Below are 57,671 nucleotides of genomic sequence, written 5' to 3' on the forward strand. Positions count from 1 at the left end.
GCCCCTCATCTCTGCCTCAGCGGCAAGTGCCTACGCCGAGACCTCCGACCGGTCCCCGCCCCACAGCGTGTGGAACGAACCGTCCCGGTCCACCCTGCGGTACGTGTGCGCACCGAAGTAGTCCCGCTGCCCCTGCGTCAGCGCCGCCGGCAGCCGCTCCGCGCGCAGGGCGTCGTAGTAGGCGAGGGCCGCGGCGAAGCCGGGGGTCGGCACGCCCTCGCGGGTCGCGGCGATCAGCACCTCGCGCCAGTCGTCCTGGGCGTCCGCGATCTCCTGCGCGAACGTCGCGTCCGACAGCAGGCTCGGCAGGTCCGGCCGGGTGTCGTAGGCGGAGCGGATCCGGTCCAGGAAGGCCGCGCGGATGATGCAGCCGCCACGCCACAGCGCGGAGACCGCACCGAGGTCGATGTCCCAGCCGTACTCGTCGCGGGCCGCGTCGATCTCGTGGAAGCCCTGCGTGTACGACACGATCTTCGACGCGTACAGCGCCTGCTCCACCCGGTCGGCGAAGGCCCGCGCCTCCGACTCGCTGAGCGCCTTGGCCTTCGGGCCGGCCAGCCCGCGCGAGGCCTCCCGCAGCGCCGCGTGGCCGGAGAGGGAGCGGGCGAAGACGGCCTCCGCGATACCGGACACCGGAACGCCCAGGTCGAGGGCGATCTGGACCGTCCAGCGGCCGGTGCCCTTCTGCTCGGCCTGGTCCACCACCACGTCCACGAACGGCTTGCCCGTCTCCGCGTCGACGTGCGACAGCACCTCGGCCGTGATCTCGATCAGGTAGGAGTCGAGGCGGCCCTGGTTCCAGGTGCGGAAGATCTCCGCGATCTGCGCGGGGGAGTAGCCGGCGACATCGCGCAGCAGCTGGTACGCCTCGCCGATGAGCTGCATGTCCGCGTATTCGATGCCGTTGTGCACCATCTTCACGAAGTGCCCGGCACCGTCCGGACCGACGTGGGAGACACACGGCGAACCGTCGGCCGCCTTCGCCGAGATCTTCTCCAGCATCGGGCCCAGCGAGTCGTACGACTCCTTCGGGCCGCCCGGCATGATGCTCGGCCCGTTGAGCGCGCCCTCCTCGCCGCCGGAGACGCCCATACCGACGAAGTGGATGCCCTGCTCGCGCAGCTCGCGCTCCCGGCGCCGGGTGTCCGCGAAGTGCGCGTTGCCGCCGTCGATGATCATGTCGCCGGGCTCCAGCAGCGGGGCGAACTCCTGGATCACCGCGTCCGTCGGGTCACCGGCCTTCACCATCACGACCAGGCGCCGCGGCCGCTCCAGCGCCGCGACGAACTCCTTCGCACTCTCGCACGCGACGAAGTCCCCCTCGCCGCCGAACTCCTCGACGAGGGCGCGCGTGCGCGCGGGCGTCCGGTTGTGCACCGCCACCGCGTAGCCGTTGCGGGCGAAGTTGCGAGCGAGGTTGCGGCCCATGACCGCGAGACCCGTGACGCCGATCTGCGCTGTACTGCTCATTCGGTTGGCTCCTAAAGACCTCGGTATCGGTGCTGCGGGTGGTGTCCACCAGCATGCCCCCGTCGACCATCCTGACGTGCCGCTACTTCGTCCGCACGCGCGGGTCGTACGACGTCGCGCAGCGTGATACGCACGAAAGCCCCGTCGCGCTCAGTCGATGTACGCGTCCCCGCGCACGTCGCACCCGCGCACGGGGTGGCGTACGCGATGCACCGCCGTGGCGCACGTCGCGCAACAGGGGCCTCATACCGGCCATTTGGGCGCCCGGGCGGCTGATAGCCGTCTTGTTCTGGCCGGTTCGCAGCGCTTACTTTTGCCCCTCCTGACGCATGTCTAGGGGGGCACCCGATGGCCGTACGCGGCCGGCACCGCCGGTATCAGCCGAACAGGATCAACCGCGCCTCACTCACCGTCACGGCGGGCGGCGCGGGCATGGCACTGCCGTTCATGGGCACCGGCGCCGCCCAGGCAGCGGACGTGGACACCTGGAACAAGGTCGCCGCCTGCGAGTCCACCAGCAACTGGAGCATCAACACCGGCAACGGGTTCTACGGCGGTCTGCAGTTCACCCAGTCCACCTGGGAGGCCTACGGCGGCCGGACCTACGCGGTACGCGCGGACCTGGCCACCAAGGACCAGCAGATCGCCGTCGCCGAGAAGGTGCTCGACGGGCAGGGCCCGGGCGCCTGGCCGGTCTGCTCGGAACGGGCCGGACTGACCCGCGGCGGAGGCGAGCCCGACATCCGGCCGGCCTCCGGGAGCACGAAGAAGGACGGCAAGAAGGACGCGCGGAAGAAGCCCAAGACCTCCATCGAGGACGTGCGGCCGCAGTCCACGCCGCAGTCCCGGGCGGGCAACGCCGAGATGTACACCGTGGTCCGGGGCGACACCCTCTCCGGCATCGCGTCCGACCAGGAGGTCCGCGGCGGCTGGCGGGGCCTGTACGCCGCCAACCGGTCGGCCATAGGAGCCGACCCCGACCTGATCGTGCCCGGTCAGCGGCTCGCGCTGCAGGGGGAGGGCGCCACGAAGACGCGCCCCGCGGCCCAGCCGGCCCCCGCGGCGAAGCCGTCACCGAAGAAGCCGGACCGTGCGAAGGAACCTTCCAAGGAGCGCGCCAAGGACGAGAGCAAGGACCGCGCCGGACGGTCGACCGCCCGGCAGGGCCTCGTCGCCCCCGTCAGCGGCTCCCTGGGAACGCCCTACCGCAAGGCGGGCTCGTCCTGGTCGAAGGGCTACCACACCGGCGTCGACTTCCCCGTGCCCACGGGCACGTCCATCAGGTCGGTCGCGGCGGGCAGTGTCGTCAGCGCGGGCTGGGGCGGTTCCTTCGGCTATCAGGTCGTGGTCCGGCACGCCGACGGCCGCTACAGCCAGTACGCCCACCTGTCGGCGATCTCCGTGCGGGACGGGCAGACGGTGACCGCCGGCCAGCGCATCGGCCGCTCCGGCTCCACCGGCAACAGCTCGGGCCCGCATCTGCACTTCGAGGTGCGGACGGGGCCCGGTTTCGGTTCGGACGTCGACCCGGTGGCCTATCTCAGGGCCGGCGGCGTCACGATCTGACGCGCGTGCGGTGCCGGTCGACCGTGGGCAGCGGGACGTACGGGATGCCGTGGAAGGGCACGTAGGAGAGCGGGCGGCGTTCGCCGGGGCCCGAGGACACCGGCAGTTCCCCGCTCTCGTACGGGATGTCCGGGGCGGCCTCGGGCTCCTCGGAGGCCAGGGACCGGGGCACGGGCACCGACGCGTCCCCGGACCGGCCGCGACCGGCCCCGCCACGGTCGCCCGTCCCCGCGCTCGCCGCTCCGACGCCGAGCGTCTCGGGGATCACGCCCCTGGCTACGGGCAGCACCCCCACGGCGACGGGCGGCGCACCCACGGTCTCGGCCAGGACGCCGACCCGGGGCGGAGTGCTCCGGGCCTCCGGCGAGGCGTTCACTGCCCCGGCGGCCCCGGCGGCCCCGGCGGCCCCGGCGGCCCCGACGCCCAGCGTCTCGGGCCGCGCATTCACAGCCGCGGGCGGTGTACCCACGATCGCCGGCGGGGCGCTCCCGGGCTCCGGCGAGGCGGCGTTCACGGCCCCGGCCAAGCTGCCCACCGCGGCAGGCGAAGCCCTCTCGGTCTCGGACACGACGCCGATCCCGGGGATCTCCGGCGAGGCGTTCACCGCCCCGGCCAGCGTGCCCACACCGACGGGCGACGCCCTCACCGTCTCGCGCAGCGCACTCCCGCTCCCGGCCCGGCTGCCGACCGTCCCGGCCGAATCACCCGTGCCCTGGGGCGCGGACCCGGACGAGAACCCGGCACCCACCGGCTCCGGCCGACCCCGTCCGCTCCCGGCGGGCTCGGGCACCGTGCCCGCCGTACTCCCCGCCCTGCTCTCCTCCGGCTGGTCCTGCGCGAGCCGCTCCGTCGTCAGCAGGATCAGACCGCCCGCCGCCACCACGCCACAGCTCAGGGCGAGCGCCGTGCCCGTCGTGCCGTAGCGGAAGGATTCTCCGAACATCGTGATGCCGACCGCGGCCGCCACCACCGGGTTCACGACCGTCAGCGTGGCCAGCGGGGCCGTGAGGCCGGCGCCCCGGTACGCGGCCTGCGACAGCAGCATCCCTGCCGTGGCGAGGACGCCGATCACGGCGAGCGAGGGCACGTCGGCCGCCGACACACCGCCGGTCCAGTCGACCGCCACGGTCTTGGTGAACACCGAGGACATACCGAACGCGATACCGGAGGCCGTCGCCAGCAGCATGCTGCGGACCGCCGGGTGCCGGTGCGCGGCCCGGGCGGCGATCATCAGCGTCACGACCGCACCGGCGGTCACGACGGCCACGGCCACCCGCTGGGCCGTGTCCAGCGACCGCGCGTCGGCCGCGGCGACCAGGGACAGCAGACCGGCGAGCCCCACCGTCGCCATGATCGCGCCCCGCCAGGCCGTGGCACCCGCCTTGCGGCCGACGAACAGGGCCGCCATCGGCAGGGCCACCACGATGGTCAGCGCGCCCAGCGGCTGCACCAGGCTCAGCGGACCGTACGCCAGCGCCACCACGTGCAGCACTCCGCCGAGACCGTTGAGCCCGACCGCCGCCCACCAGCCCGGCCGGCGCAGCGGAGCGTACTGCTCGCCCGGCGAGGACTCCGCCACCCGCTCCTGCACGATCGCCCCGCCCGCGTATGCGACGGCGGACACGAGCGACAGCAGGACGGACAACGCGAGGGCGCTCATCGGCTGCTCCTCTGCGTCAGGCGGGGGCAATCAGCCCGGCGCGGCGAAAGGTCGGCTTTCATGACCAACACCCTGCCGTGTCCAGGTCTTCCCGTCGTCGTCCCTGAGCACTCATTGGGTCCTACTGCCGATGGAGTACGAGGGGAGCACCATCATCCCCAGGGTGGGCGACCACGGTCGGGGTCACCGGGTCGCATCCCCTAGGGGCCTTGGTACTACTGGTCTTCGTGGACCTCGACCCCGACCTCGCCGTACTCCGCCCGCTCGGCGGCTTCTTCGTGCTGCGCACGGAAGGAGCGGCGGCCAGGCCTCTTCCCACTCTCGCACAGGCCTACCGTGAAACGTCACCGGACGTGTACGGAAATCCCCTGATTTTTCGCGTTCGCAAGGTGGCCGGCGCCCTGAACGCCCCGGAGCCGCGCATCGCGGCGTCCGTGGCCCACCTCGGTCTCGCGGCCCGACTCTGGTCGGTCGCGCTCGGCTGCGCGGTCCTCTACGGCAGCGTCCCCGACCTCGATGCCCGGTTGCTGCACTGGGACGCCGACGGCAGCGCCCCCGACGACCTGTGGCTCACGGACGTACGGCCGCTCCCCGAGGCGGGCGCGGCGACTCTCGCGGACACCGTCCTCGACGGCCACCTCGAACCCCTGGCGGCGGCCCTGCGCACCCGCTACCGCCTCGCCCCCGGCCTGCTGCGCGGGAACGCCGCCTCCGCGCTGGCGGGCGCCGCCCGCGAACTCGACCGCTGGGCCCGGCGGCACGACCGTGCGGACACCGCCGCCCGGGCCCGGTCCCTGGCCGCGGAACTCCTCGCGCATCCCCTGCTCGAAGGCACCGGAACCCTCACCGGCACCGCCTTCCGGCGCCGCAGCTGCTGCCTGTACTACCGGGTGCCCGGCGGGGGCGTCTGCGGCGACTGTTGCTTCACGAAGCCGCCCCGCTCTTCCCCACACGCCCCATCTGGGTGACCATGAAAGGGAACGGCCGCTGAGAGCAGGGAGTTGCGGGTGCGAGTGGGACTGCTGACCCGGGAGTACCCGCCGGATGTGTACGGCGGTGCGGGTGTCCATGTGGAGTTCCTCGCCCGGGAGCTCAGAGACCTGGTCGACCTGGACGTGCACTGCTGGGGAGAGGGCCGCGCCTACGGCGTGCGGCGCCACCGGCCCTGGTCCGCGCTGGACGGCGCCAACGACGCGCTGCGCACCTTCTCCGTGGACCTGGCGATGGCCGCCGCCCTGGAGGGCCGCGAGCTGGTCCATTCCCACACCTGGTACGCCAACCTCGGCGGCCACCTCGCCAAGCTGCTGTACGGCATCCCGCACGTGATGACCGCCCACTCCCTGGAGCCGCTGCGCCCCTGGAAGGCCGAGCAGCTCGGCGGCGGCTACGAGCTGTCCGGCTGGGCCGAACGCACCGCGATCGAGGCCGCTGACGCGGTGATCGCCGTGTCCGGGGCCATGCGCGAGGACATCCTCGGCTGCTACCCGGCCCTGGACCCGGAGAAGGTGCATGTCGTGCACAACGGCATCGACACCAGCCTCTACCGGCCCGACCACGGCACGGACGCCCTGGACCGGATCGGACTCGACCGCTCCCGTCCGTATGTGCTGTTCGTCGGCCGTATCACCCGGCAGAAGGGCGTGCCCCACCTGCTGCGCGCGGTGCGGGACATCGACCCGGCCGCGCAGGTGGTGCTGTGCGCGGGAGCACCGGACACGCCGGAGATCGACCAGGAGTTCCGCGAGCTGTTCGGGGAGCTGAGCCGGGTCCGCGACGGCGTGTTCTGGATTCCGCGGATGCTGCCGCGCCCGGAGGTGATCCAGCTCCTCACGCACGCCGCCCTGTTCGTCTGCCCCTCGGTGTACGAGCCGCTCGGCATCGTGAACCTGGAGGCGATGGCCTGCGGCACGCCCGTGGTGGCCTCGGCGGTCGGCGGCATCCCCGAGGTCGTGGACGACGGCAGGACCGGCCTGCTCGTCCCGGCGGGCGACGACTTCGAGGCGGGTCTCGCCCGGGCCATGGACACCGTCCTGGGCGACCCGGAGACCGCCGGGCGGATGGGCGTGGCCGGGCGGGAGCGGGCGGTCGGCGAGTTCGGCTGGGACGCGGTGGCCCGCCGCACGGTCCAGCTCTACGAGGAGATCCAGAAACAGGCTTAGCACGTCCCGCTCAGGGGCAGGCATCGGGAAATCGGCGTGAGGGGAGCGGCCATGCGTCGTGGTGGTCCTTCGGTCCTGGGAATCGTGCTGGCCGGCGGCGAGGGCAAACGCCTGATGCCGCTGACCGCGGACCGTGCCAAACCCGCGGTCACCTTCGGCGGCACCTACCGCCTGGTCGACTTCGTGCTGTCCAACCTCGTCAACGGCGACATCCTGCGCATCTGCGTCCTGACGCAGTACAAGTCGCACTCGCTGGACCGGCACATCACCACCACCTGGCGGATGTCCAACCTGCTCGGCAACTACGTCACACCCGTGCCCGCCCAGCAGCGCCTCGGCCCGCGCTGGTACCTGGGCAGCGCCGACGCGATCCTGCAGTCGCTGAACCTGATCTACGACGAGCGCCCCGAGTACGTCGCGGTCTTCGGCGCCGACCACGTCTACCGCATGGACCCCCGCCAGATGCTCACCCAGCACATCGACAGCGGCGCGGGCGTGACGGTGGCCGGGATCCGGGTGCCGCGCACCGAGTCCTCGTCGTTCGGTGTGATCACGCCGGGCTCGGACGGCCAGACGGTGGAGCGCTTCCTGGAGAAGCCGACGGATCCGCCCGGTCTGCCGGACGACCCCGACATGGTCTTCGCCTCCATGGGCAACTACATCTTCACCACCAAGTCCCTCATCGAGGCGCTGCGGCGGGACGCGGAGGACGAGGCCTCCGTGCACGACATGGGCGGCTCGATCCTGCCCCAGCTCACCGACCGGGGCGAGGCCGCGCTCTACGACTTCAGCGCCAACCACGTGCCCGGCGAGACCACCCGCGACCAGGGCTACTGGCGGGACGTCGGCACGCTGGACGCCTACTACGAGGCCCATATGGACCTGATCGCCGAGCGCCCGGCCTTCAACCTGTACAACCGCAGCTGGCCCATCTATACGCACTCGTACCAGCTCTCGCCGGCCCGCTTCAACGCCGGCGGCATCGCCAGCGAGTCCATCATCAGCGCGGGCTGCCTCGTGCGCGGCCAGGTCACGCGGTCCGTGCTGTCGCCGGGTGTCGTGGTGGACCCGGGGGCCGTCGTGCAGGGCTCCGTGCTGCACGACAACGTGCACATCGGCCGGGGTGCCGTGGTCCGGGGCGCCGTCCTCGACAAGAACGTCGAGGTGCCGCCGGGCGCGACGATCGGCGTCAACCCGGAGCGGGACGCCGAGCTGTACACGGTCTCCCAGGGCGGCGTCATCGCCCTGGGGAAGGGGCAGTTGGTCACCTGACGAGGTCCCGCCCGGGACTTTGTCCTGCCTCTGGACGAAGAGCGGAATCCGTGTTGTCATGCCTGCGCCCGCACATGACATCGTTGTAAACGGAGGTTCCGTGCGTACCGGACCCCACAGAAACCGGCTCGCGTTACTGCTCGCCGCGTTCCTCGCCCTCACCGGCCTGACCGCGGCCCCCGCCCTGGCGGACGACCCCGCCGAGATCCACGGCCTCAAGGGTGAGTACTACACGCACTCCGCCCCCGGCGCCTTCGACTTCCACACCCTCGAGGCGACGACCTTCGACCAGGACCTCGACTTCGACAACCTGGAGCCGCGCCTGAACTTCACCACCGGCCGGTCGGACGACGTCAGCGTCCGCTGGACCGGAAAGATCGTCCCGGAGAAGACCGGCCCCCACACCTTCTCGGTCATCGGCGACAACGGCTTCCGCCTCTGGATCGACGGAAAGCCCGTCATCGACCACTGGGTGGACGACTGGGACCGCGAACAGACGGCCCAGCCCGTGGACCTGACCGCGGGCAAGGCCTACGACATCAAGGTCGAGTACTTCGAGCACTACGGCGGCTCCAACCTCCACCTCCGCTGGACCCCGCCCGGCGGCGCCAAGGAGCCCGTCCCGCAGTCGGCCTTCCGCCTCCCGGACGGCTTCGACTACGACGGAGCCCTCGCGGCCACCGTCCAGTTCACCGGCCGCACGCTCAAGCTGGACTTCGCCCAGCCCCTGGCCGCACCCCCGGCGGGCTTCACCGACCACCTCAAGGCGGTGATCGGCGGCGCCGAGTGGCCCCTGGGCGCGGCGCGACCCGACCCGTCCGATCCCACCTCCCTCCTGGTCGCCCTCGACGAGCCGGTCGTCGGCAACAAGACCGGCACGGCCCGCGGCACCGCCGACATCCGCTACGACGGTCAGGGCGGTCTCTCCGACACCGACGGCAACGTTGTCAAGGAGTTCTGGAGCAGCGGCCCCAACCGCTCCACGCACCAGCTGAGCACCCGCTGGGCCGACGAGGTCGGGCCCGGCAACGCCCACCCCGAGTACCCGCGCCCGCAGCTGACCCGGGACGCCTGGCAGAACCTCAACGGCCGCTGGCAGTTCGCCGCCGCCGAGCCCGGCGAGCAGCCGCCCGTCGGCAAGACCCTGAAGGAGCGCATCCTCGTCCCGTACCCGGTGGAGTCCCGGCTCTCCGGCATCGAACGGCACGAGGACCGCATGTGGTACCGCCGCACCTTCACGGTCCCGCGTGACTGGGACATCGGCTCCGGCAAGCGGCTCAAGCTCAACTTCGGCGGCGTCGACTGGCGCTCGGAGGTGTACGTCAACGGCAGGAAGGTGGCCGAGCACGAAGGGGGCTACGACAAGTTCACCGCCGACATCACCGACGAGCTGAAGCCCGGCCGCACCCAGGAACTGATCGTCGGCGTCTACGACCCCACCGACGCGGCATCCGGCGAGAACCCGCCGCTCGGCAAGCAGCGCCTGGACCCCAGCGGCATCTGGTACACCCCGTCCTCCGGCATCTGGCAGACGGTCTGGATGGAGCCGGTGGCCCGCGACCACGCGGACTCCCTCGAGCTCACCCCGGACGTGGCCGGCGAGAAGCTGACCGTTCAGGCCCGGGGCGTCCGGGACGGCGTACCGATCACCGCGACGGCGTACGACGGGAAGCGCGAGGTCGCCACGGCGAGCGGCCGCACCGGCAGCCCGCTGGCCCTGACCGTGCGCGACCCGCACCTGTGGTCCCCCGACGACCCCTTCCTCTACAAACTCAAGGTGAAGGTCGGCGCCGACCGGATCGGCAGCTACTTCGGGATGCGCTCCATCGCCGTCGAGAAGGTGAACGGCGTCCCGCGCACGGTCCTCAACGGCGAGCCGGTCTTCATGATGGCCACCCTCGACCAGGGCTTCTGGCCGGACGGCCTGCACACCGCGCCCACCGACGAGGCCCTCGCCTACGACCTGAAGGCGCACAAGCGGCTCGGCTTCAACTCCGTCCGCAAGCACATCAAGGTCGAGCCGGACCGCTGGTTCTACTGGGCCGACCGGCTCGGGCTGCTGGTGTGGCAGGACATGCCCGCGATGACGGCCGGGGTGAACCCGAGCGCCTCCTCCCGCGCGCGGTACGAGCGCGAGATGAAGGAGATGATCGACGAGCACATCAGCAGCCCGTCGGTCGTCATGTGGGTGACCTTCAACGAGGGCTGGGGCCAGTACGACGTGGGCCGGGTCGCCGAGCAGGCCAAGGCGTGGGACCCCACCCGGCTGGTCAACGGCCAGTCCGGGCTGAACCTCGGCGCCGACGGCGGCACCGGCGACCTCATGGACGAGCACGGCTACCCCAGCCCGGCCCTGCCACCGCGCCCGGACGGCGAGCGTGCCCTGGTCAGCGGCGAGTACGGCGGCCTGGGCCTCGCGGTGCCCGGCCATGCCTGGTCGGTGCAGCAGTCGTACGTCGACGTCGACCCGGCCACCTACACCGAGGACTATCTGACCAAGCTCGACGAGGTCAGGTCCCTGGTCTGCCGGGGCAGCAACGGTGCCGTGTACACCCAGATCGCGGACGTCGAGGGTGAGCTGAACGGCTTCCTCACCTACGACCGAGCCGCGCTGAAACCGGACACGGCCCGGCTCAAGGCGGCGCACGAGGCGTTGATCCGTGACGCCTCCCGGGTGACTCCCACCGGGTGCCCGGCGCCGCGACCTGTGCTGAACTGACGGCAGATGCACCATAAGTCCCGCCCCTCTTCGTCGGGGCGGGACTTAATCTGCTGTTAACTGTACGTAGCGTGATCGTACTTGACCGTAATCGGCTGAGGGCGGTTGACTACTGACCCACCCGTCGTCGACGCGAGGCAAGCCCTTGACTGCTGACCTGCTCGCTCCTCTCGACCTGGCGTTCTGGAACCTCGAGTCCGCCGAGCACCCGATGCACCTCGGGGCGCTCGGGATCTTCCCCGCCCACTCGCCGGCCGCGGGCGCCCGCGCCGCGGACCTGCTCGCGGACCGCGCCGCCGACGTCCCCGGACTGCGCATGCGCATCCGCGACGTGTGGCAGCCGCTGCCCTCGGCCCTGCGCCGGCCGCACGCCTTCGGCGGCGCGGCCCGGGAAGCGGACCCGGACTTCGACTCCCAGCACCATGTCCGGCTGCACGCCCCGACCGCCGACTTCCACGCGACGGCGGGCCGGCTCATGGGGCGTCCGCTGGAGCGCGGCCGGCCGCCCTGGGAGGCCCATGTGCTGCCCGGCGAGGACGGGGACTCCTTCGCGGTGCTGTTCAAGTTCCACCACGCCCTGGCCGACGGGCTCCGGGCACTCACCCTCGCCGCGGGCCTCATGGACCCGATGGACATGCCGGCGCCCCGGCCCCGCCCCGCCGCGCCCCCGCGCCCTCTGCTGCCGGACGTGCGCGACCTGCCCGGGCTGGTGCGCGGCGCCCTGTCCGACGTGTCCCGGGCCCTGGACATCGGCGCCTCCGTCGCCCGCTCCTCCCTCGATGTGCGCTCCACCCCCGCGCTCACCTGCGAGCCGAGCGGCACCCGCCGCACCGCCGGAGTGGTGCTCGACCTCGACGACGTGCACCGCGTCCGCAAGACCGTCGGCGGCACCGTCAACGACGTGCTGATCGCCGTCGTCGCGGGCGCCCTGCGCCGCTGGCTCGACGAGCGCGGCGACGGCAGTGAGGGCGTGGCGCCGCGCGCCCTGATCCCCGTCTCCAAGCGCCGTCCGCGCACCGCCTACCCCCAGGGCAACCGGCTCTCCGGCTACTTGATACGGCTTCCGGTGGACGACTCGGACCCGCTGGCGCGGCTCGCCTCGGTCCGCACCGCCATGGACCGCAACAAGGACGCCGGCCCCAACCGGGGCGCGGGCGCCGTCGCCCTGCTCGCCGACCACGTCCCCGCCCTCGCCCACCGGCTCGGCGGCCCTCTGGTCGGCCAGGCGGCACGGCTCTGGTTCGACATCCTGGTGACCAGCGTGCCCCTGCCCAGCCTCGGCCTGAAACTCGGCGGCCACCCGCTCACCGCCGCGTTCCCCTTCGCCCCGCTGCCCCCCGGCCACTCCCTGGCGGTGGCGGTCTCGACGTACCGGGGCAGCGTCCACTACGGGCTCGTCGCCGACGCCGAGGCCGTCCCCGACCTCGACCGGTTCGCCGCCGCCATCACGGAGGAGGTGCGGACGCTGATCACGGCCTGCGAGTCCTGATCAGGCGCGGGTTTGGCGGTCCGGCCCGGCGCTCCGTAAAATTCGCCCTTCGAATGCGGGCGCGACCGGCGCGCCGCGACGGCAGAGCAGGGAACGACAGCGGCGATGACGGTGACAGAGGACGGCCCGCAGGCCATGGACGAGGCGAGCGGGCTCTCGTACGGACCCGGCATCGACCCGGAGCGGCTGGCCGTCTGCCTCAGCGTGCTCGAGGAACTCGACAAGCTGGAGGTCGACCACCCGGACGCCGTCGCCGTGCGCCGGGCCACCGCGGGCGTCTACCGCACGGTCAAACAGCGCCGCCGCCAGGAGCGCCGGGCCGCCAAGACCGCCCATGACAAGGCGGTCACGGAGGCCACGGCGACCGGCTCCGCCCAGCGCATCGACGACGAGACCGAGGGTCTGCTGCCCTCCTCGAACACCGAGGAGGGCAGGATCGCGGGGATACTCCAGCGCCCGCGCTCCTGCTACACCTGCAAGGCCCGGTACGTGGAAGTCGACTACTTCTACCACCAGCTCTGTCCCGACTGCGCCCGGGTGAACCGCGAGAAGCGCGACGTCCGCGCCGACCTCACCGGCAAGCGCGCCCTGCTCACCGGCGGCCGCGCCAAGATCGGCATGTACATCGCGCTCCGGCTGCTGCGCGACGGCGCGCACACCACGATCACCACGCGCTTCCCGAAGGACGCCATCCGCCGCTTCAAGGCGATGGACGACTCGGCGGACTGGATCCACCGCCTGGAGGTCGTCGGCATCGACCTGCGCGACCCGGCCCAGGCCGTGGCCCTCGCCGAGCAGGTCGCCGACGCCGGCCCCCTCGACATCCTCGTCAACAACGCGACGCAGACCGTGCGCCGGCTGCCCTCCGCCTACGCCGCCCTGGTCGACGGCGAGAGCGCCCCGCTGCCCGCCGGGGAACTCCCCGCCCACCACGTCATCGGCGCCTTCAACTCCGGCGCGGTCGACGGCATCGCCGCGCTGCCGCTCGGCACCAGCGGCCTCGACGCGCAGAAGGTCGCCGACCTCGCCCTGGTCGCGGGCAACGCCAGCGTCGAGCGGCACCTCGACGGCACCGCGATCGACGCGGGCGGTCTGGTCCCCGACGTCGTCGACTCCAACACCTGGGTGCAGACGATCGACCAGATCTCCCCGGTGGAGCTGCTGGAGACCCAGCTCTGCAACTACACGTCGCCGTTCATCCTGATCAGCGCCTTGCGCCCGGCGATGGCCGAGGCCGCGAAGAAGGCGGCGAGCGGGCGGGCGTACGTCGTGAACGTCTCGGCGATGGAGGGGGTCTTCGGGCGCGGGTACAAGGGTGCGGGACATCCGAACACGAACGCCGCCAAGGCCGCGATGAACATGGTGACGCGGACCAGTGCCCAGGAGATGTTCCAGGCCGACGGGATTCTGATGACCTCGGTCGACACCGGGTGGATCACGGACGAGCGGCCCCACTACGACAAGCTGCGGCTTGCGGAGGCCGGTTTCCATGCGCCGCTGGATCTCGTCGACGGGGCGGCGCGTGTGTACGACCCGATCGTGCGGGGTGAGGCGGGGGAGGATCTGTACGGGGTCTTTCTGAAGGACTACGCGTCGGGTAAGTGGTAGGCGGAGCCGGGTGAGGCGTCTGCGGGTGGTGGGTGGTCGGGCGCGCCGTTCCCCGCGCCCCTAGGGGGTTGCAGTGCCGCCCGCACCCGCGTACCCCCGTCCACCACCAGGTCCGCCCCGGTCACCCATTCCGCCGCGTCCGACGCCAGCCACGCCACCGCCCGGGCGATGTCCTCCGGCTCCCCGATCCGCCCCAGCGGGAGCCCGGCCGCCACCTCGCGCTCGCCCGGTTCCCATACGAAGCGGGCCATCTCGGTGCGAACCAGGCCGGGGGAGACGGAGTTCACCCGTACCCGGGGCCCCAGCTCGCCTGCCAGCTGCTGGGTCAGATGCAGCAGTGCCGCCTTGCTCGTGCCGTACGCGCCCACGTTCGGGCCGACGTGCCCGGCGCCCTCCGTGCACACGTTGACCACCGTGCCGCCGTGTCCCGACATCCAGGCCCGCCACGCGCACTGGACGAGCCGCAGCGGTGCCTCGACGTTGACGGCGAAGGCCTCGCTCCAGGCTTCGGGGGCGACTTCCATGAGCGGCCCGTACGGCTGGTTGGTCGCCGCGTTGTTGACCAGGATGTCGAGGCGGCCGAACTCGCGCAGGGCCAGCTCGGTCAGGCGCCGGGGATGGCCGGGGTCGGCGACACCGCCCGCGAGTCCGATGCCGCCCAGTTCCTCGGCGGTGCGCCGTACCTCGTCGGCGTCCCGTGCGGTCACGCACACCAGCGCTCCGGCGTTCGCCAGGTGCCGGGCGACGGCCAGCCCGATCCCGCGCGTCGCCCCCGTGATCACGGCGACTCTGCCCCGCAGTCCGTACGACGACGACACCATCGGCGTACGGTCTCATGACGCGCCGTCAGTCGACAGCCCCGAGACGGGAGTTGCGCGCCGCCAGGAGGTCCAGCACCGTGCGCCAGTCCTCCAGGACGCCGGCGTCGAACCCGGCCGTGCGGCCCTCCTCGGTCGCCTGGCGCAGGGTGAGCAGGTCGTCGTCGGCGACGGCGTCCCGGCGGGGGCACCGGCGCACGAGTCGGGAGACCCGCTCGCCGAGCAGGGCGCGCACCGCGTGGGCCGCCTGGTCGGCGCGCGCGGCCGGATCGCCGGGCCACAGCAGCCCGCCGACGGGCTGCACGAGGCCTGCCACTTGCAGCTCCTTGTCGGCCGGCCGGCCGCGGCGCAGCAGTGCGGCGGTCCGCAGCGCGTGGTCGTGGAGGTCGACCGGCGGGCGGTCGCGGTCCGGGGCTTCCCTGGTGCCCCGGCAGGTGTACAGCAGATCCATCAGCTCCTCGACGCTGCGCAGCTCCATGCGTCAGTCCTCCTGCGAGACAGCCGTTGCCGTGCGGCAGCAGATCATGGCGAGCTTTCGACTCAGCCAACGGCACTTGAACTGCGCGGCCGTATCGAAAGCGTCTACGCCCTTGTACGCCGTTCGGGTGGTGCTCAAATCGCCCATAAGTGAACGAATCTGCGTCTAAACCCGAGTTGAACGCCAGATGACGCGCGATTGTTACCGGTCGTTTTCAGCCCCATCGAGCGGGGGCCCGCTCATTTGGTTAATCTGGTCCGGACGGACAGCAGTACGGGGTCCTACCCACACCCACGGTCCGTCATGGGACACGCCGGATCACCACCGCCTGCTCTCCCGTGAGTCGACCGGCGCCACCGCGTCCGAACTGCTTTTGACATGAGACCCATACGGGCGTCAGGCGCAGCAGGGAGCGGCGCGTGCGTCCCGAGGGTGACCGACACATAAGGAGTGCGCGGTGACACCGGAGAAGACGAATCGAGATCAGCGCCCCAAGGAACGCGGCGAGCGCGCCGGCCGGCGGGCCGACGAGCTCGGCAGCCTTGACGTGTGGGCCCGGTCGGCCCCGATCCGCCTCGCGGGCTACGAGGAGGACCTCGCAGAGCCCCACATCCTGCCCAGCGTCGACTGACCAAGGGCGCACCCCCTCCACGTTCGCCGAGCGCATGGGCGTGCCAGACTCGCGCCCATGCTGATCAGGGAAGCAACGGCTGACGACTGGCCAGGCATCTGGCCGTTCTGGCACCACATCGTCGCCGCGGGCGAGACCTACGCATGGGACCCGGGTACCTCCGAGGAGGAGGCCCGGGTCCTGTGGATGCATCCGGCGAAACGGGTCTATGTCGTCGAGGACGCCGTCGGTCGTGTCGTCGCCTCCGCCTATCTCACCCCCAACTACGGTGGCCCCGCCGCCCGTATCGCCAACGCCGGCTTCATGGTCGACCCCGGCCAGGGCGGCCGCGGCTACGGCCGTGCCCTCGCCGGGCACCTCCTGACCGAAGCCAGGGCCGCCGGTTACCGGGGCATGGTGTTCAACGCCGTCGTCGAGACCAACCCGGCCGTGAGGCTGTGGACCTCCCTCGGCTTCACGATCCTCGGCACGGTGCCGGAGGCGTTCGACCATCCCCGGCACGGCCGGGTGGGGCTGCACATCATGTACCGCGCGCTCTAGAGATCCCGCGAGGACATCGGCGCCCCCGGGCGGCCCTCAGGGAGGTCAGGGGCGGACGTAGGGCCGGGTCATGATCTCCATGTTGTGGCCGTCCGGGTCGTCGAAGTAGGCGCCGCGTCCGCCGAAGAGGTCGTTGACGCGGCCGGGTTCGGTGTGGCTGGGGTCGGCGTAGTAGGTGACCCCGAGCGCCTCCAGGCGGCCGATCATGGCGTCGAACCGCTCCTCGGGCACGAGGAACGCGTAGTGCTGGGACTGGATCGGCTCGTCACGCTTCTCGTAGTAGTCGAGGGTCACGCCGTTGCCCAGGTCGACCGGCAGGAACGGCCCGAAGGGGGCACCGACCTCCAGGCCCAGGACGGCCGCCAGGAACTCCGCCGACAACCGGCGGTCCGAGGCGAAGACGGCGGTGTGGTCGAGGTGGGCGACGGTGGTCGGCAGGGCGGGCGGCGTGTGCTGTGCGTAGGACATGAGTGGGTTCGTCTCCGGGGTCCGGGATCCGTGGTGAAGCGCCGCAGCGGCGCGGGGGACGGGAAAACGGAGACGAGAGGCGGGGCGCGTGCCCTCTCCGGCTCTCGGACGGGCCCGGGCGGGGTCACCCCCGCCGCGCTCACTCCGAGGCCGGGCGCCTCACTCGTGCATGGCCTACGGCCGACCCGGCAGTCACCCTGCCGACTCTAGTTCACCGGCGCCGTACGCCGCCACGGGATTCGTTCCTCCAACTGCTCGGCCAGGGACAGGAGTCGGGACTCCGTGCCCGGGCGTCCCACCAGCTGCACGGCGCAGGGGGCCCCGGAGGGGAGGGTTCCGCAGGGGACGGACATGGCGGGCCAGCCCGTCAGGTTCCACGCGGGCGTCAGCGGCGAGTAGTTCGTGTTCGCCAGCACATTGCGCAGCCAGCCCCGCTCGTGCCAGGGCGCGGCCTTCGGGGAGCGGCGGGCGAGCGCGGGGGTGAGCAGCACGTCGTACTCGGCGAAGAAGGGCTCCAGCCGCCGGCGCAGTTGCTCCCGGCTCGCCCCGGAGCGTGCCGTGCCCACGAGGGGCCGGCCGAGGGTGGCGTGGACCCGGGTGCGGCGGGTGAGCAGTCGCCGGTCGAGGTGCTGGGCGTCCGCGGCCGTGCCCGCCGTCCAGTGGACCAGTGAGGTCAGGGGGAGTGACATCGGGTAGGGCGGGTCGGCGCGCCGCACCTGATGGCCCGCCTTCATCAGCACCTCGGCCGCCTCCCGGGCAGCCGCCGCGTACGGCCGGCTGATCGTCACCCCGGCCAGGGGGCTGCGCAGCGACACGGCGACCCGGAGGGCGCTCGGCTCGGATCCCGGCTCGGGCCCGGTGCCGGCGAGGACCGAGAGCACCAGACGGGCGTCCTCGACGGTCGTGGCGAGGGGCCCGTTCTCCGACAGGCCGAACCAGTCGCTGTCGCCCGTCGGGATCACTCCGTGTCCCGGCTTGATGGTGACGAGGCCGCAGTTGGCGGCCGGTATGCGCAGGGAGCCCATGCCGTCGTTGCCGAGGGCGATCGGCACCATCCCGGCGGCGACCGCGGCGGCACTGCCGCCCGACGAACCGCCCGCCGAGCGCGTCGGGTCCCAGGGGTTGCGGGAGGTGCCCAGTACGCCGTCCGTCGTGCCGAAGACACACAGTTCGGGGACGTTCGTCAGCCCCACCACCACCGCGCCCGCCGCCCGCAGCCGGGCCACCGTCACATGGTCCTCCGCCGCGGGGGTGTCGGGTGTGGCGGCCGAGCCGACGCGCCGGGACTCGCCGCGCACGCCGAGGTTGTCCTTGACGGCCACCGGCACCCCGGCCAGGGGCAGGTCGGCGAAGTCGCCGCGCGCGGCCACATCATCGGCCTCGGCGAGCGCCGCCTCGGCACGCACCGTGCGGAAGGCCCCGACACGGCCGTCGAACCGCTCGATCCGGTCGAGGTGCTCGGCGACCACCTCGCGAGGGGTGACCCGCTTCTCGCGGACGGCGGCGGATATCGCGGCGGCGGTGCGGCCGGCCCAACTGGTCACGGAGGCTCCTCGGGAGGGGAGAGCAACGGGCTTACTGGCGAGTACGTAGGGAGAACTGTGCACCGGCCGGGGGCGCACGTCGAGGTCACCGGCCCAATGACGCACCTCGGTACGCCCCATGCGCCCCGGACATCCGATCAATGGCTCAACTTTCATGTCTGCACGCCCCATTGACAGTCGTCGACGCCAGCTCAATGATCAGACATCCGATGAATGGGGAGTCGCATGACGGAGCGCGGAAGTCGGCGACGGTGGTGGCCCGGAGTCCTGGCGGCGCTGGCGCTGCTCGTCACGGCGGCACCGGCGACCCCCGCGGTCGCGCGCGAGGAGCCGCGGACACCGGTGACCGTGCCCGCCCTCACCGACTGGTCCCCGGGATCCGGGAGTTACTCCTACGGCCGGGGCACCCGGCTGGTGGCGGACACCGGAGCCGAGCGCCGGGTCGCCGGCACCCTCGCCGCCGACCTCCGGGCGGCCGGACACGGCACGGTCCCCGTCGTAGGGGGCGGAGCCCGGGCCGGTGACATCGTTATCGACATCCGGCCCGGCAGATCCTCGCTCGGCGCGGAGGGCTACGAACTCCAGGCGGGCCGACGGCTGTCGGTGACCGGCGCGACCGAGACCGGCGCCTTCTACGGAACCCGGACCCTCCTCCAGCTCCTCGCCCAGGGCGACCGGGTCCCCGCCGGACGCACCGTCGACGTGCCGCGCTACAAGGAACGGGGCGTCGGCGTCTGCGCCTGCTACGTCCATGTCTCGCTGCCCTGGCTGGAGAACCTGGTGCGCGAGATGGCGTACCACAAGCTCAACCAGCTGCTCCTCGAACTGAAGGTGAAGAGCAACGCCCACCCCGAGGCCAACACCTGGGGCTACTACACCAAGGACGAGATCCGCCGGCTGGTCGCGCTCGGCAAGAAGTACCACGTCGAGATCGTTCCCGAGATCAACTCCCCGGGCCACATGGACCCGTGGATCGAGAACCGCCCCGACCTCCAGCTCACCGACACGGACGGCACCAAGCAGCCCTCCCGGCTGGACATCACCCGCCCCGAGGCCTTCGCCTACTACAAGAGCCTGATGGACGAGTACGCCGAGGTCTTCCCCGGGCGGGACTGGCACATGGGCGCCGACGAGTACATGCTCGGCTCCGACTTCGCCAAGTACCCGCAGGTCCTGAAGTACGCGCGGGAGAAGTACGGCCCGAACGCCACACCCCAGGACGCGTTCGTCGACTTCGTCAACCGCGTCCACGCCTACGCGGCCTCCCAGGGCAAGCGGCTGCGCATCTGGAACGACGGGCTCACCGGCGCCAACACCGTGCCGGTCACGGCCGGTACGACGGTCGAGCACTGGCTGAACGTCGCGGTCAAGCCGAGCGAACTCATCGCCGAGGGCTACCCCTTGATGAACGCGGCGTACGCGCTCTACCTCGTCCGCGGCGGCTTCCACACCGACACCGAGGCGCTGTACGACCAGGCCTGGGACCCGCGCGGCTTCGAGGGCGAGAAGCTGACCTCCAGCGAAGGCATCGCCGGAGCGAAGATCAGCCTCTGGCCCGACAACGGCCGCGGGGAGACCGAGAACGAGGTCGCCGTCGCCCTGTGGCCGGCCCTGCGGCACATCGCGCAGGCCACCTGGGGCGATCCGCATCCCGACGCCACGTACGACGGGTTCACCGCGCGCGGTACGGCCGTGGGCCACACGCCCGGCTTCCGAGACCTGACCCGGGTGCCGGTCCCGGACGGGACGTACACCGTCCGGACCTCCGGCCGGTCGTTCACCGCCTCCCTCCAGCGCACGGCCGACGGCTACGTCACCCTGCGGACCCAGGACGGCTGCCTGGAGGTGCGGGGCGGGAAGCTCACGCTCAACGTGCCCCTCCAGCCGGGCGCCGAGGTGACGCCGCAGACCTGCGATCCCGCCGCCACCCTCCAGCGCTGGGCGCTGGAGCCGGCCGGCGGAGGCGGCCACCGGCTCGTCAACGCCATCACCCGGATGACGGTGAGCGTGACGGACGACGGCCGGCTCGCGCAGTACCCGCCCGATCAGCGCACCCCCGCCGTCTGGCATCTGACCTGAGGAGTCGTCGCCATGGCCGTGTCCCGACGCGTGTTCGTCGCATCAGCCGCCGTCCTCGCCACGACCGCCGGCATGACGGCACCCGCACTGGCGGCCCCGCCGGACCCCCGTCGCAGCCGCATCCCCGTCGGTCCCGACGACAGCCCGGAGGACCTGGTCCGCAAGGCCTCCCAGGTACGCCCCACCGCGGGGCAGATCGCCTGGCAGCGCCTGGAGCGCACCGCCTTCCTGCACTTCGGCGTGAACACCTTCACCGGCCTGGAATGGGGCACCGGCGACGAGGACCCGGACGTCTTCCAGCCGGTCGCCCTCGACACCGACCAGTGGGCCCGCGCGCTGCGGGACGGCGGCTTCAAGCTGGCCATCCTCACCGTCAAGCACCACGACGGCTTCGTCCTCCACCCCTCCCGCTACACCGGCCACACGGTGGCGTCGAGCACGTGGCGCGACGGCCGGGGTGACGTCCTGCGCGACTTCGCCGACTCCATGCGGCGGCACGGCCTCAAGGTCGGCGTCTACATCTCGCCCGCCGACGAGAACCAGTATCTGCACGGCGTGTACGCCAACGGCAGCGCCCGCGCCGACCGCACGATCCCCACCCTCGTCGACGGCGACGACCGCACCCCGCCCCACTCGTACACGCTCCCCGCCACCGACTACGGCGCCCATATGCTCAACCAGCTCTACGAGGTGCTCACCGAGTACGGCCCGGTCGACGAGGTGTGGTTCGACGGAGCCCAGGGGCACATCCCGCCGGACAAGGTCGAGAAGTACGACTGGGACAGCTGGTACACCCTCGTACGGTCCCTCGCCCCGGACGCCGTCGTCGCCGTGACCGGGCCGGACGTCCGCTGGGTCGGCAACGAGGGCGGGCTGGCCCGGGAGGACGAATGGAGCGTCGTCCCCGTCCAGGAGAAGGACTACGGGCGGACCGACTACGCCCTCTCCTACGACGCCCCCGACATGGGCAGCCGGGAAGCCCTGGTCGCGGCGCGGCCGGTCGCCGACTACCTCCAGTGGTGGCCCGCCGAGTGCGACGTGTCGATCCGGGACGGCTGGTTCCACCACCCGGACCAGCGGCCCAAGAGCGTCGAGCAGTTGACGGACATCTACTTCCGGTCCGTCGGCCGGAACTCCGTGCTGCTCCTCAACATCCCGCCGGACACCGACGGGTTGCTGCCCGCCGCCGATGTCACGCGCCTGCGGGAGTTCCGCGAGCGGATCGACCGCGAACTGCCCGAGGACCTGGCGGACGGCGCCCGGACCAGTACCTCACCGGGCCGGGTCACCGTCGACCTCGGCCGGGAGCGGGAGGTGGACCGGGTCCGGCTGGCGGAGGACATCCGGTACGGGCAGCAGGTGGAGAGCTTCGTGGTGGAGGCGTATCGCGACGGCCACTGGGCGGAGGTGGCCCGGGCGGGGGTCGTCGGAGCGAGCCGGATCCTGCTGCTGCCCGGCGCCGTGCGGGCCCGGCGGTGGCGGGTGCGGGTGACCGGGGCGCGAGGGGCCGTACGGATCGCGGAGTTCGGGCTGTACCGGTCCCGGGTCTGAACCGGGTCAGCGCAGGTGGCGTGCGAAGAAGGCCTCGGTGACGTCCATCTCGGACGCCCACCGGGGCCCGAACGTGTGCCCCTCGCCGGCGACGGTACGGAGCTCGACGTCCTTGCCTGCCTCCTCGAACGTGGCGGAGACCTCCCGTGACCAGGCGAGGGGGCAGGTGTCGTCCGCGGTGCCGTGCTGGATCAGCAGGGGTTCGCTCACACGGTCGGCGTAGGTGAGGGGCGAGACACCGCGCCAGAAGTCCGGGTTCTCCTCGGGGGTGCCGTGCTTCTCCTCGATCTCGGCCACGAGCGGGTCGCCGTCGGGCCGCTGGAACTGGTCGATGTTCTCCTGCGGGCGGGCGCTCACCGGCGCGTACGCCACGGCCGCGTCGAACAGACCGGGCGCCACGACCAGCGTGTTGTACACGACCCCGCCGCCCATCGACCGGCCGAACAGGCCGAGGCGGTCGCCGTCGATCTCCGGACGGTCCGAGTCGCGCAGGGCCAGGGCGGCTCCGATGACGTCCTCGGTGTAGCCGAGGCGCAGGTTCACGTCGTTGTCGGGGTCCTTGTCGGAGCGGGCGTGGTTGCGGTAGTCGGTGTGCAGGACGACATAGCCGCTACGGGCCAGACGGTCCTGCTCGCGTGGCATGCCCTGGCCGCTGAAGTAGTCGTCCGGGTCGATGTACCCGTGCGCCAGCACCAGCGCCGGGAAGGGACCCTCGCCCTCCGGGATGTTCATGATCCCCGAGACCGTCAGGCCGTTCGCCTCGTACGTCACGGCGTACCGGGTGTAGGCGGAGGTCCGGTCCAGCACGGCCCCGAGACGCAGTCCGGAGCCGGTGTGCTCGCGCCGCATCAGGGCCGGGAGGGAGACGGGGTCGGCCGGGGAGGGGGTGGGGGAGGGCGTGGCGCGAGGCTTTTCGGTCGTGGCGGGGGCCGATGCCGGAGATGCCTCGGGCGCGCCCTGGTCCCCACCGCCGGTGCAGCCGACCGCGACGGTCAGCAGCAGCCCGGCGGAGGCCCAGGCGGTGCGCCGCACTCGCATACCGTCCATTGTGGCCCTCCCGGTCCAGGAGCGGCAGGCCGCACCGTGGGCGTTCCGCGGGCGGCGCGAGGGGGCGGGGGTGCGTACCGATGGTGCGACGGGCCCGCGGTGCGTGTTCTGCCCGGACCGCTCCGCGCCGCACCGGGGTCCCCGCGCAGGGGTGAGTGCCGGCACAGGGCTCGGTGGGACCTGGCCGGGTGCCACAGCCCGGGGCCCGTGGTGCCGTGGTGCGTGTGCCGTCCGGCCGGGCCGTTCCGCGCCGGGCCAGGAGCCCCGCACGGGGTGCGTGCCGGCGTCGGACCCGGCGAGTCCTCGCCCTCACGTGGCCTGCCGCAGCCCGGTGTTCACACCCCCCGCACCACCCCCGTACTGTCCCGCTCGATCAGCCGCGGCACCGGCACCCGTACCGCGCGGGCCGGGCCGCCGTCGAGCAGGGCGGTCAGTTCGCGGGCCGCCGTGCGGCCGAACTCGACGCTGTCGCGGGACAGTGCGGACAGCCACGGCTTGACCAGGCGGCACAGGGCGGAGTCCTCCCAGGCCACCACCGAGACGTCGGCCGGCACCGCATAGCCGAGCTCGGCCGCGGCGGCGACTCCGGCGACGGCCATCACGTCGTTGTCGTAGATCAGGGCCGTCGGGGCGGCGGGGCCGTCCAGGACCCGGCGGGTGACGGCCGCGCCCGCCTCGTCCGAGTAGTCGGTCGGCACCGACTGCACCTCCGACAGGCCCCGGCGCTCGGCCTCCGCGCGCAGGGTGCGGATGCGGCGCTCGGTGTGGGCCAGCCCGGGCAGTCCGGCGATGTGCGCGATCCGGCGATGGCCGAGCGCGTACAGCCCGTCCACCACCGCGGCCATCGCGCCCGCGTCGTCCGCCCACACCGTCGAAAGACCCGGGTGCCGTTCGTCCGGGGCGCCGCCGATCACCACGGCGGGCAGCCCGAGTTCGTCGAGGAGCCCGGGCCGGGGGTCGTCGGTGCGCGGGTCGACCACCAGCACACCGTCCACCCGGTGCTCGGCCCACCACCGCCGGTACACCGCGCACTCGTCGTCGATGTCCTCGGCGATCTGGAACAGCAGACCGAGATGACGCTCGGCCAGCACCTCCTGGATGCCGGAGACCAGTTGCAGGAAGAACGAGTCCACGCCCAGCGTGCCCGCCGGACGGGCCAGCACGAAGCCGACCGTCGCCGCGCCCTCCCCGGACAGGGCGCGCGCCGCCGTGCTGGGCCGCCAGCCCAGCTGCTCGGCGACCCGGCGCACCCGGTCCCGGGTCACCTCGGAGACCCCGGGCCTGCCGTTGAGCGCGAAGGAGACCGCGCTCTCGGAGACCCCGGCCCGCCGGGCGATGTCCTTCATCGTCGGCCGGCGCGCCGGTGAGCGCTTTCCCGTCACGCTTGATTCTCCATTCGACGAGCGCTGTACACTAATGCGCTTGAGTGTTCCTACCCTAAAGCGCATTAGTGATCGAATACAAGAAGACGCCTGACCCGTTGCTGACCTGCGGTGATGTGCAACTAAAGACTTTAGCTGAGCAGAATCCATTGACTTCCCCGAAGAGAACGATGCAAGGTCTGGCCCGGCGCCCTTTCCGCCGCCCTCTCCCGCCCTGCCTTCAAAGGAGCCGGTCACCGTGCGTATCTCCCGCAGAGCCTTCGCCGCCGCTGCCGTCGCTGTCCTGCTGCCACTGAGCGCCTGCGGTTCCGGGGGCGGCGGAGGCGGTTCGAGCGACGCCTCGGGCAAGGTCGAGGGCGACATCACGTTCCAGACGTGGAATCTGCGCGCCAACTTCAAGCCGTACTTCGAGGGCCTGATCGCCGAGTTCGAGAAGAAGCACCCCGGCACGAAGGTGAAGTGGGTCGACCAGCCCGCCGAGGGCTACGCCGACAAGATCAGCGCCGACGCGGCCGGCGGCACCCTGCCCGACGTCGTCAACGTCTCCCCGGACCTCGTCGCCCCGCTCGCCAAGGCCGGACTCGCCCTCGACCTGGACAAGGCCGCCCCGCGGTACGAGAAGGAGTATCTGCCGGGCGCCTGGGCGGGCCATCGGATACCGGGCATGACCGGCACGTACGCCTTCCCCTGGTACCTCAACACCGGCCCGCTCTTCTACAACAAGACCCTGTTCAAGGAGGCCGGGCTCGACCCCGAGCAGCCGCCGAAGACGTACGACGAACTCTTCTCCGCGGGCCTCAAGATGGCGAAGAAGAGCGGCGGCAAGGTCGCCACCCTCGCCAACGTGCCCACCATCGAGGACTTCGGCCGCTACGGCGTCCAGCTGATGAACAAGCAGGGCACCGCCTTCTCCTTCAACGACGACAAGGGTGTGCAACTCCTCGCCGAGTACAAGGAGCTGTACGACGCGAAGGCCCTCGACCCGCAGGCGCTGACCGCCACCCCGGAGTCGTCCGGCAAGAAGTTCCTCACCGGAGCCGTCGCCATGAACCCCGGCAGCGCCCTGGACCTCGGCAACTTCAAGAAGCAGGCGCCGAGCCTGTACAAGAACATCGGTATCACCGACCAGATCACCAGCACCGGGCACGTCAACATGTACGTGATGGGCGTGATGGTCAACTCCCAGTCGAAGCGGAAGCCCGCGGCCGTCGCCTTCGCGCACTTCGTCACCGACGCGGCGCACCAGATGTCGTTCGCCAAGAAGGTCGCCATCTTCCCGAGCACCGCCGGCTCGCTGGACGACCCGTACTTCACCAAGGAGGACGGGACCGACGAGACACGGGTGCGGGTGGCCGCGGCGAAGTCCCTGAAGACGGCGGTCAACTACACGCCCGTGCTGTTCAGCGAGCAGATGAAGATCGCGCTGCGCAACGAGGTCGCCAAGGCGCTGCAAGGCAAGCAGAGCCCCAAGGAAGCTCTCGACAACGCTGTCAAGGAGTGCGACCGGCTCCTGCAGCAGCAGGGCTGACGCCCGATGGCTCTCTCCGGCATCTCCCGGGTACGGCGCCAACTGCCCACCAGCCCCTGGCTGTTCGCCGCACCCGGTCTGCTCGTCACCGGCGCCTTCATCCTGTACCCGTTTCTCTCCACGCTGGTCAACGCCTTCACCGACCGCCGCACCCTGATCCCCGGGGAGTTCGTGGGGCTCGCCAACTTCCGGGAACTGCTCCAGGACGACATGTTCTGGACCGGCCTGCGCAACAGCACGCTCTACGTCCTCGGCGTCGTGCCCCCGCTCGTCGTCCTGCCACTGCTGCTCGCCCTGCTCGTGCAGAAGAACATCCCCGGCATCACCTTCTTCCGGTCCGCCTTCTACACCCCGGTCGTCGCCTCGATCGTCGTCGTCGGGCTGATCTGGGTGTGGCTGCTGGACGACCGCGGACTGGTCAACGCGCTGCTGGAGACGGCCGGCGCCGGCCGGGTCGGCTTCCTCAGCGACCAGTGGCTGCTTCTGCTGAGCGCCATGGCCGTCACGGTCTGGAAGGGCCTCGGCTACTACATGATCATCTATCTGGCGGCGCTCGGGAACGTGCCGCGCGAACTGCACGAGGCCGCCGCCGTCGACGGCGCGGGGGCGATACGCCGCTTCATGACCGTCACCGTGCCCGCCGTCCGCTCCACCATGGTGCTCGTCGGCGCGCTCTCCTCGGTCGCCGCGTTCAAGGTGTTCTCCGAGGTGTACCTGCTGGCGGGCCCGAGCGGCGGACCGGCGGGCGAGGACACCACCCTGGTCATGCTCGTCCAGCGCACCGGCACCGGCCTGACCGGCCGTGTCGGCTACGCCTCCGCGATCTCCGTCGTCGTCTTCGTCGTCACCGTCGCCCTGATGCTGCTGGTGCTGCGCGCCGACCGGAAGGAGGAGTCGTGAGCGTCCTCGAGAAGACCCCTCCCACCGAGAAGGCGCCCGCCGCCGTCCGCGAACCCCGGATCACCGACGAGCACGGCCGCCGCGTCCGGGTGTGGGAACTCGCCCTGCGCTACGTCCTGCTGCTCGCCGTACTGGCCCTGACCATCGGCCCGTTCCTGTGGCAGCTGTCCACGTCCCTCAAGGGCCCCACCGAGGACATCTACAGCTCCCCGCCGACGTTCCTGCCGGGCGATCCGACCCTGCACAACTACGAGCGGGTCGCCGACACCATCCCCGTCTGGGACTACGCCCTCAACTCCCTGAAGGTCGCCACCGCCAACGTCGTCACCAACTGCGTCGGCTCGGCCCTCGCCGGATACGCCCTGGCCCGGCTCCGCTACCGCGGCCGCCGTGTCGCCACCCTGGCCTTCATCCTGGCGATGCTCGTGCCCGTCGAGGGCATCATCATCGCCCAGTTCACCACCATGCGGGAGCTCGGCCTCAACAACACCCTGATCGGCGTGGTCCTGCCGGGCTGCATCGGCGCGATGAACGTCCTGCTGATGCGCAACGCCTTCCTCAACCTGCCCTACGAGATCGAGGAAGCGGCCTTCGTCGACGGCGCCAACGTCTGGCAGCGGTTCCTGCGGATCGCCCTGCCGTCGGTGAAAGGCACCCTCGCGGTCGTCGCGATCTTCGCCTTCATGGGCGCCTGGGACGACTTCCTGTGGCCGCTCATCGTGCTGAGCGACCCGTCCAGGTTCACGCTGACCATCGGCCTCAACTATCTGCACGGCACCTTCGCCAACGACGAGCGCCTCGTCGCCGCGGGCACGATCATCGCCGTCGCCCCGCTGATCGCCCTCTTCGCCTGTCTCCAGCGGTACTTCTTCCGCGGCGTGGGCGAGGGCGCGGTGAAGGGCTGAGAACTCCGGGCCGAAGGGCTGACCCCCACTGAAACGCAAGGACACCGCATGCCTTCTGCCGTGCGCTTCGGCGTCAACTACACCCCCAGCGAGAGGTGGTTCCACCACTGGCTGGACTTCGACCTCGACTCCGTCCGCGCCGACCTCGACTCGATCGCCGCGCTGGGACTCGACCACATCCGGGTCTTCCCGCTGTGGCCGTACTTCCAGCCCAACCGCACGCTGATCCGGCCGCAGGCTGTCGAACAGCTCGTCGCGCTGGCCGACGCCGCCGCCGAACGCGGCCTCGACGTCAACGTGGACGGCCTCCAGGGGCATCTGAGCAGCTTCGACTTCCTGCCCGCCTGGACCCGGACCTGGCACCGGCGCAACCTCTTCACCGACCCGGACGTGCTCGACGGCCAGGAGAACCTCCTGCGCACCCTCGCCGCAGCCCTCGCCGACCGGCCCAACTTCATCGGCATGACCCTCGGCAACGAGGTCAACCAGTTCTCGTCCGGCCCCCATCCGGACCCCGACCGGGCCACCTCCGACGAGATCGACACCTGGCTGACGCGCATGCTCGCCGCCTGCGAGGAGGGCGCCCCGGGCCGGCTGCATCTGCACGCCGAGTACGACGCGACCTGGTACCAGGACGACCAGCCCTTCACCCCGGGCCAGGCCGCCCGGCACGGCGCCGTCACGGCCGTGCACTCCTGGGTCTTCAACGGAACCGCCCAGCGCCACGGCCGTACCTCCGTCCCCGCCGAGCACCACGCCGCGTACCTCGTCGAGCTGAGCAAGGCCTGGGCCGACGACCCGCACCGGCCGGTCTGGCTCCAGGAGGTCGGCGCCCCCGCGCCCCTGGTCCCGCCCGAGCACGCCGCCGCCTTCACCGAGGCCACCGTGGCGAACGCCCTGGACTGTCCCGGCCTGTGGGGCATCACCTGGTGGTGCTCCCACGACGTGTCCCGCGACCTGGCCGACTTCCCGGACCTTGAGTACGGACTCGGCCTGCTGACCAACGACCGCAAACCGAAGGACATGGCCAGGGTGCTGGAACGGGCGGCACGCGAGCCGTCGCTGGCACCCCCGGCCCGTACGACGGCGCTGGTCGTCCCGGCCGACCCCGCCGTCCGCTCGCTCTGCGCCCCCGGCGGTCCCGTCTTCGACGCCTTCTTCCGGCTGGTCGCCGACGGAGCCCGCCCCACCACCGTCCTCGACGTGCACGCCGCCGACCGGGAACACCTGGCCGCGCGCGGCATCACCGAGGTCGTCACTCCCGACCAGGTACTTCCCCACCCACCAGGAGGCACCCGCTCGTGACACCCACCAGACGCACCGTCCTGCTCGCCGGCGCCGCGGCCGCCCTGCTCCCCTCACCGAAGGCCACGGCAGCCCCGAAAGCCGCCGCGACCCAGCCGTACGCCTCCTACTGGTACCCGGACTCCCTCCCGTCCGGCACTCCGGGCCCCGGCATCACCTGGCGCAGCCTGAAGTCCTGGCGCGCCGCCACCGACCCGGACCTCGCCTTCAACGCCGCGTCCGTGCCCCTGGCCGCCCGCTTCACCCCGGCCCCCGCCAACCCGACCGCCCGCGCCGGCCAGGCCCGCATCCAGTCCCTGGTCTCCTTCGGGCCCACCGCGAGCAACCCCTCCCAGGGCTCGGCCACCGCCGACTACTACGCCCTCACCCACTGGGCCTACATCGACGAGCTGGTGTTCTGGGGCGGCTCGTCGGGCGAAGGGCTGATCCTCGCCCCCAACGCGCCGATCGTCGACGCCGCCCACCGGCACGGCGTGCCCGTCCTCGGCAACGTCTTCCTGCCGCCCGTCGCCTACGGCGGACAACTGCGCTGGACCCGCGACCTGGTGCGGAAGGACACCGCCGGTCGTCATCCGCTCGCCGCGCGGCTGGTCGAGGTCGCCGAGGCGTACGGGTTCGACGGCTGGTTCGTCAACGCCGAGACCGGGGGAGGGGACGCCGCCCTCGGCGCGGACATGCTGAGCTTCATGCGGGAGCTGAAGTCGCTCGCGGCGGCCAAGGGACAGCGGGTGACCTGGTACGACGCGATGACCGTGAACGGCACGGTGAGCTGGCAGGGGGCGCTCAACGGGCAGAACGAGCCGTTCTTCCGGACCGCCGACGACATGTTCGTCGACTTCCGCTGGTCGGCGAGCAGCCTGGTCTCCTCGGGGCAGCGGGCCGAGCAACTGGGACGCAGCCGCCACGAGTTGTGGGCGGGCGTCGACGTGGAGGCGAACGGCTGGAACTCCTCCGTGCGGTGGGACGCGATCGTGCCCACGGACAAGGCGCACCTCGCGTCGATCGGCCTCTACCGGCCCGAGTGGACGCGCAACCATCTGCCCGCCGACCAGCGGGGTCCGGCCGCCTTCCACACCGCCGACGACCGGTTCTGGACCGGACGCTCCCTCGACCCGTCCCGGCCCGACGGCACGGACAGCTGGCGGGCACCCGCCGTGTCCGTCGCCGACCGCTCCACGGTCACGTCGGTTCCGTTCGCGAGCGTGTTCAACACCGGGCACGGGCTGCGCTGGTACGAGGACGGCGCCGTGACCTCGGACGCGCCCTGGAATCACCTCGGCCTCCAGGACCGGCTGCCGTCCCGGCGGTGGGTGGTGCGCACGGAGGGGCGACGCCCGGCTGTCGGCTTCGACTTCGCGGACGCGTGGCGCGGCGGGAGCAGCGTGCTGGTGGACGGTGAACTGGACGCGCCCACGGTGGTGGAGGTGTATACGACGCGGCTGCCGATCGATGGCGACACGGTGGTCGAGCTGACGCATCGGACCGACGCGGGCGCCGTGCGGATCGAACTGGCGGTGGCGACCGGTGAGCCGGGCTCGTATGCCTATCTGCCCGTGGACTCGGGCGAGGCGTGGCAGACGTCGACCGTACGACTCACCGGCCTGACCGGGACCGTCCACTCACTCGGCGTACGGCTCACCGCGACCGACGGGCCCGTGACATGGCGGCTGGGCGGCATCGCGGTCCGGGACGCGATCCGGAGACCCGCCTCGCCGACCGGATTCCGCGTGACCGCCGCGTCCGGCGGCGATCTGCGCCTCGCCTGGGACCCCGCACCCGGCGACGTACGCCACCACACCTTGCACCGCGTTCTTCCGGACGGCACCCGGCGCTTCCTCGGTGGCACCTGCCAGCGCGCGTTCTTCGTCGACGGACTGAAGCCCGAACAGGGCGAGCGGGCGGCACGGTTCGAACTGCGTGCCGTGGGGGAGCTCTACACCTCGTCGGCGCCCGTTTCCCTGACCCACCCCTGGTAACGACCCCCTAGGGAGCATTCCGCATGCATGACGACCGCAGCCTGGTCGAAGCCCGCCTCAAGCGCGTCCTCGACGAGCGTGTCCGCCCCGCCGTGTACCCCGAGTCCGTGCCGCTGGAGGTGGCGGTGTGGCACGCGCCCGGCGAACCGGTGCCGGTCGCCGAGGGACTCGCGGCCGAGCCCGAGCCGATCGAGGCGGGCGCCCGGTGGGGTGCTCCCTGGGGCACCAGCTGGTTCCGCGTCACCGGCACCGTCCCCGAGGAGTGGGCCGGGAAGACCGTCGAGGCGATCCTCGACCTGGGCTTCGACGAGAACATGCCCGGCTTCCAGTGCGAGGGCCTCGTCTACCGGCCCGACGGCACCCCGGTGAAGGGCCTCAACCCGCGCAACCAGTGGGTGCGTATCGGCGCCCCCGTCGAGGGCGGCGAGCAGGTGCGCCTGCACATCGAGGCCGCCTCCAACCCCGTCATCCTCGACTACCACCCCTTCCTGCCCACACAACTGGGCGACAAGGAGACCGCGGGCAGCGAGCCGCAGTACACCCTCACCCGTATGGACCTCGCCGTTCTCGACGAGACCGTGTGGCAGCTCGTGATCGATCTGGAGGTGCTCGGCGAGCTGATGGCCGAGCTGCCGGTGGAGTCGGCCCGCCGCTGGGAGATCCTCCGGGCGGTCGACTCGGCACTCGACGCGCTCGACCTCCAGGACATCGGCGGCACGGCGGACCGGGCCCGTTCCCGCCTCGCCGGCGTGCTCGCCACGCCCGCCGCTCCCTCCGCCCATCGCATCAGCGCCGTCGGTCACGCCCACATCGACTCGGCGTGGCTGTGGCCGCTGCGCGAGACCGTGCGCAAGGTGGCCCGGACGACCTCCAACATGACCGCGCTGCTCGACGACGAGCCGGAGTTCGTCTTCGCCATGTCGCAGGCGCAGCAGTGGGCGTGGGTCCGCGATCACCGGCCCGAGGTGTGGGCCCGGGTGAAGAAGGCCGTGGCCGACGGGCGGTTCGTGCCGGCCGGCGGCATGTGGGTGGAGTCGGACACCAACATGCCGGGCTCGGAGGCGATGGCCCGGCAGTTCGTGCACGGCAAGCGGTTCTTCCTCGACGAGTTCGGCATCGAGAACGACGAGGCCTGGCTGCCCGACACCTTCGGCTTCGCCGCCGGACTGCCGCAGATCATCAAGGCGGCGGGCTCCAAGTACCTGCTGACCCAGAAGATCTCCTGGTCGCAGACGAACAAGTTCCCGCATCACACCTTCCAGTGGGAGGGCATCGACGGGACGAGGATCTTCACGCACTTCCCGCCCGTCGACACCTACAACTGCTCCATGAAGGGCAGCGAGATCGCCCACGCCGCCCGCAACTTCAAGGACAAGGGCGTCGCCCGTCACTCCCTCGCCCCCACCGGCTGGGGCGACGGAGGCGGCGGCACGACCCGCGAGATGGTCGCCAAGGCGGCCCGCCTGCGCGACCTCGAAGGCGCGGCGACGGTGACCTGGGAGACCCCGGCGGAATTCTTCGCGAAGGCCGCGGCCGAGTACCCCGAACCGCCCGTCTGGGTCGGCGAGCTCTACCTCGAACTCCACCGCGCCACCCTCACCAGCCAGGCCAAGACCAAGCAGGGCAACCGCCGCAGCGAGCACCTGCTCCGGGAGGCCGAACTGTGGGCGGCCACGGCGGCCGTACGCACCGGCTTCCCCTATCCCTACGAGGACCTGGACCGGATCTGGAAGACGGTGCTGCTGCACCAGTTCCACGACATCCTGCCCGGCTCGTCCATCGCCTGGGTGCACCGCGAGGCGCGGCGGACGTACGAGAGGGTCGCCGAGGAGCTGACCGGGATCATCGACGCGGCGCAGCGGGCACTCGCGGGGGAAGGCACGCGGAACCTCGTGTTCAACTCGGCACCCCACGGCCGGGCCGGGATCCCCGCCGGTGGTGCCGGTGCCGCGCCTTCGCCGAGCCCGGCGGAGCTGTCCCCACGGGCCGAGGGCGGGTTCGTCCTGGGCAACGGCCTGCTCCGGGTCGAGATCGACGCCCGAGGGCTCGTGACGTCCGCGTACGACATCGAAGCCGACCGCGAGACCGTCGCCCCGGGCCGGGCCGCGAACCTCCTCCAGCTCCACCCCGACTTCCCGAACATGTGGGACGCCTGGGACGTCGACGAGTTCTACCGCAACACGGTCACCGACCTCACCGACGCGGACGAGGTCGTCCCGGACGGGGACGGTGTGCGGGTCGTACGGACCTTCGGCGCCTCCCGCGTCACCCAGCTGCTGTCACTCGCGCCGGGGGAGCGGCGGCTGACGGTGGACACGGAGGTGGACTGGCACGAGACGGAGAAGTTCCTCAAGCTCGCCTTCCCGCTCGACGTGCACGCCGAACGGTACGCGTCCGAGACCCAGTTCGGGCACTTCCACCGGCCCACCCACACCAACACCTCCTGGGAGGCGGCCAAGTTCGAGGCGTGCAACCACCGCTTCGTCCACGTGGAGGAACCCGGCTGGGGCGTCGCGCTCGTCAACGACTCGACGTACGGCCACGACGTGACCCGCACCGTCCGCACCGACGGCGACGGCGGTACGACCACCACCGTCCGCGTGTCCCTGCTGCGCGCCCCGCGGTTCCCCGACCCGGAGACCGACCAGGGCGTCCACCGCTTCCGGCACGCGCTCGTGCCGGGCGCGGGCATCGCCGACGCGGTGCGCGAGGGCTGGCGGATCAATGTGCCGGAGCGGCGGCTCACCGGTGCCGAAGAGGTGGCGCCGCTAGTGACGGCCGACCGGGACGCGGTGGTCGTCACGGCGGTGAAGCTGGCCGACGACGGCAGCGGGGACGTCGTCGTCCGGTTCCACGAGGCCTTCGGCGGCCGGACGCGCGCCACGCTCACTGCCGGGTTCGAGGTCGCGGCCGTCTCGGTCACGGACCTGCTGGAACGGCCGCTGGCCGATGCGACGGCACCGGAGGTCCAGGACGGCCGGATCGCGGTGCGGCTGCGCCCGTTCGAGCTGATGACGCTGCGACTGCGGCGCGGATAGCTGGTGACGCGGGTCACATCTGCCGATGTCACATCGGGGTGAGCCGCTGACTCATAGGGGTGTACGCATCGACAACGACAGAGGAGCTCACCATGAGCGCGCGTCTGGACGTCTTCGCCATCCCGACTGCCGGCAAGCTCGTCAAGCAGTTCACCTCCGTGGGACGGCTGCTGATGGAGTCACCGCTGCCGGCCGCGACACGGGAGCTGGTCTCGCTGCGCGTCAGCCAGATCAACGGGTGCGCGGTCTGCATCGACATGCACACCAAGGAGGCCGCCGCCGCGGGCGAAACCGCCGTACGGCTCCATCTGGTGGCCGGGTGGCGCGAGGCCACGGTCTTCACCGAGGCCGAGCGCGCCGCGCTGGAGCTGGCCGAGCAGGGGACCCGTACCGCGGACGGGGCCGGTGGCGTCCCGGACGAGGTCTGGGAGCGGGCCGTCAAGCACTATGACGAGGACCAGCTGATGGCGCTGGTGACCCTGATCGCCTTCATGAACGCGGCGAACCGGCTGAACGTCGTCCTCCAGCAGCCCGCCGGGGACTACCAGCCCGGCCAGTTCAAGTAGGCGGCGGCACACCGGGCCCTGGGCCGGACACGGCCTGGGGCCCGAGCTGCGCCCGCAGCCACTCCTCCACCTCGCCCACGTGCGCGGCCGCCGCCGCGCGGGCCGCCTCCGGGTCGTGGGCGGCCAGGGCGCGGTGGATCGCGGCGTGTTCGCGGCGGGTGCGTGCGAAGGCGCCCTCCTCCTGGTAGCCGCGCCAGACACGGGCGCGGAACGTCCGCGAGGACAGGCCCTCCAGGATCGCGGCCATGGTCTCGTTGCCCGCGGCCGCCGCGATCTCCCGGTGGAAGGCCAGGTCGTGGGCGAGGATCTCCTCCGGATCGTCCGTGGCGTTCATCGCCGCCAGGTGCTTCTCGACCTCGGCCAGCCGGTCGTCGGTGATCCGGGCGGCGGCCAGTGCGGTCGCCGTCGACTCCAGGATCCGCCGGATCTCCAGCAGCTCCACCAGACGCGGGCCGCGCGACAGGTCCGCCACGACACCGAACGTCTCCAGCAGGTCCCCGGCCTCCAGCTGGGTGACGTAGATGCCCGACCCGTGCCGGGCCTCCAGCACGCCCAGCACCGTGAGCGCGCGGATCGCCTCCCGCATCGAGCTGCGGGAGATGCCCAGCTGGGCGGCCAGATCGCGCTCGGTCGGCAGCCGCTGGCCCGGCTCCAGCCGGCCCTCGCCGATCATCGCCTTGATCCGCTCGATGGCGCGCTGCGTCACGGTGCCCTTCTGCGGGGCGGTCTCGTCGTCCACGCCGTTCCTCCGATCACAGGCTCCGGCGCAGTCTAACCAGCAAGGTGGTCGGACCACTATGAGCCCGGAGCGGGAAAATGTGCCGTCGCAGGGTGTTCCGGCGGGGGAGTGGTCTGATAAGTATGCGGGCATCTGCTCGAACCCCGGTCGATGGGAGCCCCCTGAGATGCCCGGAAGCACAGTGCGGAAGCGGAACAGGTCCCGGATCGTCGGCGCGGTGGCGCTGGCCGCCGGCGCCTCCCTGGTGCTCGCCGCGTGCGGCAGTACCAAGGACACCGGCGCCTCCGGTGCCGGCGGCGGCGACGGCAGCGGCAAGGTCGGGGTCGTCCTGCCCCTGCTGACCTCGCCGTTCTGGCAGTCGTACAACGACTACGTGCCCAGGATGGCGAAGTCCGAGGGGGTGGACGCGATGAAGACCGTCAACTCCAACAGCGACCCCTCGCAGCAGATCACCGACATCAACAACCAGCTCAACCAGGGCGTCGAGGGCCTGGTCGTCGCGCCGCTGGACAGCGCCGCCATCGAGGCGGGCCTCGACCAGGCCGAGCGCAAGGGCGTGCCGGTCGTCGCTGTGGACGTGGCGCCCGACAAGGGCAAGGTCGCGATGGTGGTCCGCGCGAACAACGTGGCGTACGGCGAGAAGGCCTGCCAGTACCTCGGCGAGCACATCACCTCCGGCAAGGTCGTACAGATCATGGGCGACCTCGCCTCGGTCAACGGCCGCGACCGCTCCGAGGCGTTCCGCGCCTGTGTGAAGAAGAACTTCCCGAAGCTCAAGGTCCTGGAGATCCCCGCCAAGTGGGAGTCCGACGCGGCGGCCTCGAAGCTCGACACCCTCCTCAACGCCAACCCCGACATCAAGGGCATCTACATGCAGGCGGGCGGCGTCTACCTCGCGCCCACGCTCCAGACCCTCAAGTCCAAGGGAATGCTGAAGAAGGCCGGGCAGTCGGGCCACATCACCATCGTCTCGAACGACGGCATCCCGCAGGAGTTCGACGCGATCCGCAAGGGCGAGATCGACGCGACCGTCTCCCAGCCCGCCGACGCCTACGCCAAGTACGGCATGTACTACATCAAGGCGGCGATGCAGGGGAAGAAGTTCAAGCCCGGCCCGACGGACCACGACTCGACGATCGTGAAACTGCCCAGCGGCATCCTGGAGGACCAGCTGCCCGCGCCGCTGGTCACGAAGGACAACGTCGACGACCCCAAGCTCTGGGGCAACACGGTCGAATGAGCAGCCCACTGGTTGAAGCGCGGGGCATCGTCAAAAGGTACGGCCCCACCACCGCCCTCGCCGACGGCCGGCTCTCCGTCCTGCCGGGCGAGTCCCACGCCCTCGTCGGACGCAACGGCGCCGGCAAGTCGACCCTGGTCAGGATCCTCACCGGCCTGGAAGCCCCCGACGAGGGCACCGTCCGCTTCGACGGCGACCCCGCGCCCCCGCTCACGGACCGGGACGCCTGGCGCCGCAAGGTCGCCTGCGTCTACCAGCATCCGACGGTCGTCCCCGAACTGACCGTCGCCGAGAACCTGTTCATCAACCGGCAGCCGCTCCAACGCGGGTTCATCAGCTGGCGCCGCCTGAAGGCCGAGGCGGCCCGGCTCCTCGACACCTGGGACGTGCGCGTCGACCCGGATGCGCGCACGGCCGATCTCAAGGTCGAGGACCGGCAGATGGTGGAGATCGCCCGGGCGCTGAGCTTCGGCGCCCGCTTCATCATCCTCGACGAACCCACCGCGCAGCTCGACAACCGGGAGATCGAGCGGCTGTTCACGCGCATGCGCTCCCTTCAGGACTCGGGCGTGACCTTCCTGTTCATCTCGCACCACCTCCAGGAGGTGTACGAGGTCTGCCAGACCGTCACGGTCCTGCGCGACGCCCGCTGGATCACCACGGCGCCGGTCGCCGACCTGCCCCGCCAGGCCCTGGTGGAGGCCATGGCCGGGGAGACGATCGCCGAACAGGCCGAACGGCAGCGGACCCTCGGGGCCAGTGGTCCCGTCCTGCTCGATGTCCAGGACCTCACCTCCACCGCGTACGAGAACGTCGACCTCACCGTCCGGCGCGGCGAGGTCGTCGGACTCGCCGGATCGAGCGCCAGCGGCAAGATCGAGCTCGCCGAGTCGTTCACGGGCCTGCACACCCCCACGAGCGGGGCGGTCCGGCTGGACGGACAGCCGCTGCCGTTCGGTGATGTCCGCAAGGCCCTGGAGGCCGGCGTCGGCTTCGTGCCCCGGGACCGGCACGAGCAGGGCCTGGTCTTCGGCATGTCCATCGGCGACAACGCCACCCTCAGCGTCCTGGACCGGCTCGGCCGCTACGGCTTCGTCGGCACCGACCGCAGACGCGGTGTCGCCACCGCGCTGATCGAACGCCTCGACATCCACGCGGCGGGCCCCGAGCAGCCCGTCTCCGACCTGTCCGGCGGCAACGCGCAGAAGGTCGTCATGGCCCGGGCCCTCGCCTCGGACCCGCGGCTCCTGGTCCTGGTCAACCCGACCGCGGGCGTCGACGTGAAGTCCAAGGAGTCCCTGCTCGCCCGGGTCGACACCGCCCGCGAGGACGGCACCGCCGTACTCGTCGTCTCCGACGAACTCGACGACCTCAGGCGCTGCGACCGGGTCCTCGTCCTCTTCCACGGCCGTGTCGTCGCCGAGCACCCGGCGGGCTGGCGCGACCACGAGCTCATCGCCTCCATCGAAGGAGTGGACCATGGCTGACACCAAGGCGGCCCCGCCGCTCGCGCCCGCGCGAGCCACCGACCCGCGCGCCGCCAAGGCCGTCCTGCTCCGCCGGGCCCGCGAACTCGCCCTGGTACCCGCCCTGTTGCTGCTCCTGGTGCTCGGTGCCGTCGTCAACGACTCGTTCCTCACCGAGCGCAACATCGTCTCCATCCTCGGCGCCTCCGCCGCCCTCGCGATGGTCGTGCTCGCCGAGTCGCTCGTCCTGATCACCGGCAAGTTCGACCTGTCCCTGGAATCGGTCGTCGGTATCGCGCCCGCCGTGGGCGCGCTGCTCGTGCTGCCCGCGGCGCAGTCCGGCTGGGGCGCCGAACTCCCCGCCGCCCTCGCCCTGGTGGCGATCCTCGTCGCGGGCGCGGCCGTCGGCGCCTTCAACGGCATCCTGGTCGTGAAGTTCAAGCTCAACGCGTTCATCGTGACGCTGGCGATGCTGATCGTGCTGCGCGGCCTGCTGGTCGGCGCGACCAAGGGCAAGACCTTGTTCGGGATGCCCGACAGCTTCTACTCGCTGGCCACGACCACCTTCCTCGGTGTCCCGCTGTCGGTGTGGCTCGCCGCGATCGCCTTCGCGGTCGCCGGGCTGGTCCTGAAGTACCACCGGGTCGGGCGCGCCCTGTACGCCATCGGCGGCAACGCGGACGCGGCCCGGGCGGCGGGCATCCGGGTGGAGCGCGTCATGCTCGGCGTGTTCGTCGTCGCGGGCGTCCTCGCCGCGGTCGGCGGCATCATGCAGACCGGATACGTCGGCGCGATCAGCGCCAACCAGGGCCAGAACATGATCTTCACGGTGTTCGCGGCCGCGGTGATCGGCGGCATCGCCCTCGACGGCGGCAAGGGCACCATGTTCGGCGCCCTGACCGGCGTACTCCTTCTGGGGGTCGTACAGAACCTGCTCACCCTCGCCCAGGTGCCGTCGTTCTGGATCCAGGCCATCTACGGCGGGATCATCCTGGTCGCCCTCATGATCGCCCGGGTCACCACCGGCCGGGCCCAGGACTGACGCCCCCGCCCCTGCAACCGAAAGGCCCTCCGTGTCCCCGACGCCCGCCCGCATCACCGCGGTCGACACCCACGACATCCGCTTCCCCACCTCGCGCGAGCTCGACGGCTCCGACGCGATGAACCCGGACCCCGACTACTCGGCGGCCTACGTCGTCCTGCGCACGGACGCGGCCGACGGGCACGAGGGGCATGGATTCGCCTTCACCATCGGGCGGGGCAACGAGGTGCAGGTCGCCGCGATCGACGCGCTGCGCGGACACCTGATCGGCCGCTCGGCCGACGACCTGTGCGCCGACCCGTCCATCCTGAACCGCGACCTGATCGGCGACAGCCAGCTGCGCTGGCTCGGGCCCGAGAAGGGCGTGATGCACATGGCGATCGGCGCGGTCGTCAACGCCGTGTGGGACCTGGCCGCCAAGCGTGCCGGCCTGCCGCTGTGGCGGCTGCTCGCCGAGGCCGAGCCCGCATGGCTGGTGCGCCAGATCGACTTCCGCTACCTCACCGACGCCCTCACCCCGGAGGAGGCCCTGACCCTGCTGCGCCGGGGCCGGGAGGGCGCCGAGGAGCGCACGGCCCGGCTGCTGGAGCGCGGCTACCCCGCCTACACCACCTCACCCGGCTGGCTCGGCTACGACGACGAGAAACTCACCCGGCTCGCGGCCCGGGCCGTCGCCGACGGTTTCCGGCAGATCAAGCTCAAGGTCGGCGCCGACCTCGAGGACGACATCCGCCGCTGCCGCGTCGCCCGGTCCGTCATCGGCCCGGACATCCGGATGGCCGTCGACGCCAACCAGCGCTGGGACGTCGACGAGGCGATCCGCTGGACCAAGGCCCTCGCCGAGTTCGACCCGTACTGGATCGAGGAGCCCACCAGCCCCGACGACATCCTGGGCCACGCGGCGGTCCGCCGGGCCGTCGCCCCCGTGAAGGTCGCCACCGGCGAGCACGTGCACAACCGGATCGTCTTCAAGCAGCTCCTCCAGGCCGGTGCGCTCGACGTCGTCCAGATCGACGCGGCCCGCGTCGGCGGCGTCCCCGAGAACCTCGCGATCCTGCTGCTCGCGGCCAAGTTCGGCGTGCCGGTCTGCCCGCACGCGGGCGGCGTCGGCCTGTGCGAACTCGTCCAGCACCTGTCGATGTTCGACTACGTGGCCCTGTCCGGCACCACCGAGGACCGCGTCATCGAATACGTCGACCATCTGCACGACCACTTCCTCGACCCGGTGGTGATCCGCGAGGCTCACTACACGGCACCCACAGCGCCGGGCTTCTCGGCCGCCATGCGGCCCGAGTCCCTGGCGCGATTCACCTACCCGGGCGGCGAGTTCTGGGCCGCCGACCTCGACGAGCGGAAGAAGGGTCAGGCCGTATGAGCGACTTCGAGGGCATCAAAGCCCTGGTGACGGGCGGCGCCTCCGGCATCGGCCGGGCCACCGCCGACCTGCTGGCCGAGCGCGGCGCCCGGGTCGCCGTCCTCGACCTGGACCCGTCGCCGATCGACAAGCCGCTGCTCGCCTACCGCGCGGACGTCACCGACGACGCCTCCGTGCGCGAGGCCGTGGCGGCCGCGGTCGCCGACCTCGGCGGGCTGGACGTCCTGGTCAACAACGCGGGCATCGGCGCCCAGGGCACCGTCGAGGACAATCCCGACGACGAATGGCACCGCGTCTACGACGTCAACGTCCTCGGCATGGTCCGCACCGCCCGTGCCTGCCTGCCCCACCTGCGCGCCTCCGCGCACGCCGCGATCGTCAACACCTGCTCCATCGCCGCCACCGCGGGCCTGCCGCAGCGTGCCCTGTACAGCGCCACCAAGGGTGCCGTGTACTCACTCACCCTCGCCATGGCCGCCGACCACGTCCGTGAGGGAATCCGCGTCAACTGCGTCAACCCGGGCACGGTCGACACGCCCTGGGTCGGCCGCCTCCTCGACGCCGCGCCCGAACCGGCCGCCGAACGCGCCGCCCTGGAGGCCCGCCAGCCCACCGGCCGTCTGGTCTCGCCGTCCGAGGTCGCGGGCGCCATCGCCTACCTGGCCGGCCCCCTCTCCGGCGCCACCACGGGCACCGCCCTCGCCGTCGACGGCGGCATGCAGGGCCTGCGGCTGCGCCCGGTGGCCCGGTGAACCGGCTCGGCGGCAGCGGCGTCGAGGTCAGCGCCCTGTCCTTCGGCGCCGCCGCGATCGCCAACCTGTACTCCGAAGTCGGCGAGGCGCAGGCGCACGACGCCCTGGAGGCCGCCTGGCAGCGGGGCATCCGCTACTTCGACACCGCCCCCCACTACGGCCTCGGCCTCTCCGAACGCCGCCTCGGCGCCGCCCTGCGCGACCGCCCCCGAGGCCAGTACACGATCTCCACCAAGGTGGGCCGCCGCCTGGAGCCCTCCGACGGCACCGGCGACGACCTGGCCCACGGGTTCGCCGTACCCGCCACCCACCGCCGCGTGTGGGACTTCAGCGCCGACGGCGTACGACGCACTCTGGAGGCCAGTCTGGTACGGCTCGGCCTCGACCGCGTCGACGTCGTCTACCTCCACGACCCCGACGAGCACGCCGAAGAGGCCTTCCGGGAGGGCTATCCCGCCCTGGAGAAGCTCCGCGCCGAGGGCGTGGTCGGCGCGATCGGCGCCGGAATGAACCAGGCGGAGATGCTCACCCGCTTCGTCCGCGACACCGACGTGGACGTGGTGCTGTGCGCCGGCCGCTACACCCTGCTCGACCAGAGCGCCCTCGCCGACCTGCTGCCCGCGGCCCGGGAACGCGGCACGTCCGTCGTCATCGGCGGCGCCTTCAACTCCGGCCTGCTGGCGAACCCGCGGCCGGGCGCGACGTACAACTACACCGTCGCCCCCTCCGAGCTGGTCGAACGTGCCCTGCGGCTGAAGTCCGTCGCCGACCGCCACGGCACCACGCTGCGCGCCGCCGCCCTGGCCTTCTGCGCCGCCCATCCGGCCGTCGCCAGCGTCCTCGTCGGGGCGCGCTCGGCGCACGAGGTCCGCGACTGCGCCCACCAGTTCGCCGCGCGTGTGCCCGGTGCGTTCTGGCACGACCTGCGCGCCGAGGGACTGCTGCCCGCCGACGCCCCCGTACCCACCGAGGAGCCGTCATGAGAGTCGCCCTGCACACCAAGGTCCGCGCCGACCGCGTCGCCGCGTACGAGGCCGCCCACCGCGAGGTCCCGGAGGAACTCACCGACGCCATCCGGGCCGCCGGCACCACCTCCTGGACGATCTGGCGCAGCGGCACCGACCTGTTCCACGTCCTGGAGTGCGAGGACTACGCCCGTCTGCTCGCCGAACTGGAGAAGCTCCCGGTCAACGTCGCCTGGCAGGCCCGCATGGCCGAGCTGCTGGACGTCGTGCACGACTACTCCGGCGAGGGCGCCGACGCCGGCCTGCCGGTCGTCTGGGAGCTGCCGTCATGACCGTCGTCGACGCCCACCACCATGTGTGGGACCTGTCCGTACGGGACCAGGACTGGATCACCGGGCCCGAACTCGCGCCCCTGCGCCGCGACTTCACGATGAAGGACCTCGAACCCGAGGCGAGGGCGGCCGGAGTGGGCCGTACGGTGCTGGTCCAGACCGTCACCGTGCCCGAGGAGACCCCGGAGTTCCTGGCCCTGGCCGACGAGCACGACCTGATCGCGGGCGTCGTCGGCTGGACCGACCTCACCCGCCCCGACGTCGCCGAGGAACTCGCCCGGCTGCGGGAACTCCCCGGCGGCCGCCACCTCAAGGGCATCCGCCACCAGGTCCAGGGCGAACCCGACCCGGAATGGCTGCTGCGCCCGGACGTACGCCGGGGACTGGCCGCCGTCGCCGACGCCGGGCTGGTCTACGACCTCGTGGTGCTGCCCCATCAGCTCCCGGCCTGCGCGCGGGCCGCCGCGGACCTGCCCGGCCTCACCTTCGTCCTCGACCACCTGGGCAAGCCGCCCGTCGCCTCCGGCGGCCTCGAACCCTGGGCCTCCGGCCTGCGCGCCCTCGCCGCCCTGCCCAACACGGTCGCCAAGCTGTCCGGCCTGCTCACCGAGGCCGACCTCGCCTCCTGGACCGTCGAGGACCTGCGCCCGTACGCCGACCTGGCCCTGGAGGCCTTCGGGCCGGGCCGGCTGATGTACGGCTCGGACTGGCCGGTCTCCACCCTGGCGGCGACGTACGGCGAGACCCTGGACGTCACCCGCCGGCTGATCGACCCGCACGACCACACGCAGATCCTCGCGACCACCGCCACCCGCGTCTACGACCTCTGAGCCGTCTCCGCCAGCCGCGTCGGCGGCAGGTACTCCCGTACATACGTCCGCTCCCAGCACGCGCCCGTCTCCCGCAGCTCGCGCCACGTCGTGTAGCGGTAGCGGAACAGGCGGGCGCGCACGTACCGCGGCGGCTCGTCCGGCGGGAACGGTGAGCGGCGCAGCAGCTTCAGCGTGGCCCGGTCGTTCTCCAGCAGCCGCTCCACCAGCGTGCCGAACCAGGAACCGGCGTAGGCGGGGGAGAGGGCCGCGAACCACATCATCCAGTCCAGCCGCAGATGGTAGGGCGCGAACTGGCGCGGCCAGCGCCGGGGATCGCCCGGCTTGCCCTTGAACTCGTACTCCCGCCACTCAGAGTCCTCGCGCGGCACGTCGTCCGCGGTGCCCTCGACCACCACCTCGTAGCGGACCCGGCTCACGCTGCCGAACGCCCCGTAGGTGTTGACCAGATGGACCGGGTCGAAGGAGCGGTTCATCACCTGGCGGCGGGAGAGCATGTTGCGGACCGGCTGATGGCTGAGGCCCACGAGCAGCGCGGCCACCGCCAGCACCACGACCACGTACCAGAGCGGGGCATCGGGCACATCAGGCGGATCGGCTGGGAACCGTACCGCCGACACGGCCAGCACGATCGTGATCCAGTTCAGCCAGGAGAAGTTGCCCGACAGCACCAGCCACAGCTGGGTGGCGATCATCAGCGCGGCGGCGGCCGTCGCGATGGGCTGCGGGGTGAACAGCAGGAACGGCACCACGAGTTGGGTGACATGGTTCGCGGCCACCTCGACCCGGTGCACAGGCCTGGGCAGATGGTGGAAGAACCAGCTCAGCGGGCCCGGCATCGGCTGGGTCTCGTGATGGTGGTCCAGGCACGTCAGCTTCCGCCAGCATGCGTCGCCGCGCATCTTGATGAGCCCCGCGCCGAACTCCACCCGGAACAGGATCCACCGCAGCAGGAACAGCACGACGACCGGCGGCGCCACCTCGTCGTTGCCGAGGAACACGGCGAGGAAGCCGACCTCCAGCAGCAGCGACTCCCAGCCGAACGAGTACCAGGTCTGCCCGACGTTCACGATCGACAGGTACAGCACCCACGGCACCAGCCACAGCAGCATGCCGCCCCACAGCGGCAGCAGCGAGTCGAGTCCGGCCAGCAGCGCCGCCGACACCGCGCAGCCCGCCCAGGCGCAGAGCGCGAAGAAGCGGTCCGAGTAGTGCAGCTGGAACAGGCTCGGCGCCCGCTTGAACGGCACCCGCTCGACGAACTCCGGCACCGGCAGCATCCCGCGCCGCCCGATCAGCGCGCGGAACTGGAGCGCGGCCGTCAGGAACGCCACCAGGTACACGGCGGCCAGTGCCCGCTGGAAGACCAGCCGGCTCAGCCAGTACTCGGATGCGGTGAACCAGTCCACGGCCGTGCGCTCCTCCCGATGCCGTGCCGGACCCCAGTGTCACGCTCCGTGCGGCGTCGCTCCGGTTGCGTAACCCAAGTGAGTGAAGCAAACAATAGTGACGAATGGCCGGAAACGAGGCAGGAGGACTGGGTGCGGACACACACCGGGACCTTCGTCATGGTCTGTGTGCTCTCGACGGTGCTCCTCCTCTCGGGCTGCGGCACCGACAGCGAGGGCGACGGCGACGGTGACGGCGCGGACGCCGGCGCTGAGCTCTTCCTCCAGCCGGCCGCGGCCCGGGGGCCCGACCCCTTCACGGACTCCACCGCCCTCACGACGGCTACCCCGTCCCCCGCCCCGCGAACGCCGGGGGCGTCCGGCCCGGCCGGCGCGGCCCAGGTCTCGGTCGGCCCGCGCTCGCTCTCCGGCGGGACCCCCGGCCTGTACGGCGGCATCGAGCGGACCGGCAGCTGCGACATCGCGCGGCAGATCGGCCATCTCACCCGCGACCGGGCCAGGATCCGCGCCTTCGCCCGGGTCGCGGGCGTCTCCCCGGCCTCCGTCCCCGACCACGTGCGCCGGCTGACCCCGGTGGTGCTGCGCGCCGACACCCGCGTCACCAACCACGGCTTCCGGGCCGGACGGGCGGGCGGCTACCAGTCCGTCCTTCAGGCGGGCACCGCCGTCCTGGTCGACGACCGGGGCGTGCCGCGCGTCCGCTGCGCCTGCGGCAACCCGCTGCGTCCGCCGGTGGCGACGCCGGGCACGCCACGCGGCCGGGGCACCCCCTGGCCCGGCTACCGGCCCGGCCGGGTGATCGTCGTGACCCCGTCCCCGCAGGTGATCACCGACTTCACGATCATCGACGTCGCCTCCCGCACCTGGATCGTACGGCCGACCGGCCACGACGTACGCCACGACCGGACCCTGCCGCCACCGCTCTGGGCGCGGCGGTCCGCGACGTCCCCCACGCCTTCGCCCCTCTCCCCGGGTGTGGGCAGTGCGGCTCCCCGGGACGAAGGCAGCCCGGCAGTCGTGGCTTCACCGCCGGGCGACGCGTCCGTACCACCGCCCGACGCGACCGAGCCGCTTCCCGACACGGCCGACCCACTCCCGGAAGAGGCCGGCCCGGCTCCCGGCGAACCGGCTCCGGCAGACCCCGGCGCCTCCGACGAGGTCGGCCCCGACACCGTGCCGGACAGCCCCGACGTGCCCGACGGAGCCGGTCTGATCCCCGATGGCGACTGACGAGCGGTCCGGTCCGGTGGCCCGTACGCCCGGCACATCGGTCGAAGAATCGGATGATTCCTGGCAAGGTAGGCGCATGGCTGACCGGGGAGGGAGCTCCCTGTCACTCCCGGACGACTGGCCCGCCCACCCGGATCCGATCCTCGCGCTCAACCGGATGGGCAGTTTCGACTGGGATCTGGACACCGGCCTGATGCAGATGGACGCCCAGGCCCACGACGTCTTCGACGTGCGTCCCGACGAGTACGACGACCACCCCCAGACGCTCGCCAAGCGGGTCCCGCCCGGCGAGGCCCGGCGCCTGGACACCGTGGTCTCCCGGGCCCTGAAGGACGGCAGCGAGAACTACGGCGCCTACTTCCGCATGCGCCGCCGCGACGGCACCCTGCGCTGGACCCACACCCAGGGCTACATCCGGCGCGACGACACCGGACGGCCCCGCCGCATCATCGGCATCGTCCGGGACGCCACCCAGGAACTCGGCGAGAGCGAGGCCCGCCTCGACCAGGCCGCCCGGGACGAGGCCCGCCGGGAGCAGACCAGCGTCGTCGCCCTCACCACGGCCGCCCTCGCCCACGCCCGCACCGTCCAGGACGTCATCGACGTCCTGAAGGACACCCACGGCCTCATCCACCTGGGCGCCACCAGCCTGGTCATGGGCCTGGTCGAGGCCGGGCGCATCCGCCTGGTCGCCGAGGGGCCCTCGGACAGCTTCGTGCCCGGCACCCGCGTCACCCGGATCGACGAGCCCTACCCGATGAGCGAAGCCGTGCGGACCCTCGGCCCCTGCTTCATCGAATCGCCGGAGGAGTTCGCCGAGCGCTACCCGATCCTGTGGCCGCACATCACCGACCTGAACATCACCTCGGCCGCCTATCTGCCGCTCATCGTCCAGGCCCAGCCCATCGGCGCGATGGGCCTGCTCTACAGCGACCGGCACGGCTTCACACCCGAGGAGCGCAACATCCTCGTCGCCCTCGGCAGCAGCATCGCGCAGAGCCTGCAGCGGGCCATGTTCTACGAGCAGGAGATGGACCTCGCACAGGGCCTCCAGCAGGCCATGCTGCCCCGGACCATCCCGAGCGTGCCCGGGGCCGACGTCGCCGTCCGCTACCGCGCCGCCAGCTCCGGCGGCTCCGTCGGCCGGGACATCGGCGGCGACTGGTACGACCTCATCCCGCTGCCCGGCGGCCGGGTCGGCGCCGTCATCGGCGACGTCCAGGGCCACGACACGCACGCGGCCGCCGTCATGGGCCAGCTGCGCATCGTGCTGCGCGCCTACGCCGCCGAGGGGCACACCCCGGCCACCGTCATGGCCCGCGCCTCCGTCTTCCTGCACGAACTCGACACCGACCGCTCCGCGACCTGCCTCTACGCCGAGGCCGACCTGTCCACGGGCGTGGTCCAGGTGGTCCGGGCCGGCCACCTCGACCCGCTCGTACGCCAGGCCGACGGCTCCTGCCGCCGTGTCACCGTCCCGGGTGGTCTGCCGCTCGGCCTGTCCGCCGAGTTCGGCCGCCTCGACTACCCGGTGGGCACCGTGGAGCTCGACCCCGGCGACACCCTGCTGCTGTGCACCGACGGCCTGGTGGAGCAGCCCGGCGCCGACCTCGACGACGGCATGCGCACCCTCACCGCGCTCGTCGCCACCGGCCCCGACGACGTCCGCGACCTCGCCGACCGGCTCATCGACGTGGCCGCCGAGCGCTGCGGCGACGACGACGTGGCGCTGCTCCTGCTGCGCCGGCGCGGCCCCGACGGCCCGCAGGCCGGCCGCCGGCTCCAGCGGCACGTGGCCCCCGGCGACCCGGCGGCCCTGGCCGAGGCCCGGCACATGATCCGCACCGCGGTCGGCGTCTGGGGCGCCCGGGACCGCGCCGACGAGATCGAACTGGTCGCCGACGAGCTGATCACCAACGCCCTGATGCACACCGAGGGCTCCGCGATCGTCACCCTGCGGGCCCTCACCGGCTCCGGACCCCGGCTGCGCGTCGAGGTCGAGGACTCCTCCAGCGCCCTGCCGCGCCGCCGCGAGGCGGGCGAGTCGGGCGTCTCCGGACGGGGCCTGCTGCTGGTGGACCTGCTCACCGACGCGTGGGGCGTGGAGGCACGCGGCGGCGGCAAGGCCGTGTGGTGCGAGTTCCAGGTGCCCGACCGGGACTGACCCCGCGTGGCACTCTGGACTCATGCCGGAACTCCCCGAGGTCGAGGCGCTCAAGGACTTCCTGGCCGAGCACCTCGTCGGCCACGAGATCGTCCGGGTGCTGCCCGTCGCGATCAGCGTCCTGAAGACGTACGACCCGCCCCTGTCCGCGCTGGAGGGGCACGAGGTCGCCGCCGTACGCCGGTACGGCAAGTTCCTCGACGTCGCGACCGCGGACGGCCCGCACTTCGTGACGCACCTGGCCCGCGCGGGCTGGCTGCACTGGAAGGACCGCCTGCCCGACGGCCCGCCCCGCCCCGGCAAGGGACCCCTCGCGCTGCGCGTGGCCCTGGAGACCGGCTCCGGCTTCGACCTGACCGAGGCCGGCACCCAGAAGCGGCTCGCCGTGTACGTCGTGGGGGACCCGCAGGAGGTCCCGGGCGTCGCCCGGCTCGGCCCGGACCCCCTCGCCGACGACTTCGACGAGCGGCGCTTCGCGGAACTCCTGGCCGGTGAACGGCGGCAGCTCAAGGGCGCGTTGCGCGACCAGAGCCTGCTCGCGGGCGTGGGCAACGCCTACAGCGACGAGATCCTGCACGCGGCGAGGATGTCGCCCTTCAAACTGGCCGCGTCCCTGAGCGCGGAGGAGACCCGTCGGCTGTACGAGGCCCTGCGCGACACGCTCACCGGGGCGGTCGAACGCTCCCGGGGCGTGGCGGCCGGGCGGCTGAAGGCCGAGAAGAAGAGCGGCCTGCGCGTCCACGGCCGCACCGGCGAGGCCTGCCCGGTGTGCGGCGACACCGTGCGGGAGGTGTCCTTCAGCGACTCCTCGCTCCAGTACTGCCCGACCTGCCAGACGGGCGGCAAACCGCTGGCCGACCGCAGGATGTCCCGGCTGCTGAAGTGAGGCACCGTCACCGGGACGGGGGCGACCACTCGAACATGAGGATGGTCGCGTCGTCCCGCAGCCGGCTGCCGGACGAGTCGAGGATGGAGTGGATGAGCCGCCGCAGCGTCTCGGACGCCAGCTCGCCCGCGGCCGTCGCCCGGATGATGTAGTCGGCGAACTGCTCGAGACCGAACTCCGCGCCGTCGACGGCCCGGGCCTCGGTGACCCCGTCGCTGTACATCAGGACCCGGTCGCCGGGCTTCAGAGCGATCTCGTGCGTCCGCCGCTTCAGCCCGGCCAGCCGGGACGGCAGCCCCATCGGCGGTTCCGGCTCGCGCCGCATGGCGTCGACGTCCGGCCGTCTGTCCCGGATGAGCAGCGGGGTGGGATGCCCGCAGTTGCACCACCGCAGCACCCCGGAGGCCAGGTCCAGCTGGGCCAGGACCCCCGTGCAGAACTGGTCGGGGAGCCACTGCGCCAGCGCGTCGTCCACGCTCTGTACCAGATCGGGCAGGTCCGCCCCGGCCCGCCGGGCATTGCGGCTCGCGGCCAGGGACACGGCCGTGGTGAGCCCGGAGGCCAGATTGTGTCCCATGGCGTCGAGGACCGTGGCGTGCAGGGCCGTCTCGGTGAGGGAGTGGTCGAAGGCGTCGCCGCCGAGCTCGTAGGCCGGCTCCAGCACGGCCGTGGACACGACGTGCGCGGTGCCGATCGTGCGCGGCGGCAGGAAGGCCCGCAGCATCTCGGCGGGCAGAAGCATCGGTCTGGTGCGCGTACGCCGGACGAAGGAGTCCTGGTACGCCCGGGCGGAGGTGATCATCATGGCGAGGAGCGTGGCGAGGGCCTTGCCGCGGCGCAGCACGGCCGGGGTCAGCGAGGCGGAGTGCACGGCGAGGACGCCGAGGCGTTCCGCGCCGTCCACGAGGGGGATCCAGGCCGTCATGCCGCCCGAGTCGGACTCCTCCACGCGCAGGGACTGGGTGCGGTAGGTCCAGCCGGCGAGCGAGTCGTCGACGGGCAGGGGCGAGGCCACGTCGGTGAGCGGAACGAGCCGGCGCTGCTGGATGTCGGCGAGGTACACCGCGGAGTGCTGGAGCCCCAGGGCCTCGGTGCAGCGGGTCACCGCGGTGGTCAGGTCCAGCGCCCTGTTCCCCGGATCGGCGAGATACTCCTCCAGGCGGCCGTCGCCGACCTCTGACGCCGCCACCTCGTCTCCCCTCGTCGGGACCGCGGACACCCGGCTGCCTCCCGGGTGCGCCAACCAGCAGTCTCACACCGGGCCACGCGGGATGCCCGGCGACAGGGGCGGACGGACGACAGCCGCTAGCTCGGCTGAAGCTTCACGAGGACCTCCCCGGACGCCGAGCGGACCTCGTAGCGGGCGGTCTCTTCCGGGTGCTTGGACGAGCTGGCCATCATCGTGTTGGGCTGGGTGTCGTGCCCGGGGCCGTGCCAGCTGGTCGCGGTCTCCTCGGTGCCGTCGCGGCCGACGATGACCAGGTGGCAGGGGCGGGGACCGGCCGCGTCCTTGACCTTCAGCTCGACCTGGCTGCCCGAGGCCTTGTCCTCGACCGTGACCTGCGCCCAGACGCCCGAGCGCGCGTCGGTCGCCGCGACCGTCACGGGCCCCGCCTCCTCGCCGCCGCTCTCGGCCATCATCGCGACGGCGGGTACGGACACCGCGAACACCACCGAGGCGGCCAGGGCGAACAGCAGGCGTCTGCGTCCGGCCCGGCGCTTCGTCGCCACCTCGGCCAGCAGCCGGTCCAGCATGCGCGGCCCGGGCTGCGCCATCGGATGCACGAACCGCGGTGTCGCCCGCCGGTACAGCATCAACTGCCGTGTCGTCACGCCGAATTCCGTCACCTCTGCAGCGCACCGAGGGCACTCCATGAGGTGGTCCTCGAAGCGGAATGCTTCCGCCTCGTCCAGCACGCCGAGCGCGTAGGCGCCGACGTCGCGATGCCTTTCCAGGGACCTCATGCCGAATCCTCGTGCCGTTGGGTGCGGGTGGGGTTACTCCTTGCTCCCACCGGTACGGACCAGGCGCCGGAATCACTCAAGCCGGTGACACAATCGCAACCTATGGATTCGGAGCCCTCCGCCCGGCGGATTGGTCCGAGGACGCAGAAATCTAAAAAAGATGGATCGCGAGGTGTCCCAACGGCAGTCCGAGCTGCCACGCGGGCGTCCAGACCTTCGGCCCCTCGTCCTCCCCGACCACCGGAGCACCGCCCGGCACCGCGTTCAGATCGGGCGCCAGCAGCTCCGTCTCCTGCAGCCAGCGCCAGGCCTCGTCCGCCAGGTCCAGGTCCGGCGCGGGCCGCTCCGACTCCGCCGCCACGACGGCCAGCTCGGCCAGCCGCTCACGCACCCACTCCTGCCACGGCTGGTCGTACGCGGTCAGTGACAGCCATGTCTCCAGCTGGGTGACGACCCGGATGCCGGACAGCTCCCCGTCGGTGTCCGAGAGGAAGATGGTCAGCGCCAGGGCGTCCCGCCCCGCCCGGAACTCGAAGGACGTCGGCGGCATCAGATCGCCGGTCCGCAGCAGCTCGTCGGCGATGTACTCGGCGTACAACCACGCCATGGGGACGGTCAGTTCACCGTCGGCACCGTCCGTGCTCTCTTCACCTCTGTGCAGCATCCCTTCCTGCCTCCTCCGGTACGTGCGCGTAGCCCGACACCGGGCCCCGGGGGCGCTGTCGGCCCTCTCCGGAACACGGATGAGAACAGCCGATTACTCAACCGGGGTGTTCAGCAAGGCGCTTTACGGAGGCTTGACCCGGCCATTGGTTTCAGCGCAGGTCGGCGGCGTATCCGGGAAGCACCCGTCGCAGGGCGCGCAGCGCGTAGTACGCGCGGGACTTCACGGTACCGGGCGGGATCCCGAGGGTCGCCGCGGCTTCCGCCACACTCGCCCCCTGGAAGTACACGAGCACCAGGACTTCACGGTGCTCCGGAGTGAGTGTCTTCACAGCCTGGCGGACGTCGAGCATCGCCGCGGCCCGCTCGGCGTGGTCGGAGATGACCCGCGCGTTCTCCAGCACCGCGTCGCCGACCTCGGCCGGACGGGCCTGCCGGGCCCGCCGGGCGTCGATCGCGAGCCGCCGCCCGACGGTCATCAGCCAGGGCCGTACGGACTCGAAGTCGTCGGCGCGCAGGGCCTCGGGGTGCTGCCAGGCGCGTACGAGCGTCTCCTGCACCAGGTCCTCCGCGCGCTGTCGGTCGCCGTCGCAGAGCCGGAGCAGGAGCGCGAAGAGGGGCCGGCCGTGCTCCCGCTGCAGTGCGGCGAGCTCGTGCTCGGCGGTCGTTCCGTTCGTGAGAGTGGATCCGGCCGTCATGGCCGTATGCCACAGCAGGGGGCGGCCGGGGGACAGGGCACGTACCCGCCCGTGCGGCGGACGGTCGATCGCGTCGACGAACGGTTCGACGAACGGTCACCGCGCCCGGACCGGTGTGTTCCGGACGGGCTAATGAGCGTGTCGGAGCCGCGTGGGGCGGTATGAGCCTTCTTTCCTGATGGTGCGTAAATACGACTACAACGCCCACAGTGGGGTGAATGGCATGATCGCACGCAGTCGGCAGATGGCCCTGGCCCTGACCGTCGTCCTCGCCGCGGGAGCGGCCTGCCAGGCGCACGGCAGCCACGAGTCGCGCGGGCCCGGACGTCCGGTACCCTCCGCCGCCGCGCCCCGCGGCTTCACGCTGGTCGCCTCCGGCGACGTCCTCCCGCACAGCTCGATCATCGACCGGGCCCGCTTCGACGCCGGCGGCACCGGCTACGACTTCCGGCCGATGCTCGCGGGGATCCGCTCCGTCGTCTCCCGCGCGGATGTGGCCCTGTGCCACATGGAGACCGTCTACGGCGAGAACGGCGCCTACACCGGCTACCCCGCCTTCAAGTCCCCGCCCGAGGTGGCCCAGGCCCTCGCCGCCACCGGCTACGACGGCTGCTCCACCGCCTCCAACCACACCCTGGACGACGGCGCCGACGGCATCCGGCGCACCCTCGACGCCCTCGACCGCGCGGGCGTACGGCACGCCGGCTCGGCACGCGCCGAGGCGGAGGCGCGCACGGTGACCGTGCTCCAGGCGGGCTCGGCGAAGATCGCCCACCTCGCCTACACCTACGACACCAACGGCATCCCGCTGCCGGCCGGACAGCCCTGGGCCGTGAACCTCATCGACGAGGGCACCGTCCTCGCGGACGCCCGGGCCGCGCGCCGGGCGGGCGCCGACGTGGTCGTCGTCTCCCTGCACTGGGGCACCGAGTGGCAGGACGCGCCCGACGAGCAGCAGCTGACCCTGTCCCGGAACCTCACCGCCGCGCGCAGCGGCGGACGCCCCGACATCGACCTGATCCTCGGCACCCACGCGCATGTCCCGCAGGCGTACGAGAAGGTCAACGGCACCTGGGTGATCTACGGCATGGGCGACCAGATCGCCGGCGAGATGACCAACCACCAGGGCGCCAAGGACCCGCGCGGCAACCAGTCCACCCTCGGCCGCTTCACCTTCGCCCCGCCCGCCCGGCCGGGCGGACGCTGGGAGGTGAAGAAGGCCGAGTTCGTCCCGCAGCTGTTCGACGTCGACGCCGGCCGGGTCGTGAACCTCAACCGCGCCATCGCCCAGGGCGCCGACGGCCAGGCCGTCCGCGACCGCATCCGGAACATCGTCCTCGGCAGGGGCGCGGCGAAGGACGGACTGGTGATGGGGGAGTAGGCCGCGAACACCGCGCCCCGGCGGCCGACTACGGCACAAGGCGCCCCCCGGCGGGCCAGCTACGGCACCAGGGCGCCCCCGGAGGGTCCGGCTGCGGCATTACGGCGCCCCCCGGCGGTCCGCCTGCGGCACCACGGCCCTCCCGGCAGGCCCTACGGCACCACCGTCACCGGCCACCGCCCGGCCTTCACCAGCCGCACGGCCACCGACCCGACGATCCGGTGGCCCGCCTGCTCGGACGCGCCCACGACCACGGCGTCCGCCTTGAGTTCGTCGGCCGCCTGCACCAGGCCGTTGTACGGGTCGCCGGGGAACGTGTGGAACTCCCAGCGGACCTCGAATATCCCCTTGAGCCGCTCGGCCGCGTCCCGGATCTGCGCGACCAGGTCCTCGGCGATCTCGTCGGTCGTCTCCGCCATCGGCGCCCCGAGCGCCACCCCCGCCGCCGGCACCGGCTGCACGTACACCACGGCGAGCAGCGCGTGCTGCCGCCGGGCCAGGCCGGAGGCGTAGGCCGCGGCCCGCAGGGAGGAGTCGGAGCCGTCCACTCCGACGAGGATCACCTTCGGCCCGTCCGTGCCCCGCTCGAACTGATGGGCGTGCTGTTCCGTCACGCCGCGAGGCTATCGGAGCCCCCCACCGCGGCCCTCGGCCGGGAGCGCTCGACGGGCGAGAAGAGGCGGGTGTTCCTAGAGTCGAAAGCATGAGTGCCATCGCGGACGCCGGGACGGCCGAGAAGGACACCGGGGGCCCGATACGCCGGCCCCGCGGCCGGGGCCACGGCCTCCTGGGCCGGGTACCCGAAGGCTTCGCCGTCTTCTTCGGCGTCCTCGGCCTGCTCTGCGCCCTGCTGGCGCTCATCCCGCCGCTGCGCACCGGACTGCGCCCGCTCGTCCGCTTCCTGGACCTGCTGCTCGTCCCCGTCAGCGCCAACCTCGCCTACGCGGTCTTCCTGTTCCTGCTCGCCGCCGCGACCGGCGCCCGCAAGAAGATCGCCTGGTGGCTGGTCGTCGTCTACCTGGGCCTGCTGGTCCTGTCCGACATCGTCGGCATGGCCGTCGGCCAGTTCGCCGAGTCCGTCCCGTCCTTCGTGGTGTGCGGCCTCGCCCTGGCCCTGCTGATCGTCGCCCGCGGGGAGTTCTACGCCGCCTCCCGCCGCGCCGCCGTACGCCGCGCCCTCGCCGTCCTGGTGGCCGGTCTTGTCGTGGCGATCCTGGCCGGCTGGGCCCTGGTGGCGGCCTTCCCCGGCACCCTGCCCGGCAGCCAGCGCCTGGCCTGGGCCGCGAACCGGGTCCTGGGCGGCCTGGTGCCCGCGGGCAGCTTCGACGGCCGCCCGCCGCACGCCCTGTACTTCCTGCTCGGCCTGTTCGGCGCGCTCGCCCTGCTGAACGCCGCCGCCACCCTCTTCCGCTCCCAGCGTCTGGAAGCCGCCCTGCACGACGACGAGGAGGCCCGCATCCGCGCCCTCCTCGGCCGCTACGGCGACCAGGACTCCCTCGGCTACTTCGCCACCCGCCGCGACAAGGCCGTGGTCTTCTCACCCAGCGGCAAGGCCGCCGTCACCTACCGCGTCGAGGCCGGGGTCTGCCTGGCCAGCGGCGACCCGGTCGGCGACCGGGAGGCCTGGCCGCACGCGATCGCCGTCTGGCAGGACGTGGCCCGCCGCTACGCCTGGATACCGGCCGTGATGGGCGCCTCCGAAGAGGGCGCCAGGGCCTTCGTGCGCGCCGGGCTCGGCGCGCTCCAGCTCGGCGACGAGGCGATCCTGCACGTCCTCGACTTCGACCTCGACGGCCGCGACATGCGCGTCACCCGCCAGGCCGTCAACCGCGTCCGCCGCTCCGGCGCCGGCTGCCGTGTCCGCCGCCACTCCACCCTGAGCGAGGAGGAGATGCGGCAGATCGTCGAACGGGCCGACGCCTGGCGCGACACCGAGACCGAACGCGGCTTCTCCATGGCCCTGGACCGGCTCGGCGACCCGGCCGACGGAGACTGCCTCCTCGTCGAGGCCCACGACAAGGACGGCAGGCTCCTCGCGATCCAGTCCTTCGTGCCCTGGGGCAAGGACGGCGTCTCCCTGGACCTGATGCGCCGTGACCGCACCGCCCCCAACGGCGTCATGGAGTTCATGGTCGCCGAACTGTGCCACGCCGCCCCGAAACTCGGCGTGCGCAAGGTCTCGCTGAACTTCGCCGTGTTCCGCTCCGTGTTCGAGGAGGGCGCCCGCATCGGCGCCGGACCGGTGCTCCGCCTCTGGCGCCGCCTGCTGCTGTTCTTCTCCAAGTGGTGGCAACTGGAGGCCCTGTACCGGTCCAACGCCAAGTACCGCCCCGAGTGGTACCCCCGCTTCCTCTGCTACGCGGAGGCCGCCTCCCTCGCCAAGGTCGGTCTCGCCTCCGGCATCGCCGAGGGCTTCGTCTCCGTACCGTCGATGCGCAAGTTGTGGGGAAGAGGGCACCCGAAGGGCGGACAGCGGCCCGTCACCACGGAGGGGCTGCCGTCTTTGGCGGCGCTCGGCCTCGCCGGAGGGGACGGGACCGAGCCCGCCGACCCTCTCTCCGGCCTGTCCGACCAGGTCCGGGTCCGGCACGGCAAGCTCGACCGGCTGCGCGCCGCCGGCACCGACCCCTACCCGGTGGGCATCCCGGCCCGCACCCACACCCTCGCCGAGGTCGCGAAGGGCGATCAGGTCACCGTCGCCGGCCGGATCATGCTGGTCCGCGACTTCGGCGGCATCGTCTTCGTCGTACTGCGCGACTGGTCGGGCGACCATCAGCTCGCCCTCACCCGCGACCGCTCCGGCGACGCCCTCGACCGCTTCACCGCCGACACCGACATCGGCGACCACATCACCGCCACCGGCCGGGCGGGCGTCAGCGACCGGGGCGAGCCGACCGTGTTCGTCACCGAGTGGCAGCTCACCGGCAAGTGCCTGCGCCCCCTGCCCGACAAACGCCGAGGTCTCGCCGACCCCGAGGCCAAGGTCCGCCGCCGCTATCTCGACCTGGTCGCGAGCCCCGACGCCCGCGAGGTGATCCGCGCCCGCTCCACCGCCGTCCAGGCCCTGCGCCAGGGCCTGCTGGAACGCGGCTACCTCGAGGTCGAGACGCCGATGCTCCAGCAGATCCACGGCGGCGCCAACGCCCGCCCCTTCACCACCCACATCAACGCCTACGACCTCGACCTGTATCTGCGCATCGCCCCCGAGCTGTACCTCAAGCGGCTCTGCGTCGGCGGCATGGAGAGGGTCTTCGAACTGGGCCGCACCTTCCGCAACGAGGGCGTTTCCTACAAGCACAACCCCGAGTTCACGATGCTGGAGGCCTACCAGGCCTTCGCCGACTACGACGTGATGCTCGACCTCGTCCGCGAACTCGTCCAGGGCGCCGCGACCGCCGCCTTCGGCGCCCCCGTGGCCCACAAGGACGGCAAGGAGTACGACATCTCCGGGCAGTGGCCCGTCAAGACCGTCCACGGCGCCATCAGCGAGGCCCTCGGCGAGGAGATCCACTCCGGCACCGACCTGCCCGAGCTGCTCCGGCTCTGCGACCGCGTCGGCGTGCCGTACACCGCCGACGACGGCCCCGGCGACGTCGTCCTGGAGATGTACGAGCGGCTCGTCGAGGAGAAGACCCAGCTGCCCACCTTCTACAAGGACTTCCCGACCGACGTCTCCCCGCTCACCCGGCAGCACCGCACCGACCCGCGCCTCGCCGAACGCTGGGACCTCGTCGCCTTCGGCACCGAACTGGGCACCGCCTACTCCGAGCTGACCGACCCCGTCGAGCAGCGCCGCCGCCTCACCGCCCAGTCCCTGCTCGCCGCCGGCGGCGAC

General features: G+C 72.1%; 45 protein-coding genes and 1 pseudogene (1 of these 46 running past the window's edge). 31 read left to right on the forward strand and 15 right to left on the reverse strand.

Annotated elements, in window-relative coordinates; genetic code table 11:
* Positions 1–30: 30 nt before the first annotated feature.
* Entirely contained in the window at positions 31–1,470 is a 1,440-nt protein-coding gene (gndA, locus tag ACFT4A_RS36320; RefSeq protein ID WP_382839211.1) for an NADP-dependent phosphogluconate dehydrogenase, read from the reverse strand.
* A gap of 348 nt (positions 1,471–1,818) precedes the next feature.
* Between gndA and ACFT4A_RS36325 the strand changes: the two genes are divergently transcribed.
* Positions 1,819–3,036 (forward strand): transglycosylase family protein, encoded by a 1,218-nt coding sequence (locus ACFT4A_RS36325; protein ID WP_382839214.1) that lies wholly within the window; start codon positions 1,819–1,821, stop codon positions 3,034–3,036.
* A gap of 828 nt (positions 3,037–3,864) precedes the next feature.
* Here ACFT4A_RS36325 and ACFT4A_RS36330 read toward each other — a convergent pair.
* Positions 3,865–4,696 (reverse strand): annotated as a pseudogene (locus ACFT4A_RS36330) (DMT family transporter); the annotation flags it as partial.
* Between the two features lie 209 nt (positions 4,697–4,905).
* Here ACFT4A_RS36330 and ACFT4A_RS36335 point away from each other — a divergent pair.
* From ACFT4A_RS36335 to ACFT4A_RS36360, 6 genes are all read left to right on the forward strand, one after another.
* Positions 4,906–5,664, forward strand: coding sequence for a (2Fe-2S)-binding protein (locus tag ACFT4A_RS36335; protein WP_382839216.1), 759 nt, complete (start codon positions 4,906–4,908; stop codon positions 5,662–5,664).
* 39 nt (positions 5,665–5,703) lie between these two features.
* Entirely contained in the window at positions 5,704–6,855 is a 1,152-nt protein-coding gene (gene glgA / locus ACFT4A_RS36340; protein WP_382839219.1) for a glycogen synthase, read from the forward strand.
* Between the two features lie 51 nt (positions 6,856–6,906).
* Positions 6,907–8,127 carry a glucose-1-phosphate adenylyltransferase gene (glgC, locus tag ACFT4A_RS36345; RefSeq protein WP_382839222.1) on the forward strand — a complete coding sequence of 407 codons (1,221 nt, stop codon included), beginning with the start codon at positions 6,907–6,909 and terminating at the stop codon, positions 8,125–8,127.
* Between the two features lie 100 nt (positions 8,128–8,227).
* A complete protein-coding gene (locus ACFT4A_RS36350) occupies positions 8,228–10,846 on the forward strand; it encodes a PA14 domain-containing protein (RefSeq protein ID WP_382839225.1) in 2,619 nt (872 codons plus the stop codon).
* A 145-nt stretch (positions 10,847–10,991) separates the two neighbouring features.
* On the forward strand, positions 10,992–12,335 hold the full coding sequence (locus tag ACFT4A_RS36355) for a wax ester/triacylglycerol synthase family O-acyltransferase (protein WP_382839227.1): 1,344 nt from the start codon (positions 10,992–10,994) through the stop codon (positions 12,333–12,335).
* 105 nt (positions 12,336–12,440) lie between these two features.
* Entirely contained in the window at positions 12,441–13,943 is a 1,503-nt protein-coding gene (locus ACFT4A_RS36360) for an SDR family NAD(P)-dependent oxidoreductase (protein WP_382839230.1), read from the forward strand.
* Here ACFT4A_RS36360 and ACFT4A_RS36365 read toward each other — a convergent pair.
* Positions 13,922–14,761 (reverse strand): SDR family oxidoreductase, encoded by an 840-nt coding sequence (locus ACFT4A_RS36365; RefSeq protein ID WP_382839322.1) that lies wholly within the window; start codon positions 14,759–14,761, stop codon positions 13,922–13,924. The genes ACFT4A_RS36360 and ACFT4A_RS36365 overlap by 22 nt on opposite strands.
* Positions 14,762–14,789: 28 nt before the next feature.
* Positions 14,790–15,239 carry a hypothetical protein gene (locus ACFT4A_RS36370; protein ID WP_382839232.1) on the reverse strand — a complete coding sequence of 150 codons (450 nt, stop codon included), beginning with the start codon at positions 15,237–15,239 and terminating at the stop codon, positions 14,790–14,792.
* A 457-nt stretch (positions 15,240–15,696) separates the two neighbouring features.
* Here ACFT4A_RS36370 and ACFT4A_RS36375 point away from each other — a divergent pair, with 457 nt between their 5' ends.
* On the forward strand, positions 15,697–15,870 hold the full coding sequence (locus tag ACFT4A_RS36375) for a hypothetical protein (RefSeq protein WP_189722517.1): 174 nt from the start codon (positions 15,697–15,699) through the stop codon (positions 15,868–15,870).
* A gap of 57 nt (positions 15,871–15,927) precedes the next feature.
* Positions 15,928–16,410 carry a GNAT family N-acetyltransferase gene (locus ACFT4A_RS36380; RefSeq protein ID WP_382839236.1) on the forward strand — a complete coding sequence of 161 codons (483 nt, stop codon included), beginning with the start codon at positions 15,928–15,930 and terminating at the stop codon, positions 16,408–16,410.
* Positions 16,411–16,455: 45 nt separating this feature from the next.
* Here the strand turns inward: ACFT4A_RS36380 and ACFT4A_RS36385 are convergent, their stop codons facing one another.
* Both ACFT4A_RS36385 and ACFT4A_RS36390 read right to left on the reverse strand, forming a co-directional pair.
* Complete coding sequence (locus ACFT4A_RS36385; RefSeq protein WP_382839239.1) at positions 16,456–16,878, reverse strand: VOC family protein; 423 nt, start codon at positions 16,876–16,878, stop codon at positions 16,456–16,458.
* Positions 16,879–17,084: 206 nt separating this feature from the next.
* A complete protein-coding gene (locus tag ACFT4A_RS36390) occupies positions 17,085–18,422 on the reverse strand; it encodes an amidase (protein WP_382839242.1) in 1,338 nt (445 codons plus the stop codon).
* 225 nt (positions 18,423–18,647) lie between these two features.
* Between ACFT4A_RS36390 and ACFT4A_RS36395 the strand changes: the two genes are divergently transcribed.
* The gene (locus ACFT4A_RS36395) at positions 18,648–20,501 is read left to right on the forward strand and encodes a family 20 glycosylhydrolase (protein ID WP_382839244.1); all 1,854 of its coding nucleotides are present in this window, start codon (positions 18,648–18,650) and stop codon (positions 20,499–20,501) included.
* A gap of 12 nt (positions 20,502–20,513) precedes the next feature.
* On the forward strand, positions 20,514–22,052 hold the full coding sequence (locus ACFT4A_RS36400) for an alpha-L-fucosidase (RefSeq protein WP_382839247.1): 1,539 nt from the start codon (positions 20,514–20,516) through the stop codon (positions 22,050–22,052).
* Between the two features lie 6 nt (positions 22,053–22,058).
* On the opposite strand, the gene ACFT4A_RS36405 is transcribed toward ACFT4A_RS36400, so the two are convergent.
* Together ACFT4A_RS36405 and ACFT4A_RS36410 are read right to left on the reverse strand one after the other, a co-directional pair.
* Entirely contained in the window at positions 22,059–23,090 is a 1,032-nt protein-coding gene (locus ACFT4A_RS36405; protein ID WP_382839250.1) for an alpha/beta fold hydrolase, read from the reverse strand.
* 344 nt (positions 23,091–23,434) lie between these two features.
* Complete coding sequence (locus tag ACFT4A_RS36410; RefSeq protein WP_382839325.1) at positions 23,435–24,445, reverse strand: LacI family DNA-binding transcriptional regulator; 1,011 nt, start codon at positions 24,443–24,445, stop codon at positions 23,435–23,437.
* 274 nt (positions 24,446–24,719) lie between these two features.
* Here ACFT4A_RS36410 and ACFT4A_RS36415 point away from each other — a divergent pair, with 274 nt between their 5' ends.
* The 7 genes from ACFT4A_RS36415 (at position 24,720) to ACFT4A_RS36445 (ending at position 34,699) form a co-directional block, all read left to right on the forward strand.
* On the forward strand, positions 24,720–26,009 hold the full coding sequence (locus ACFT4A_RS36415; protein ID WP_382839253.1) for an ABC transporter substrate-binding protein: 1,290 nt from the start codon (positions 24,720–24,722) through the stop codon (positions 26,007–26,009).
* 6 nt (positions 26,010–26,015) lie between these two features.
* Complete coding sequence (locus ACFT4A_RS36420; protein ID WP_382839256.1) at positions 26,016–26,909, forward strand: carbohydrate ABC transporter permease; 894 nt, start codon at positions 26,016–26,018, stop codon at positions 26,907–26,909.
* Entirely contained in the window at positions 26,906–27,814 is a 909-nt protein-coding gene (locus tag ACFT4A_RS36425; RefSeq protein WP_382839259.1) for a carbohydrate ABC transporter permease, read from the forward strand. The genes ACFT4A_RS36420 and ACFT4A_RS36425 overlap by 4 nt, the downstream gene beginning before the upstream one ends.
* Positions 27,815–27,874: 60 nt before the next feature.
* Positions 27,875–29,119: a glycosyl hydrolase gene (locus ACFT4A_RS36430; RefSeq protein WP_382839328.1), complete on the forward strand. Its 1,245-nt coding sequence runs from the start codon at positions 27,875–27,877 to the stop codon at positions 29,117–29,119.
* Positions 29,116–31,095, forward strand: coding sequence for an endo-beta-N-acetylglucosaminidase (locus ACFT4A_RS36435; protein WP_382839261.1), 1,980 nt, complete (start codon positions 29,116–29,118; stop codon positions 31,093–31,095). Before ACFT4A_RS36430 ends, ACFT4A_RS36435 begins: the two co-directional genes overlap by 4 nt.
* 23 nt (positions 31,096–31,118) lie before the next feature.
* Positions 31,119–34,133, forward strand: coding sequence for an alpha-mannosidase (locus tag ACFT4A_RS36440; RefSeq protein ID WP_382839264.1), 3,015 nt, complete (start codon positions 31,119–31,121; stop codon positions 34,131–34,133).
* A 92-nt stretch (positions 34,134–34,225) separates the two neighbouring features.
* Positions 34,226–34,699, forward strand: coding sequence for a carboxymuconolactone decarboxylase family protein (locus ACFT4A_RS36445; RefSeq protein WP_382839267.1), 474 nt, complete (start codon positions 34,226–34,228; stop codon positions 34,697–34,699).
* Here the strand turns inward: ACFT4A_RS36445 and ACFT4A_RS36450 are convergent.
* Complete coding sequence (locus ACFT4A_RS36450; protein WP_382839269.1) at positions 34,692–35,438, reverse strand: FadR/GntR family transcriptional regulator; 747 nt, start codon at positions 35,436–35,438, stop codon at positions 34,692–34,694. The genes ACFT4A_RS36445 and ACFT4A_RS36450 overlap by 8 nt on opposite strands.
* A 166-nt stretch (positions 35,439–35,604) precedes the next feature.
* On the opposite strand from ACFT4A_RS36450, the gene ACFT4A_RS36455 reads away from it, so the two are divergent.
* Genes ACFT4A_RS36455 through ACFT4A_RS36490 form a run of 8 tightly spaced genes read left to right on the forward strand, consistent with a single transcriptional unit; the run spans position 35,605 to position 43,440 of the window.
* Positions 35,605–36,678, forward strand: coding sequence for a sugar ABC transporter substrate-binding protein (locus tag ACFT4A_RS36455; protein ID WP_382839271.1), 1,074 nt, complete (start codon positions 35,605–35,607; stop codon positions 36,676–36,678).
* Positions 36,675–38,165, forward strand: coding sequence for a sugar ABC transporter ATP-binding protein (locus tag ACFT4A_RS36460; protein ID WP_382839273.1), 1,491 nt, complete (start codon positions 36,675–36,677; stop codon positions 38,163–38,165). The genes ACFT4A_RS36455 and ACFT4A_RS36460 overlap by 4 nt, the downstream gene beginning before the upstream one ends.
* The gene (locus ACFT4A_RS36465; RefSeq protein WP_382839276.1) at positions 38,158–39,186 is read left to right on the forward strand and encodes an ABC transporter permease; all 1,029 of its coding nucleotides are present in this window, start codon (positions 38,158–38,160) and stop codon (positions 39,184–39,186) included. Before ACFT4A_RS36460 ends, ACFT4A_RS36465 begins: the two co-directional genes overlap by 8 nt.
* Positions 39,187–39,217: 31 nt before the next feature.
* Positions 39,218–40,561: an L-fuconate dehydratase gene (locus ACFT4A_RS36470; protein ID WP_382839278.1), complete on the forward strand. Its 1,344-nt coding sequence runs from the start codon at positions 39,218–39,220 to the stop codon at positions 40,559–40,561.
* On the forward strand, positions 40,558–41,313 hold the full coding sequence (locus ACFT4A_RS36475; protein ID WP_382839281.1) for an SDR family NAD(P)-dependent oxidoreductase: 756 nt from the start codon (positions 40,558–40,560) through the stop codon (positions 41,311–41,313). The genes ACFT4A_RS36470 and ACFT4A_RS36475 overlap by 4 nt, the downstream gene beginning before the upstream one ends.
* Positions 41,310–42,296: an aldo/keto reductase gene (locus ACFT4A_RS36480; protein ID WP_382839284.1), complete on the forward strand. Its 987-nt coding sequence runs from the start codon at positions 41,310–41,312 to the stop codon at positions 42,294–42,296. Before ACFT4A_RS36475 ends, ACFT4A_RS36480 begins: the two co-directional genes overlap by 4 nt.
* On the forward strand, positions 42,293–42,610 hold the full coding sequence (locus ACFT4A_RS36485; protein WP_382839286.1) for an L-rhamnose mutarotase: 318 nt from the start codon (positions 42,293–42,295) through the stop codon (positions 42,608–42,610). Before ACFT4A_RS36480 ends, ACFT4A_RS36485 begins: the two co-directional genes overlap by 4 nt.
* The gene (locus ACFT4A_RS36490; protein ID WP_382839288.1) at positions 42,607–43,440 is read left to right on the forward strand and encodes an amidohydrolase family protein; all 834 of its coding nucleotides are present in this window, start codon (positions 42,607–42,609) and stop codon (positions 43,438–43,440) included. Before ACFT4A_RS36485 ends, ACFT4A_RS36490 begins: the two co-directional genes overlap by 4 nt.
* On the opposite strand, the gene ACFT4A_RS36495 is transcribed toward ACFT4A_RS36490, so the two are convergent.
* Entirely contained in the window at positions 43,428–44,849 is a 1,422-nt protein-coding gene (locus ACFT4A_RS36495) for a lipase maturation factor family protein (RefSeq protein ID WP_382839290.1), read from the reverse strand. The genes ACFT4A_RS36490 and ACFT4A_RS36495 overlap by 13 nt on opposite strands.
* 132 nt (positions 44,850–44,981) lie before the next feature.
* On the opposite strand from ACFT4A_RS36495, the gene ACFT4A_RS36500 reads away from it, so the two are divergent.
* The 3 genes from ACFT4A_RS36500 (at position 44,982) to ACFT4A_RS36510 (ending at position 49,129) form a co-directional block, all read left to right on the forward strand.
* Complete coding sequence (locus tag ACFT4A_RS36500; protein ID WP_382839293.1) at positions 44,982–46,079, forward strand: DUF6777 domain-containing protein; 1,098 nt, start codon at positions 44,982–44,984, stop codon at positions 46,077–46,079.
* A gap of 76 nt (positions 46,080–46,155) precedes the next feature.
* Complete coding sequence (locus ACFT4A_RS36505; RefSeq protein WP_382839296.1) at positions 46,156–48,243, forward strand: SpoIIE family protein phosphatase; 2,088 nt, start codon at positions 46,156–46,158, stop codon at positions 48,241–48,243.
* Positions 48,244–48,265: 22 nt separating this feature from the next.
* Positions 48,266–49,129, forward strand: a complete 864-nt coding sequence (locus ACFT4A_RS36510) for an Fpg/Nei family DNA glycosylase (RefSeq protein WP_382839299.1) — start codon at positions 48,266–48,268, stop codon at positions 49,127–49,129.
* A 7-nt stretch (positions 49,130–49,136) separates the two neighbouring features.
* Here ACFT4A_RS36510 and ACFT4A_RS36515 read toward each other — a convergent pair whose 3' ends face one another.
* The 4 genes from ACFT4A_RS36515 to ACFT4A_RS36530 all read right to left on the reverse strand — a co-directional run bounded on the left by ACFT4A_RS36515 (position 49,137) and on the right by ACFT4A_RS36530 (position 52,455).
* On the reverse strand, positions 49,137–50,318 hold the full coding sequence (locus tag ACFT4A_RS36515; protein ID WP_382839301.1) for a PP2C family protein-serine/threonine phosphatase: 1,182 nt from the start codon (positions 50,316–50,318) through the stop codon (positions 49,137–49,139).
* 116 nt (positions 50,319–50,434) lie between these two features.
* On the reverse strand, positions 50,435–51,094 hold the full coding sequence (locus ACFT4A_RS36520) for a zf-HC2 domain-containing protein (RefSeq protein ID WP_382839304.1): 660 nt from the start codon (positions 51,092–51,094) through the stop codon (positions 50,435–50,437).
* A gap of 151 nt (positions 51,095–51,245) precedes the next feature.
* Positions 51,246–51,758: a hypothetical protein gene (locus ACFT4A_RS36525; protein WP_382839307.1), complete on the reverse strand. Its 513-nt coding sequence runs from the start codon at positions 51,756–51,758 to the stop codon at positions 51,246–51,248.
* Between the two features lie 151 nt (positions 51,759–51,909).
* A complete protein-coding gene (locus tag ACFT4A_RS36530) occupies positions 51,910–52,455 on the reverse strand; it encodes a sigma-70 family RNA polymerase sigma factor (RefSeq protein WP_193477437.1) in 546 nt (181 codons plus the stop codon).
* Positions 52,456–52,678: 223 nt separating this feature from the next.
* Between ACFT4A_RS36530 and ACFT4A_RS36535 the strand changes: the two genes are divergently transcribed.
* Positions 52,679–53,836: a CapA family protein gene (locus tag ACFT4A_RS36535; protein WP_382839310.1), complete on the forward strand. Its 1,158-nt coding sequence runs from the start codon at positions 52,679–52,681 to the stop codon at positions 53,834–53,836.
* 152 nt (positions 53,837–53,988) lie between these two features.
* On the opposite strand, the gene ACFT4A_RS36540 is transcribed toward ACFT4A_RS36535, so the two are convergent.
* On the reverse strand, positions 53,989–54,450 hold the full coding sequence (locus ACFT4A_RS36540; protein ID WP_382839313.1) for a universal stress protein: 462 nt from the start codon (positions 54,448–54,450) through the stop codon (positions 53,989–53,991).
* An 89-nt stretch (positions 54,451–54,539) separates the two neighbouring features.
* On the opposite strand from ACFT4A_RS36540, the gene lysX reads away from it, so the two are divergent.
* Positions 54,540–57,671: the 5' portion of a bifunctional lysylphosphatidylglycerol synthetase/lysine--tRNA ligase LysX gene (gene lysX, locus ACFT4A_RS36545; RefSeq protein WP_382839316.1), read on the forward strand. The gene runs 159 nt beyond the window's last position; only the first 3,132 of its 3,291 coding nucleotides appear in the window; the start codon lies at positions 54,540–54,542; the stop codon falls past the right edge of the window.

Origin of the sequence: Streptomyces sp. NPDC057099 (genome assembly GCF_042671245.1) — a bacterium.
GTDB classification, from domain to species: domain Bacteria; phylum Actinomycetota; class Actinomycetes; order Streptomycetales; family Streptomycetaceae; genus Streptomyces; species Streptomyces purpurascens.

Coding starts and splice junctions, on each gene's coding strand:
- gndA (WP_382839211.1), bottom strand. CDS start 1,470: ATGAGCAGTACAGCGCAGATCGGCGTCACGGGTCTCGCGGTCATGGGC.
- ACFT4A_RS36325 (WP_382839214.1), top strand. CDS start 1,819: ATGGCCGTACGCGGCCGGCACCGCCGGTATCAGCCGAACAGGATCAAC.
- glgC (WP_382839222.1), top strand. CDS start 6,907: ATGCGTCGTGGTGGTCCTTCGGTCCTGGGAATCGTGCTGGCCGGCGGC.
- ACFT4A_RS36360 (WP_382839230.1), top strand. CDS start 12,441: ATGACGGTGACAGAGGACGGCCCGCAGGCCATGGACGAGGCGAGCGGG.
- ACFT4A_RS36370 (WP_382839232.1), bottom strand. CDS start 15,239: ATGGAGCTGCGCAGCGTCGAGGAGCTGATGGATCTGCTGTACACCTGC.
- ACFT4A_RS36380 (WP_382839236.1), top strand. CDS start 15,928: ATGCTGATCAGGGAAGCAACGGCTGACGACTGGCCAGGCATCTGGCCG.
- ACFT4A_RS36385 (WP_382839239.1), bottom strand. CDS start 16,878: ATGTCCTACGCACAGCACACGCCGCCCGCCCTGCCGACCACCGTCGCC.
- ACFT4A_RS36395 (WP_382839244.1), top strand. CDS start 18,648: ATGACGGAGCGCGGAAGTCGGCGACGGTGGTGGCCCGGAGTCCTGGCG.
- ACFT4A_RS36400 (WP_382839247.1), top strand. CDS start 20,514: ATGGCCGTGTCCCGACGCGTGTTCGTCGCATCAGCCGCCGTCCTCGCC.
- ACFT4A_RS36405 (WP_382839250.1), bottom strand. CDS start 23,090: ATGCGAGTGCGGCGCACCGCCTGGGCCTCCGCCGGGCTGCTGCTGACC.
- ACFT4A_RS36410 (WP_382839325.1), bottom strand. CDS start 24,445: ATGAAGGACATCGCCCGGCGGGCCGGGGTCTCCGAGAGCGCGGTCTCC.
- ACFT4A_RS36420 (WP_382839256.1), top strand. CDS start 26,016: ATGGCTCTCTCCGGCATCTCCCGGGTACGGCGCCAACTGCCCACCAGC.
- ACFT4A_RS36440 (WP_382839264.1), top strand. CDS start 31,119: ATGCATGACGACCGCAGCCTGGTCGAAGCCCGCCTCAAGCGCGTCCTC.
- ACFT4A_RS36445 (WP_382839267.1), top strand. CDS start 34,226: ATGAGCGCGCGTCTGGACGTCTTCGCCATCCCGACTGCCGGCAAGCTC.
- ACFT4A_RS36455 (WP_382839271.1), top strand. CDS start 35,605: ATGCCCGGAAGCACAGTGCGGAAGCGGAACAGGTCCCGGATCGTCGGC.
- ACFT4A_RS36460 (WP_382839273.1), top strand. CDS start 36,675: ATGAGCAGCCCACTGGTTGAAGCGCGGGGCATCGTCAAAAGGTACGGC.
- ACFT4A_RS36465 (WP_382839276.1), top strand. CDS start 38,158: ATGGCTGACACCAAGGCGGCCCCGCCGCTCGCGCCCGCGCGAGCCACC.
- ACFT4A_RS36475 (WP_382839281.1), top strand. CDS start 40,558: ATGAGCGACTTCGAGGGCATCAAAGCCCTGGTGACGGGCGGCGCCTCC.
- ACFT4A_RS36485 (WP_382839286.1), top strand. CDS start 42,293: ATGAGAGTCGCCCTGCACACCAAGGTCCGCGCCGACCGCGTCGCCGCG.
- ACFT4A_RS36490 (WP_382839288.1), top strand. CDS start 42,607: ATGACCGTCGTCGACGCCCACCACCATGTGTGGGACCTGTCCGTACGG.
- ACFT4A_RS36505 (WP_382839296.1), top strand. CDS start 46,156: ATGGCTGACCGGGGAGGGAGCTCCCTGTCACTCCCGGACGACTGGCCC.
- ACFT4A_RS36510 (WP_382839299.1), top strand. CDS start 48,266: ATGCCGGAACTCCCCGAGGTCGAGGCGCTCAAGGACTTCCTGGCCGAG.
- ACFT4A_RS36520 (WP_382839304.1), bottom strand. CDS start 51,094: ATGAGGTCCCTGGAAAGGCATCGCGACGTCGGCGCCTACGCGCTCGGC.
- ACFT4A_RS36525 (WP_382839307.1), bottom strand. CDS start 51,758: ATGCTGCACAGAGGTGAAGAGAGCACGGACGGTGCCGACGGTGAACTG.
- ACFT4A_RS36530 (WP_193477437.1), bottom strand. CDS start 52,455: ATGACGGCCGGATCCACTCTCACGAACGGAACGACCGCCGAGCACGAG.
- ACFT4A_RS36535 (WP_382839310.1), top strand. CDS start 52,679: ATGATCGCACGCAGTCGGCAGATGGCCCTGGCCCTGACCGTCGTCCTC.